The 42,158-nt window shown below is 34.7% G+C and carries 23 protein-coding genes and 1 pseudogene; 23 read left to right on the top strand and 1 reads right to left on the bottom strand.

The features are described 5' to 3' along the window. Positions 1 to 1,369: 1,369 nt before the first annotated feature. The 23 genes from R6X41_RS18380 to R6X41_RS18270 all read left to right on the top strand — a co-directional run bounded on the left by R6X41_RS18380 (position 1,370) and on the right by R6X41_RS18270 (position 42,052). The gene (locus R6X41_RS18380; protein WP_318501822.1) at positions 1,370 to 2,599 is read left to right on the top strand and encodes a glycoside hydrolase family 88 protein; all 1,230 of its coding nucleotides are present in this window, start codon (positions 1,370 to 1,372) and stop codon (positions 2,597 to 2,599) included. 1,172 nt (positions 2,600 to 3,771) lie between these two features. Beyond that, positions 3,772 to 7,026, top strand: a complete 3,255-nt coding sequence (locus R6X41_RS18375; protein WP_318501821.1) for a SusC/RagA family TonB-linked outer membrane protein — start codon at positions 3,772 to 3,774, stop codon at positions 7,024 to 7,026. A 24-nt stretch (positions 7,027 to 7,050) separates the two neighbouring features. Then, positions 7,051 to 8,952, top strand: coding sequence for a RagB/SusD family nutrient uptake outer membrane protein (locus tag R6X41_RS18370; RefSeq protein ID WP_318501820.1), 1,902 nt, complete (start codon positions 7,051 to 7,053; stop codon positions 8,950 to 8,952). A 1,101-nt stretch (positions 8,953 to 10,053) separates the two neighbouring features. Next, positions 10,054 to 11,151, top strand: coding sequence for a glycoside hydrolase family protein (locus tag R6X41_RS18365; protein ID WP_318501819.1), 1,098 nt, complete (start codon positions 10,054 to 10,056; stop codon positions 11,149 to 11,151). A 47-nt stretch (positions 11,152 to 11,198) separates the two neighbouring features. Continuing rightward, entirely contained in the window at positions 11,199 to 12,530 is a 1,332-nt protein-coding gene (locus R6X41_RS18360) for a sugar porter family MFS transporter (protein WP_318501818.1), read from the top strand. A gap of 139 nt (positions 12,531 to 12,669) precedes the next feature. Then, a complete protein-coding gene (locus tag R6X41_RS18355; protein ID WP_318501817.1) occupies positions 12,670 to 13,491 on the top strand; it encodes an alpha/beta hydrolase in 822 nt (273 codons plus the stop codon). 5 nt (positions 13,492 to 13,496) lie between these two features. Next, positions 13,497 to 14,972, top strand: a complete 1,476-nt coding sequence (locus R6X41_RS18350; protein ID WP_318501816.1) for a sulfatase-like hydrolase/transferase — start codon at positions 13,497 to 13,499, stop codon at positions 14,970 to 14,972. Between the two features lie 34 nt (positions 14,973 to 15,006). Further along, positions 15,007 to 17,004, top strand: a complete 1,998-nt coding sequence (locus R6X41_RS18345) for a glycoside hydrolase family 97 protein (RefSeq protein ID WP_318501815.1) — start codon at positions 15,007 to 15,009, stop codon at positions 17,002 to 17,004. Between the two features lies 1 nt (position 17,005). Continuing rightward, positions 17,006 to 18,409 (top strand): glycoside hydrolase family 30 protein, encoded by a 1,404-nt coding sequence (locus R6X41_RS18340; protein WP_318501814.1) that lies wholly within the window; start codon positions 17,006 to 17,008, stop codon positions 18,407 to 18,409. Positions 18,410 to 18,437: 28 nt separating this feature from the next. Beyond that, positions 18,438 to 20,114, top strand: coding sequence for a sulfatase family protein (locus tag R6X41_RS18335; RefSeq protein WP_318501813.1), 1,677 nt, complete (start codon positions 18,438 to 18,440; stop codon positions 20,112 to 20,114). A gap of 37 nt (positions 20,115 to 20,151) precedes the next feature. Continuing rightward, positions 20,152 to 22,821: an endo-acting ulvan lysase-like protein gene (locus R6X41_RS18330; RefSeq protein ID WP_318501812.1), complete on the top strand. Its 2,670-nt coding sequence runs from the start codon at positions 20,152 to 20,154 to the stop codon at positions 22,819 to 22,821. Between the two features lie 186 nt (positions 22,822 to 23,007). Further along, positions 23,008 to 25,818 (top strand): heparinase II/III domain-containing protein, encoded by a 2,811-nt coding sequence (locus R6X41_RS18325; protein ID WP_318501811.1) that lies wholly within the window; start codon positions 23,008 to 23,010, stop codon positions 25,816 to 25,818. An 87-nt stretch (positions 25,819 to 25,905) separates the two neighbouring features. Beyond that, the gene (locus R6X41_RS18320) at positions 25,906 to 26,784 is read left to right on the top strand and encodes an alpha/beta hydrolase (RefSeq protein ID WP_318501810.1); all 879 of its coding nucleotides are present in this window, start codon (positions 25,906 to 25,908) and stop codon (positions 26,782 to 26,784) included. A 25-nt stretch (positions 26,785 to 26,809) separates the two neighbouring features. After that, positions 26,810 to 29,176: a PDZ domain-containing protein gene (locus R6X41_RS18315; protein WP_318501809.1), complete on the top strand. Its 2,367-nt coding sequence runs from the start codon at positions 26,810 to 26,812 to the stop codon at positions 29,174 to 29,176. A 29-nt stretch (positions 29,177 to 29,205) separates the two neighbouring features. Beyond that, positions 29,206 to 30,573 (top strand): alpha-L-fucosidase, encoded by a 1,368-nt coding sequence (locus tag R6X41_RS18310; protein WP_318501808.1) that lies wholly within the window; start codon positions 29,206 to 29,208, stop codon positions 30,571 to 30,573. Positions 30,574 to 30,792: 219 nt separating this feature from the next. After that, complete coding sequence (locus R6X41_RS18305) at positions 30,793 to 31,830, top strand: GDSL-type esterase/lipase family protein (RefSeq protein ID WP_318501807.1); 1,038 nt, start codon at positions 30,793 to 30,795, stop codon at positions 31,828 to 31,830. A gap of 632 nt (positions 31,831 to 32,462) precedes the next feature. Then, a complete protein-coding gene (locus R6X41_RS18300; RefSeq protein WP_318501806.1) occupies positions 32,463 to 34,220 on the top strand; it encodes a hypothetical protein in 1,758 nt (585 codons plus the stop codon). A 418-nt stretch (positions 34,221 to 34,638) separates the two neighbouring features. Continuing rightward, on the top strand, positions 34,639 to 36,240 hold the full coding sequence (locus R6X41_RS18295; RefSeq protein ID WP_318501805.1) for a DUF5060 domain-containing protein: 1,602 nt from the start codon (positions 34,639 to 34,641) through the stop codon (positions 36,238 to 36,240). 122 nt (positions 36,241 to 36,362) lie between these two features. After that, entirely contained in the window at positions 36,363 to 38,915 is a 2,553-nt protein-coding gene (locus R6X41_RS18290) for a glycoside hydrolase family 3 N-terminal domain-containing protein (RefSeq protein WP_318501804.1), read from the top strand. Between the two features lie 24 nt (positions 38,916 to 38,939). Continuing rightward, positions 38,940 to 39,767: a 3-keto-disaccharide hydrolase gene (locus R6X41_RS18285; RefSeq protein ID WP_318501803.1), complete on the top strand. Its 828-nt coding sequence runs from the start codon at positions 38,940 to 38,942 to the stop codon at positions 39,765 to 39,767. Positions 39,768 to 39,818: 51 nt separating this feature from the next. Next, positions 39,819 to 40,892, top strand: coding sequence for an SGNH/GDSL hydrolase family protein (locus R6X41_RS18280; RefSeq protein ID WP_318501802.1), 1,074 nt, complete (start codon positions 39,819 to 39,821; stop codon positions 40,890 to 40,892). Between the two features lie 106 nt (positions 40,893 to 40,998). After that, entirely contained in the window at positions 40,999 to 41,805 is an 807-nt protein-coding gene (locus tag R6X41_RS18275) for an SGNH/GDSL hydrolase family protein (protein ID WP_318501801.1), read from the top strand. 124 nt (positions 41,806 to 41,929) lie between these two features. Further along, on the top strand, positions 41,930 to 42,052 hold the full coding sequence (locus tag R6X41_RS18270) for a hypothetical protein (RefSeq protein WP_318501800.1): 123 nt from the start codon (positions 41,930 to 41,932) through the stop codon (positions 42,050 to 42,052). Here the strand turns inward: R6X41_RS18270 and R6X41_RS18265 are convergent. Beyond that, positions 42,049 to 42,158 (bottom strand): annotated as a pseudogene (locus R6X41_RS18265) (IS1595 family transposase); the annotation flags it as partial. The gene R6X41_RS18270 and the pseudogene R6X41_RS18265 overlap by 4 nt on opposite strands.

Genomic DNA, 42,158 nt, shown 5'->3' with positions numbered 1-42,158 from the left:
CGCTAAGGTTGGGGCTTTCTGTAATTTCATAACCTAAAAATAAGACTTGAGAACTTAATTTACAAACAGTTATTCAATATAATAATAGATTCAATTGATTTGACCTTGCAACGGTCTTAAATTGTAAAGTTCATATTTCGAATATAAAACCTTTTGAAGGAGAAGTATATAAGGAATGGATCAGTGGGAGGAAATTATCTGGACATAATGGTGCGTTTACTCACGATGAATATAAAACTGAAAAGTATCATGATAAGATCATGAATATACCGAAGACGAACTATTAAGAAAATTCCATTTAGCAAGTATTAAAGGTAATTATCCTAAAAAAATATTTTACGAACCTATTTATGACCTTATTGAGCAGACTGATGGTTTTCCAGATTATAGAAATACATTGTATTGGAAACCAGATATTAAAACCGATGAAAAAGGAGACGCAACGATTAACTTTTAGTGTTCCGATATTAATTCCAATTTTTTGGGTCGTATTGAAGGTCTAAGTGGTGAAGGACTATTGGGAACTCAAAATTTTGAGTTTTTTTGTTAAAAGAAGGAACTGAAAATAAGAGTATTTGAGTCAATAGTTAGGTCTAGCAACAGTAAAGTGTGAAAAAATGAGAATCAATTTGAATGTCCGCTATATATCATGATGCAGTAATTTAATTAACTTAATGTCAAATCGAGCGGCCTTGAATATCCGTATGTAGTAGTTTTCGACTCCGCTCAAACTGACAATAATAACCTTTATGAGTTTATACGGATACACATAAACCAATTAACGGTTGAATTGATTGATGGCAGCACACAAGACATTACAATTTTAGAATAAAATGGCGATGGCAAGCCTATTAAAGTTGCTGGAAAAGGACATCTCAAAGGTAAACTAGTAAGCGCAGCGCTTTAAAAAGATATTTAAATAATAGAATATAAATACTAACGGCAATGAGATGTATTTAAAAGATAGCAGTATTTAGTATATAACAATTATAAATTTTAGAGTAGCGATTTTTAAATTTGGATTAAAGACTATAACGGCAATCAATTATCAGAAATAGAGCAAACAGATGTCATTAATTTGGAAAGTGAATACACGTAAATTGAAATATAAAAGACAATGTGTTTAGTGCATTTTTAGACTATAACTTATCGCTACACTGAAGTAGTAATAATCACCTTTTTTTAGCTGTTTATTGAGATACGCACACTCTCACTGTGTTTTTAGGTGTAAATGGGTAATAAGTTATTAAGAATGATTCATAGTTTATACCAAAATGAGACAAGTGTTTCTATCATTGTAATATAATTTGAGACTAACATTTTCAAATTAATAATTGCAAAAATTAAAAATTAATAACAATTAAATTATATGAAGTTATTTAAAGGAACATTAGTAGCATTTGTTTGCGCTGCTATGTTAATGGGATGCGAATCTAAGGAGAAGGAAACGTCTTCTGTAGAAGCTAAAAAGGTAATACAAAATACAGATCTTGTATTAGACTTAAGTGTAGCCAAAGTAAAAACGACCTTAGAATCGTTAAAAGCTGCAGATAGTTTTCCTAGAAACATAACACAGGGAAATAAAGATTGGAACCTTGTTGGAGTTAGAGATTGGTGTTCTGGATTTTGGCCAGGTGTACTTTGGTATGCTTACGAATATTCTAAAGATCCTGAAATTTTAGCTGGAGCAGAAAAATTTACAGCGCCTTTAAAAGAAATCGCTTACACGCCTGCCGATAATCACGATGTAGGTTTTATGGTATACTGTAGCTACGGTAATGGTTACCGATTAACGGGTAACGAAGAATACAAAACAATATTACTTGCTGCAGCAGATACGTTAGCGACATTATATAATCCTAAAGTAGGAACCATTTTATCTTGGCCAGAAATGGTGCCAAAAATTGGTTACAACACGATTATCGATAATATGATGAATTTAGAGTTATTGTTTTGGGCTGCTAAAAACGGTGGAAACAAAAACTTATATGATATCGCAAATAGTCATGCTCAAAAATCTATGGAGCATTTAGTACGTCCAGATTCTTCTATTTATCATGTGATACTTTTTGATGAAAATACTGGAGAATTTACTAAAGGAATTACGCACCAAGGTTACGCAGACGAATCGATGTGGGCTAGAGGTCAAGGTTGGGGAATTTATGGTTTCGCCATGTCTTATAGAGAGACAGGGAATACAGCGTATTTAGAAACGTCTATAAAATTAGCCGATCACTTTTTAGAGCGTTTACCAGAAGATGGTATTCCATATTGGGATTTCGACGATCCAAAAATACCAGATGCGCCTAAGGATGCATCAGCAGCATCTTTAATTGCTTGTGGTATGCTAGAATTAGCCGATCAGTTAGACGATAATGCACTGAGATTAAAATACACGAATGCGGCCAAAGCCTTAATGAGTAAATTAGAATCTAAAGAATATTTTAGTGGAGACACTAATGATGCGCTTTTACTTCACTCTACAGGACATATGCCTAATAATTCTGAAATTGATGTGCCAATAATATATGCAGATTACTACTTTATGGAAGCCTTACTTAGATTAGAAAAGGTAGAAAATAAAATAGCTCAGCAATAAAAAATTAGTTTGTTTGTTTTTTAGTAAATCATGAGATTAAATCTCATTTGGTTTTAACCCTTTTAGGAGAAGTTCTGAAAGGGTTTTTTTATGCCTTATACTCACGTATGCAAACTATTTATTAGTTTTTTATATATAGTTATGTAGGGGCTTTTTTTTGTTTGTATTGTTTAAATTCTCCCTCTTAGTGCGGCTTACAACTTTTATCTGTTTTGCAATTAACAGTTAGAGCGCGTGCCTTAATTTAATTTGTTTTTTACAATGTCATGTTACCTTAACATGAACTCTTTTTTATTAAGAAATAACATCCCTATAGTGTGGAATTTTAATTGAAACTTTAAGAGATCCCCTTGGTATACGGTGTTTTGTTAATAATTGTATATAATAAATAGAGGAGTTTTTGTGCTTAGATCTAATTGTATACTGTATATGAAAATTTAGCATCTGGCTTGGTAAATATGCCATTAAACGGAATATAACCAGATGATTTTAATAGTAAAATTAAAAAAGATTGAATTATTTATGAATAGTTTAATAATAGCAGCGTTTTAGGCTCGAATTTCCTATTTTGGTTGAAAAAAATTGGTTAACCAGTTGTCTTTGGTATTCAGTGGGTTGTGTTTTTCCAAGTATAAATAATTAAGTGCTTTTTTTAACAATCTGGTTTTTAATTGATGCTTTTGGTGGGGGTATTAGCATTCAAAATTAATTACAGTATTGAATTTTAAATTACCTAATAATCAAATCAAGAGGTTCCTTAAAACGATTATAGTATTAATTGTATGTTAATTTTATGAATTACATAAAATCGTAAGCATTAAAAACAGGTAAAAACAAATTTTCAGACAAAACATACTGTTTATAAGGGATATTAGGTGAAAATGGGTGATAAGTTAGACACATAGAATCATGATTTAGAGAATAAATAGGACATTATTTATAATATTGTTAACAGAAATACCAAATGAAATGTTAACGCTTTTTCTAAATGGTATCTAAACAAACATTAATAACATAAAACAATCTATTATGACCAAAAAAAAATTACTAAAACACCATCACTTACCGAAGGGCGTTTATTTAAAAAACTCGAATTTTAATTCATGTAGTATGTCTTAAAATTTGTTTCAGAATTTTACAACCAATTAAATAGTATAACAAAAAAGTAATTTATGTATAAGAATTATAAATTTAAAAAGTCTTCTGTAAAGCCAGCGTTGTTTATGGCTTTATTGCTAAGCTTATCTTATAGCAGTGTTTTTGCTGTTAACGATACGAACAAATTAGTTACTGAAGCACGTGTTAACGAACAGGATTTAACAATTAGAGGTACAGTATTCTCGAAAGATGATGGTATGCCAGCAGCTGGGGTAAATGTAATTTTACAAGGTGCATCTGGTGTAGGTACAGTTACAGATTTTGATGGTAATTATGTTATAGATGTTCCATCTTCATCTTCTGTGCTTGTATTTAGTTATGTTGGGTTTATATCTCAAGAAATTTCTGTAGGAGGAAAAACTAAAATAGATGTAGAATTAGTTACTAACGTTAGTGAATTAGACGAAGTAATTGTTGTTGGGTTTGGTACTCAGAAAAAACAAACACTTACAGGAGCTGTTGCTCAAGTAAAAGGAGAGGACGTTATTAGAGGTAAAGGTACTTCTAGTGCAGCTTTAGCTTTACAAGGAGAGGTTTCTGGGGTAACAGTTACACGTACATCATCTCGTCCTGGTAACGAAGGAACTTCTATTAATATTCGTGGTGCCATTTCTGTAAATAATATTACACCGCTTATTATGTTAGATGGTGTGGAGATTACAGAAACAGAATTATCTGCAATAAATGCAAACGATATTGCAACCTATTCTGTATTAAAAGATGCTTCGGCTTCTATTTTTGGTACTAAAGCTGCCGGTGGGGTAATTTTAGTAACCACTAAAAGAGGTAAAGAAGGTAAAGTTGTCGTGAATTATAAAACTGAAACGCAATTAAACTTTGCTCAAGAATTTCCACTTGCAAATATGAGTCAATGGGCAGAATCTTGGTTAATAGCAGGTGCTAATGATGAAATTTCTTACGTAGACAAAGATGGTGTGTTAACTCAGACTGCAGGTACTTACAGATTTTTTACTGAAGAGCAAACTCAGATGATGGCCGATGGAACGTTTCCATTAGCACCAAATCCATTTTTTGCTAATGGTGTAAATAATTATTATGCAGATGTAAATCAATTTGATGCACAGTATGGTACAACGGTTTCAGAAAGACATGATTTGTCTTTATCAGGAGGTAACGAAAATGTAACCTTTAGAACGTCTTTTGGATATGCTAATGAGCGTTCTCCTATGACGTTTACTTACGATGGACAAAAGCGTTATAACTTCCGTACAAACTTAGAGTATAAAATAAGTAATGTAATTAGTACTGAGTTTACAGTATCTTACGATAATAGAACGATAAATACACCTACTCAAGGTATTGGAAATGGTATTCAAGATGCTAGTATTTTTCCATTGTATAATCCTGCAGGGCAGTACTATGATACTTTTGGAGGAAATAATGTACTGGCTATGCTAGATGAAGGTGGGCGTACTACAAATAATCAAGAATTATTCCGTTTAGGAGGTAGAATTTCTTTAGACTTAAATCAATATGTAGAAGGATTATCAGGGTCTTATTTTGGAAACATAACCTCTAGAAATCAGCGTACTAATGCTAGAAAAACAAGTGTTACTATGTACGACTGGGTTGGTAATGTAACGTTTACACCTACAACACTATTGAATTCTAATATTAATGTTACAGAAGACGATTATATCTTCCAAAACCATGTATTTCAGTTAAATTACAACCGTACTTTTGGGAAAAATACTTTAGGAGTTATGGCAGGGTATACTGCAGAGCAAACACAAGTAGAGAAATATTCTTTGTTTCGTTCTAATATGGCAGACGATAGTTTAGATGATATTAATACTGGAGATGTTGCGACACAAACAAATGGTGGTGGTAGCTCTGAAGTAGGTTTATTATCTTACCTAGGAAAAATTAATTACGATTATGATTCAACGTATTTATTAGAATTAATAGGACGTCGTGATGGTTCTTCTCGTTTACATGAAGATTACAGATGGAAAAACTTCTTCGGTGGTTCTGCTGGTATAGTGATTTCTGAAATGGATTTTATGGAAGATAGCGGATTCAATATGTTAAAATTACGTGCGTCTTACGGTAGTACGGGATCGGTAACAGGTATTGGAGCATACGATTATTATTCTAGTATGGGTTCAGGGTCTACAATTTTTGGTACGACTCCAGAATTATATACAACGGCTAATATTTCTGGAATTACATCTCTAGATCGTTCTTGGGAAACGGTAACAACAGCAAACATCGGGATAGATATCGCTTTATTTAATAACCGTTTAACTGGTACTGCAGATTATTATGTACGTACAAACGACGATATGTTAGTTAATATTACATATCCACAAATATTAGGAGCTACGGCACCAAAAACAAATAGTGGTACGTTCGAAACTAAAGGTTACGAAATAGCTGCAACTTGGAGAGATCAAATAGGTGATTTTAGATATAATATTGGCGTTCAGTATTGGGATAACAATAGTGAAGTTGTTGAAATGGAAGGTAAGACCACAATCATTAAAGGTGTAAATACTATTTTAGAAGGGAAACCATTAAATGCTATTTATGCATATAAAACAGATGGTATCTTATCAACAGAAGCTCAAGTATTAGATTATTATAACCAATATGGTTTTATAGATGGAGACCAACTTACTACAAAACCTGGAACTAAATTACCGCTTTACAGAAGTGCAGACCGTTTAGTGCCTGGGACATGGAATAAAGTAGATGTTAACGAAGATGGTATTATTAATGAAGACGATTTAATTTATGTTGGAGATGCAAATCCTCATCATAGTTTTGGTATTAACTTAGGATTCTCTTACAAGAATTTCGATTTTTCTACCTTCTTCCAAGGTGTAGGACAACAAAACATTGTGAGAACAGGATCGCTTTCTTACCCATTCATGCAATGGTGGACAAACCAAAACCCTACATTCTTAGGTAATACTTGGACAGAAGACAATCAAGGTGCAGAATATCCTGCAGCTTTTTATAATGGTGCAAGAAAAACATGGAATTATGGTGATTTAGCTGAACCTAATGTAATTAGAGCGGCATATATGCGTGCTAAAGTAATTTCTGTTGGATACTCAATTCCACAAGAAGTTTTAGAACGTATAGGTGTATCTAAACTTCGTTTTTCTTTAACAGGTAACGATTTGTTTGTAATCTCTAATATCGAAGATGGTTTAGATCCAGAATTTGGAGATAATACAAGACAAGGAGGTATGATACCTTTTGCATCGACTGTTATTTTAGGTTTAGACCTTACATTTTAATTGCTAATTTTTAATTTAAAGAATATGAGAAATATAAAATTTAATATAAAAACAATAGGGTTGTCAGTCGTAGTCTCTGCATTCATGCTTACAGGATGTTCAGATTATCTAGATCAAGAACCTTTAGATACAGTTACGGAAGCTGTATACTATAAAACGCCACAACAATTTGAAAATGCCGCGAATTATTTTTATCGTCAGGCTTTTGGTTGGGGTATAGGACAAGGCGATGAAACGTCAGATTTATCAGGTAACATTTCCTCAGAAATTAAGTACGGAAGAGGTACTACAGATGTGCCTAATGAAGATGATATGTGGAGTGGCCAATATGGTCAGTTAAGAGAACCAAATCAATTAATTGAAAAAGCAGCAGAATATTCAGGAGATCAGGCAGATATTGCTGTTTCTGTCGCTACAGCTTACTTTTTTAGAGCTTGGAATCATTATAATTTATTACAGCGTTTTGGAGGTGTGCCAATTGTTACTTCTGCTTTAGATGTAGATTCAGAAATATTATACGGTCCTAGAAATAGTCGTTACGAAGTAGTCGCTCAAATTGTTAGTGATTTAAACTTTGCTATCCAAAGTTTGCCTTCACAAAACAGCATTCCAGATTCAGAAGAAGGTAAAATTTCTTTAGAAGCAGCGAAATCTTTTAAAGCACGTGTTTTATTATATGAAGCAACTTGGGAAAAATACGTAGGAACATCTACAGATGGAGATGGCGTATCTTCAGGAGCAGGTTCTGCTAAGCCAGCAGGATATCCTAGTGTAGACGAAATGTTGGCGGATGCTAAACAAGCATCATTAGATGTTATGAATAGCGGAGCATTTCAATTATGGGATCACCGTGCAGAATTAGGAGATAGAAACTTATTTTACTTATTCAACATAGACGATGGTGGAGGTAACCCAATAGGTTATACTAAAGCAGATAATAAAGAATTTATTATTCAAACTATTTACGATTATAACTTAAGACAGATTAGAGCAACTTTAACACACTCTAAAACAAATACACCATCTCGTAAATTAATGGATATGTATTTATGTGAAGACGGATTACCAGTACAATATTCTCCGTTGTTTGAAGGGTATGATTTAATGACTTCAGAGTTTGAAAATCGTGATTACCGTTTAACAAGTTTAGTGAAAAGACCTTTAAAAGAATATTGGGGTTGGGGCTCTAATACCAATGGTGGTGGAGCACAATATGGAGTGCCTTTCGCAGATGCAGGTAAAGGTTGGGACTATACATATGTGCCACAACTATTATCTCCAGGAGGAGCTAGAGGAATTGGTTATGATGGAGTAAAATTAACCATGGAACATATTTTACGTGAAACTAGAGAAGAGTCTTACAACTATCCATTCTTACGTTTTGCTGAAGTATTATTAACGTATGCTGAAGCAACTGTAGAATTAGGTGGAGGTGCAATTTCTGATGGAGATTTAAATATGTCACTTAACTTAATTAGAGAACGTTCTAATGTAGCACCATTAACTAATGCGTTAATCGCGCCTTATTCAGATCTTAATATGTTAGGAGAAATTCGTAGAGAGCGTGCTATTGAGTTATTTGGAGAAAATCAACGTTTTAACGATATTAAACGTTGGGGTATTGCTGTAGAAGAATTAGACCATGATGTATCCTTAGTATATGTTGAAGGTACAGAATTTGAAACGGCAGAGAACCCTAGAAATCCAGGAACATTAATTTACGATGAATCTGCATTTAGTGCTACCGGAACAACTGTAGGAGTTCAATCAGTATCTACTTATGCTGGGATTGCTAAAACTAAAGCAGGAGCTTTAATTTTAGATCCTTCAGGAAATAGAAATTTCAAGCTAATAAATTATTTAGATCCTATTCCAAGAGATCAAATTACTTTAAACCCTAATGTATTACAAAACCCAGGGTGGTAAGATTATAAGTATTTAAAATATTATATTTAATATATTAAAAGCAGTTGCGATTTCTCGCAGCTGCTTTTTTGTTTTACCTGGCTTTTTGTATAGGGTATTCTACTGATAGCCACAAGAACTTAAAGCATTATTAAATGTGTTAAATAGGCTGCTTTTAAGTGCCATATAATAGCGTCCTAAACGATTAGTCTCTTTTTTCTAAAAAGATATGCCAATGCTGACTTTATGGAATTAGTTGTTCTGCGGGAGATACTTTTTCTATATACCTTGAATTTTGTTTTTTTGTGGCCTATCGAAAATTTATCGTAAAATTTGAAGAGAAAGTATCGTAAAATTAAAAGCTGTTTGAGCTAAACGTATGTTCCTATATTGTTGATTTTTAGTAGCGAGTTCTTTAAATTTAGATAGTGAGCGAAAAATTTAGATAAAAGTTCGTAAGCCTAGATTTTTTTGGCTTGGTTTATCCAGAGCGTAGTCGAAGGATCTTTTTATCAATGAAAAAAATGAACATATAATATTATTTAGGACACGATTGATAATAAATAATCACTCGACCTACTTTTTAAAATATAAGTATTTATTTGTGTTATAATAGTAGCCAAATCATAACCAGCTTGTTTTTTACTAGTTATAATCAAGTCTTTTGTCTTATATCTAACAGCGGAGCGGTCTTTTTTCTTTTATCGGACCGCAATGTTTTTTAATGAAAAAGAGGCCGTATTCTAACACATTCTATTTTAAGTTTTAAGGTCTAATTAGTAATCGTAAAAACAAAAATTTTAAGAGGCGCAAAGAATTCTAATAAGATTCATTAAAAAGTACAAATACCCGTGTTATTCCAGTAAAAACAAGTAAAATGGTTTCTGTGTTATAGTAATTGAACGATAAGTTATTCAATATTTGGTAAACAAAATTTAGATTGCAGTAGTTATTGTTTATTAAGTCTTAAAGAAAGTAGTTTAGTCTTAAAGACGAGTTAGAATTGGTTTTTTAAATTCATCCAAGGCGAATAAGTTTCAATTTGGATGAATTTTTTTAAAAAGTGTAAATCGATTTTTTCCTAAAAACAACCAACTTTTTTTTTGAATTTAAATTTAAGTTATGAAAATATATATCCTATACCTCTTAGTATTTATGTGCACAAGTGCTTTGCATGCACAAAATAGTATGAGCAATAATCTTGGAGAGGCACCCGTAAATGGTGGTCTTGAAATGGAAGATTATTGGGTTTGGGGAAGTTCAGTTATAAAAGGCGACGATGACATGTATCACATGTATGCATCGCGATGGCCAAAATACTTACCTTTTCACCCCGGTTGGATGATTGATTCAGAAATTGTACACGCCACTTCTAGCACTCCTGAAGGCCCTTATACTTTTCAAGATGTTGCTCTTGGCGCACGTGGCACACAATATTGGGACGGCCGTTCTACACATAACCCTAAAATTGTAAAATATAAAGATACTTACATTTTGTATTATATGGGGTCTACACACCCGTTTGAGGATGTGACTACAGAAAATGTAAATCAGCTCGATTTAAAAAGTAAATGGTGTATTGCTGCCAGATGGGGAAAACGCATTGGTATGGCAACATCTAAAAGTCCAAATGGACCATGGAAACGTTTAGAATCACCTATTTTAGACGTAAAACCAAATTCATTTTATAGTTATTTAACCTCTAATCCTTCGCCTTTAATAAAAGAAGATGGATCTGTAGTGTTGCTTTTTAAAGGGCGCGATTATAACGCAAATGGAATTACAAATGGAGATATGAGTATAGGCGTAGCAACGGCACCGTCTTACAATGGAACCTACACGGTTATGGGAGATGAACCTTTATTTTCGGTAGATAAATTTGGTGAAATCGAAGATCCGCATTTATGGAGCGATAATTCCGGATTTCATATGATTGCCAAAGATCAGCGTGGTGCAATTACAGGAGGTCAAGGCGATGGACTATTAGCACATTCTAAAGATGGCATACATTGGGAAGTAGATAAAAATCCTAAAGCGTATACCAAAACTGTAAAATGGGATAATGGAGAAACGATAATACAAGGACAATTAGAACGTCCGTTTGTGTTTGTTGAGAATGGAAAACCCACCCATATATTTTTCGCGACTATGGATGGACCTGGCGGATTTGGAAATGGAACCAAAACCTGGAATATGGTTATTCCATTAAATAATAATTAATACACGATAAAAACCAAGGCAACTAGCCTAACCAAATACTTTAAGTCATGAACAAAAAACTATTACTAGCCTCAGTGGTTGCTTCGTTAGGAGGCTTACTCTTTGGATTCGATACCGCAGTAATTTCTGGTGCCGAACAATCTATTAAAGAAGTCTATCAACTCGACGGCTTTTGGCATGGGTTTACAAATTCTATAGCACTAATTGGGACAATAGTAGGAGCCTTATTATGTGGGAGACCAAGTGATAAATATGGTCGAAGAAATGTTTTAATTGTAGTTGCCGTTATGTATGGTATATCTGCTATTGGAAGTGGGATGGCGACAGATTGGTACGATTTCTTGTTTTTTAGATTTTTAGGTGGTTTAGGTGTTGGTGCTTCATCTGTTATCGGGCCTATGTATATTTCTGAAATTGCTCCGGCAAAACTAAGAGGACGCTTGGTAGGAATGTTCCAATTTAATATTGTATTTGGTATTTTGGTAGCCTTCTTTTCTAATTATATTATTAACTCTATTGTAGATGTTGATGCTTGGCGTTGGATGTTGGGTGTAGAAACTCTTCCAGCAATAGCCTTCTTTGGTTTATTATTTTTAGTACCTAAAAGTCCAAGATGGTTAGTGCATAAAGGTAGAAATGAAGAAGCAGGTAATGTGCTTCGGGTTTTAGGAACAGAAAATGCCGAAGGTATTTTAAAAGATATTCAAGACAGTTTAAAAGTTGAAACTACAGGGAAATCTGAAAAACTGTTTGTAAAGAAATTCTCTTTCCCAATCATGTTAGCGTTTCTATTGGCAACATTTAATCAGTTTTCAGGGATTAATGCCATCATGTATTATGCACCTAGAATTTTTGAAATGACGGGTTTATCAAAAGACACTGCTTTATTACAAGTAATTATAATTGGTTTTACAAACATGATATTTACGGTTATTGCAATGTCTGTTATCGATAAATTCGGAAGAAAATTATTAATGAAAATTGGAACCATAGGGATGATTATATTTTTAGGATTAACCACTATGGCATTTTACAACCAAAATTTCACAGGATATTCTGTGCTTATTTACTTAATTGGATTTATTGCATGTTTTGCATTTTCGCAAGGTGCTGTAATCTGGGTGTTTTTATCAGAAGTTTTTCCAAATTCGGTGAGAGCAAAAGGTCAAGCTTTCGGAAGTCTTACACACTGGGTATGGGCTGCTATTCTTACTTGGGTATTTCCAATAGTTGCAGAGTTAACTAATGGAGGAACCTATGCTTTTGCATTCTTTACTGTAGCCATGATATTACAATTAGTATTTGTCTTTAGAGTTATGCCAGAAACTAAAGGAAAGACTTTAGAAGAATTGGAAAAAATGATAATGAAGGAGAAATAAACAGCATATCTGTTTTTATAATATAACTTCTATGGGATATTGAATTCGTTTTCAGTATCCCATAAAAGCAATTAATAAGTAGCAAATAATTAAGGTTCTGTTATGATTAACAACAGGTTCTTAATAAAAATTTAAAAAAATGACTAAAGTAATAGTCTACATATCGGCTTTTTTAATGACTTGCAACCTTTTTGCGTCGCAAGTAGATACCCTCTTGGTGTATAGTAAAGCCATGAATAAAGAGATTAAAAATGTTGTGATTACACCAGATAATTACAGTAAAAAAGGAGGCGCTTATAATGTGTTGTATCTTTTACATGGTGCTGGAGGCGACTATAAGGCGTGGTTAGGAAAAGCACCTGCTATTAAAAAATATGCAGATGAGTACAATGTTATTATAGTGTGTCCCGATGGCGATAAAACCAGTTGGTATTACGATAGTCCTATAGACTCGACTATGCAATATGAAACATACATTACAAAAGAATTAGTGTCTAAAATAGACGACACCTATAATACGACCGCAACTAAAAGTAGCAGAGCGATTTCTGGCTATAGTATGGGTGGTCACGGTGCATTATACTTAGCATTTAAACATCAAGATTTATTTGGAGCAGCAGCAAGTATGAGTGGAGGCGTAGATATTCGTCCATTTCCATTACGTTGGGATATTGCCGAACGTTTAGGACCTTATGCTGAAAATCCTGAAATATGGGATCAGAACACCGTTATTAATTTAGTGTATTTATTAGATGGCAAACAATTAGAAATTCTTTTTGATTGTGGAGTAGACGACTTTTTCTATAACGCCAATCAGAGACTGCATTCTAAATTACTAGAACGAAATATTCCACATGATTATATAGAACGCCCAGGCGGACATACTAATAAATATTGGAGTAACTCGATAAAGTATCAGATGTTGTTTTTTAACGAATTTTTTAAGAAATCCAAAAACTAATTATTATGAACCTTAAAATTTTTAAACATATTACAATACTTGCTATTTGTGTGTCTTTTTCATGTAAAGAGCAACCGAAACAAGAGGAGGTTATTGTAACTGAAGTGGAAGCGAGTCAACCCAATATCATAGTGCTTTTGTGCGACGATTTAGGGTATGGTGATTTATCAAGTTTTGGTCATCCAATTATAGAAACTAAAAACTTAGATAAATTAGCAGATACAGGAATTAGATTAACCGATTTTTACGCTACAGCACCAGTCTGTTCATCCTCTCGTGCAGGTTTACTCACCGGAAGAAGCCCAAATCGTGCTGGGATTTATGATTTTATTCCAGGTTATAAAAAAAGTGAAGACAATAGAGATTTAGTGCATCTTCAAGCCGATGAAGTGACCATTCCGATGCTATTAAAAACAGTAGGTTATGAAACCTGTTTGGTAGGGAAATGGCATTGTTCGTCTCAGTTTAATTCTGAAGAACAACCACAACCAAACGATCTAGGTTTCGACTATTGGTTTGCAACGCATAACAATGCTGTACCAAGTCATGAAAACCCAAGAAACTTTGTTCGTAATGGAGAAGGAGTTGGCGAAATAGAAGGATACAGTAGTCAGATTGTTGTAGACGAAGCCATTAAATGGTTAGACCAAAAGACAAGCGATAAACCATTTTTTCTTGAAGTGGCGTTTCATGAACCACATGAGCCAATTGCCTCTCCAGAAGATTTAGTTCAAAAATATTTACCAAAAGCTAAAAATAGAGAAGAAGCAGAATATTTCGCCAATGTTGAAAATGTAGATATCGCTGTAGGACGATTAATAGCCTATTTAGAAGACCATAATTTAGATAATACGCTAATCGTTTTTAGCTCAGATAATGGACCAGAAACCTTTATGAGATACGATCGTGCAAAACGATCATACGGAAGACCAAACCCTTTAAAAGGCATGAAGTTATGGACCAACGAAGCCGGTTTTAGAGTGCCAGGAATTGTAAACTGGATTGGTAAAGAAACCTTTACAGGAACATCTAATGCGGTCGTTTCTGCTTTAGATTTATTACCCACTTTTGCAGAATTATCAGGAGCAGAATTACCAGATAGAACTTTAGACGGAGAATCTTTTGTTGCCCTTTTAGAGACTGGAAATTTTGAACGTACCAAGCCATTAATATGGGCATTTTACGATGCAATTAACGCACGTCGTGTGGCCATGCGTATGGGAGATTGGAAAATAATGGCACGACTGGAATTAGATAATGAAGAATTACCACACATTCATAATTTACACGATGGAAATATTGAAGAGGTAAAACGTGCAGAACTTACAGATTTTGTGTTGTTTAATCTAAAAAATGATATCGCAGAATCTGAAGATTTAAGTCTTGAAAACCCGGAAGTTTTCAAGGTTATGAAAGCTGAATTTGAATTACAATATTTAGAATTGTTAGAAGATAGCCACGTTTGGGTGCGAAATGAATAAATAGTAATAGGACTTATTAATAGTTAAAATAAAAATGGGGTTAAAATTAAAAAATTTCAGTGTTGTATTGTGTTTCGCATTATTAATTTTCTCGTGTAGTAAAGAGAGTAATGAGACATTGTTATACTCGCCAGACGGGAAGAAATCTATAGTGTTTTTAAATAATACATCTAATGATGCATTAACGTTCTCTGTTTTTTATGGTGAACAAGAGGTGTTGTTATCCTCAACTTTAGAATTACTTTCAAATGATTTAGATTTTTCAGGAGCGGTTTCAATATTGAAAACAGAGCATAGTAACGTCGATGACACTTGGGATTCTAATTTCAGTGAATTAAGTACCATTCCCGATCATTATAATCAGATAAAACTGTATTTAAAAATAGGCGAAACTAAGATTAATCTTATCGGGCGTGCTTATAATGAAGGTGTCGCTTTTGCTTACGAAATTCCGGAACAATCTAATCTTTCAGAAATTGCATTAACTGAAAATATTCATTATAATTTTAAAGAAGATTACAACGTGTGGTCAACGCCTAAAAGAGAACCTGGTGTTTTAACGGCACAAGGGGAATATAGAAATATACCAATTACAGAGTTAGAAATAGGTAGTGATCGCCCTTTAGTCATTGAAATAAACGATAGTATAATCATTGCTTTAGCAGAAGCAAAACTAGTAGATTATGCAAGATTGAGTTTCAATAAAGGTACAGCTTCAGAGTATAGCATTTTATCAACATTAGATGGTAAAATGAATGAGAGTAAACAAGATACGATTACGGGAGCTATAATTTCTGAGGAAAAAATAGATGGATATAAGGTGCATAAAACACTTCCGTTTCAATCGCCTTGGCGCGTAATCATGTTGGCGAAAAATGAAGGCGAACTTTTGGAAAATAACTTTATTATTCAAAATCTAAACGATCCTTCTAAAATAGAAGATACATCTTGGATTATACCTGGTAAAGTGTTGCGTGAAACCACATTAACAACACAAGGTGCCTTTGCTGCGATAGATTTTGTAGCCGAACACAATATGCAGTATATCATGTTTGATGCCGGCTGGTATGGCGACGAAATGAAAAACACTTCGGATGCTACAACGGTAACTTTAGATCCAAAACGATCTAAAGGCCCTTTGGATATGGAAGTAGTTACAGCATATGGTAAGGAAAAAGGCATTGGACTTATTTTATATGTAAATCGACGTGCTTTAGAAAAACAGTTGGATGACATATTACCGCTATTTAAAAAATGGGGTGTTGCTGGAATTAAATTTGGTTTTGTTCGTGTTGGCGATCAGGATGCAACCGCATGGATGCATGAAGCTATAAAAAAAGCAGCCGATTACGGAATGATTGTAGATGTACACGATGAGTACAGACCTACAGGTGTTTCTAGAACGTATCCTAATTTATTAACGCAAGAAGGTATTCGTGGAGATGAGGAAACCGTACCAAATGCACATACTTTAATAAGTATGTTTACACGTAGTCTTGCAGGAGCATCAGATAATACGGTGTGTTATTATAGTAGTAGAGTTGGGCAAATGGGATCGCATGCATCTCAGTTGGCAAAAACCGTATGTGTTTTCAGTCCGTTACAGTTTTTATATTGGTATGATAAACCAGCAGCTTCTCCTGAAAAATTAGATGGGTTATGGGGAGATACCAAACATATCGGCAACGAACCAGAATTAGAATTTTTTGATGCCGTACCAACCACTTGGGATGAAACCAAAGTGTTACATGCCGAAATGGGAGAAATAGGTGTAATCGCTAGAAGAAAAGGAACAGAATGGTTTATTGGAGGCATTAACGGTGTGACAGCACGAGAAGTGAATTTAGATTTTTCATTTTTAAAAGAGGGGCAAACCTATATTGCGAAAGTATATACCGACGATGAAAATGTGAATACAAGAACACAAGTTAGAATTGAAGACATAGAAATCAATACCGATTCGAAATTAAATTTAAAGGTGAAGTCTAACAATGGTTTTGCGATGCACATCAAACAAACTAAAACGAAATAAAATGATAAAGAACTGCAGCTTACTTTTTATCTTTTTGTTGAGTAACATGGTGATGTTTTCGCAAAATCAGATAGAAGTTAATGTCCTGAAATTATCAGGAGAGATTCCTAATGGTAAATTGCAAATACAAAATTTAGTATCTAAAGGCGATGCTATAACTGAAAAACGCACGCATAAAATAAAATTATATCCGAATATTGAGTTTCAAACTTTAGAAGGAGTTGGAGGTGCATTTAACGAAATAGGAGGAGCCGCTTTAATGGTATTACCAACAGCTTTACAAGACGAAGTGATGACAAATCTTTTTAGTGTAAAAGATGGTGCAGGATTTACGTTTTCTAGAACAGCAGTTGGCGCCAGTGATTTTGGATTAGATGCCTATAGTTATTCAGAAAAAGCTGAGGATTATAATATGGAACATTTTTCTATAGCAAGAGAAGAAACTTCTGTAATTCCATACATACAACACGCAATTAAGCAAAATCCAGACATGAAATTATTTGCTTCACCTTGGAGTCCTCCAGGCTGGATGAAATATTCAGGAGTTATGGATCAAGGAGAAGATTTTCCGGAAAAGAATAAATTAAAAGACGAACCTAAAATTTATGAAGCGTATGCCTTATATTTTTCAAAATATATAAACGCATATGCAGAAAAAGGAATTACAATTGATCGTTTAATTATTCAAAATGAAAATGATGCGAACACAAAATATCCATCTAATGAGATGAATGTGGAGCAAATGAGCAAATTCACAAAAAACTACTTGCGTCCGCAGTTTAAGAAAGATAATATAGATACCGAATTATGGGCAGGCACATTTAGAACGCATGGCCAATTAGATGCTATAGAATTAGTGGGAAACCCAGATTATATGGCGTTATTTGATGGTGTTGGAATTCAATATACAGGAGCGGTGTACATTAATCAAATGAAAGATCTTGCGCCAAATGCACATTATATGCATACTGAAGGAAGATGTGAGAATGGTAAAAATACTTGGGATCAAGCATCGAAACGTTTGGGAGAAATCGCAAATTATATCAATAATGGAATTCCAAACTATTGTTATTGGAACATGATTTTAAATGAAACTACAGAAAGCGGTTGGAACTGGAAACAAAATTCATTAATCAATATCGATCGTCAAACAAAACAGGTGACTTACAATCCTGATTATGCCGTGATCGCTTTTATGAGTAAATATTTAATGCCTGGAGCTAAGCGTATTGCAAACTATGCAAAAGAAGATGTGATTACTGTAAAACATGACGGTAAAATTTATATGCTTGTTCAAAACAATAGTGAAGAAACGCAGGTCTATGAATATCAAATAGAACATGGGGCATCTAAAAAAGTTGAGATTCCTAGTCAATCTTTATCAACTATAATTATTAGTTTATAATTTTTTAATACTCAAAATGCATATCGCAATGAAAAAATTAACGGTTTTAAAATTACTGACTTTTGCACTTCTTATCGTTGTGTCGTCTTGTAAAACTGAAGAGAAAAAAGAGGAGTTAAAGGTTGTGAAAAAGGAGCTTCCAACAGAGCGCCCAAACATTATTTTTATGATGTCCGACGATCATGCCTATCAGGCGATTAGTGCGTATAGTGATGTTTTAATTGAGACTCCAAATATAGATCGGATTGCAGACGAAGGGATGTTGTTTACAAATGCCTGCGTTTCTAATTCGATATGTGCACCATCAAGAGCGACTATTTTAACAGGAAAACATACGCATATTCATGGTAAAGTCGATAATGTCTTTCCGTTCGATGAGTCTCAAATGACCTTTCCGCAATTACTTCAAGAAGCTGGTTACCAAACGGCGATGTTTGGAAAATTACACTTCGGAAATAATCCAAAAGGGATAGATATATTTAAAATTCTACCAGGACAAGGACAATATTATAATCCAGATTTTAACACCAATGAAGGATTGATTACAGTAGAAGGTTATGTGACAGATATTATCATGGATATGACCATTAATTGGTTAAAAAATGATAGAGATAAAGACAAACCATTTATGTTGTTTTCTATGCAAAAAGCACCGCACAGAGAATGGTTGCCAGCACCGCGTCATTTTAAGGAATACACCAAGAAAACATTTAAAGAACCAGAAACTTTATTCGACGATTACGAAGGAAGAGGAACTGCGGCTAAAACGGCAGAAATGAATCTTTTAAAACACATGAACTGGGCAGGAGATTCTAAACTCTATCCTGAAATGATGGAAGAGTTGGGCATTGAAGACGTATCGGGTTGGGATTTGGAAGCCTTCGAACGTGAAGTTGGCCGTATGAATCCGGAACAACGTGCTGTTTGGGATTCGGTATACAGACCAATGATGGAAGAGTTTAAAACACAATATCCAACAATGAACGACACCGAATTAATGAAATGGCGTTACCAACGTTATATGCAAGATTATTTAGGGTGTATCGCATCGGTTGATGAAAATGTGGGCCGTCTATTAAATTATTTAGAAGAAACAGGATTAAACGAAAATACGATAGTTATTTATACCTCAGATCAAGGATTTTATTTAGGAGAACACGGTTGGTTCGATAAACGTTTTGTTTACAATGAATCTTTTAAAACACCATTATTAGTGCGTTGGCCAAACGTTATTACACCTGGAACTACAAGTACAGAAATGGTTCAGAATTTAGATTTTGCACAAACCATTTTAGAAGCTGCTCATGTGGTGCCTCCATCAGATATGCAAGGTGAAAGTTTATTGCCGTTATTATTGGGTAACAATGAAGAATGGACGAGAGATGCTGTGTACTATCACTATTACGAGTATCCTGGAATCCACATGGTAAAAAGACATTACGCCATAATTACACAAGATTATAAATTAGCTCATTTTTATTATGATGTAGATGAGTGGGAATTGTACGATCGTAAAAATGATGTGAATGAAATGCACAATGTTATTGACGATCCTGCGTATGCAGATGTGGTTGTAGAACTTAAACAACAGCTAGTCGATTTACGTAAACATTATGGAGACAGTTCTGATTTAGATCAAGAGATTTTGAAAAAATATTTAGAAGCAAAAAATAATCCAGATATAGAAACGGTGCCGCTTCATTAGAAGATTAAACTCCATTTATATCTAATAGTATTAAGTCATGAGATTTAAAAATATATCAATCTTAGTAATAACCTTCTTTATATGCGCTGTACAGAGTCATGCGCAAAGTAAAACGAGTCATCCGCGTTTATACGCAGATCAAAACGATAGACAAGAGATACTAAATAAAATTGAAACCGAAGCTTGGGCAGAAGCCTCTTGGATCGCATTATTAGAAGATATCAATCCCTATGTAGAACGTCACGTTACAGATCCAGAATGGATTGTTTCCAGATTAGCGATGTATTGGAAAGATGGCGAACATTATACACAATGTTATATTAAAGATCAAAATTGGGATTATGGCGAAGGTAATGCTCCTGTGCCTACAGTGCGTTTACCAGGTATGCGTACCTGGAACGATTATGTAAATGTGCCTTTAGAGGACCGCGTTCCGTATAATGAATCTGGAGATTTATTAGGAATTAGTCGCTCGAATGCCGATAAAACACCGGTTTTAATTCCGTATAAAGAAACAGGACACATGATTCGTGCTAATAATATGGAAATATTAAAGTTAGCAGAAGAAGCCGCTTTTGTATACTACGTGACTCAGGATGAAAAATACGCAAAATTCTCATCAGATATTTTATGGACATGGTTGTTGGGAACGTATTATATGCAGCCACCTTTAGATCCGGAAGAATCTACTAAAGGTCCTGGAGGATACGAGCCAGGTGGAATTATGGGCTATTACGATTATGAAGTGATTCATGACGACAGACAAATACCGACTGCCATTGCGTATGATTTTTTATATGATTATATGAATGCCAATCCGAATCCGCAATTAGAAAGCATGGATAAAACAACTACCGAAGTAGCTGGTGTTGTCTTTAAACGTTTTATAGAAATCGGATTGATTCGCGGTGGAAAAAAAGGAAATTGGAATGTGAATCGCTATAAAAATATCTTGAATAGTATGCTTGTTTTAGAGCCTAATGACTATTATGAAGATGGAAAAGGGCGTGAGTATTACATCCCGTTTTACACAGAAAAATCAGGCGAGCATTATGCGGGTTTACCAGAAATATTAGAATTTTATAACACTACTACCGGTTTATGGCCGGAATCTCCGGGCTATGCATCAGGAATGATTCCTACAGTTTTAGATATGGGCGTTATATTACATAAATCTGGAGTGAATACGTTAGCAGGAAACCCAATTATTAGTAAAGCTGCTTTAGCAAATTTAGGATGGTTAGATGCTCGCGGAAACTTGGTGGTCTTTGGTGATATGCGTGGTGGACCAGCAGATATTTCAGCTTTCGAATCTTTATTGACTTATTCCACATGGGAAGGAGATACCGAAACAGCTGAAAAAATGGCTACGGTTATTCGTAAAAATATAGCCTCTGGGCAATATGATAGAAATTCATCCGATTGGAAAAGCATTGTTTTTAATCAACCCTTACCAGATTCCGGAAGTGAATTGCCGTTTTACGAAGCAGCATATTCTCCATTTCATGAACATATTATCATGAGAAATGGAAACGATGAAGCTAACGGTATGATGTTTACGTTATATGGAGGAAAAGAAAAATCGCATTTAACAGCCAATGGAATTGCGATGCAGTTCTACGGTAAAGGTTGGGCGATGGCACCGGATGCTTCGGCATACGAATCGTATTGGTCTAAAGATGCGGGATATCATAGAGGCATTACAGGATCTAACACCATTGTACCTGGTTATAGTAGTGGAGAAATTACTGTAAATGCTATGGATCCAGCGGTAGATATTACAGCAGGATTTTATAATGCTGAAAAAACTTCGGAAAACGTATCTTTTGCAGATGTTTCTGCGGAAGAAAAACGTCGTGTGGTCGCTATGGTGAGAACTTCTAAAACCACAGGATATTATGTCGATATTTTTAGATCGAATCAATTAGATAACGATTATATGCATCATAATCTTGGGAATGGAATAGTATTGAAAAACACTTCAGATATACCATTGACTTTAGAAGCTGTAGATGATTTAGGAGTAAAGTATGATAAAAATTATGCCTTTTTCAAAAATCAAAGAAAAGTAAACTATACAGACGATTTTAATGCGACTTGGACCACCACAGCAGTGTCTCCTGAGTTGCATGTAAATATGTGGATGATGGGGCAAAACAACCGTGAGTTGTATGTGGTTGATGCACCGCCAACAACATTAAGAACAGATATTACGCCTGGAGAAGTAAATAAAAGTCCAGAAACCACGCCTACATTAATTGTGCGTCAGAATGGAATTAATGGTGAAGCACATCCATTTGTTTCTGTTTTTGAAGCGTATGAAACCGGTGAAAAATCGATTAAAAAGATTTCAAAAGTTGGTGAGTTTACGACTTTAGCAGCCCTTAAAGTAGAATCGAAACAAAGTACTCAATTTATCTTGAGCGCAATAGATGATAAGGTTTATCAACCAAGTAAACATTTGAAATTTCAAGGAACGTTTGGAATTGCTTCAGAAAAAAATGGTGTATTTGAATATTTATATTTAGGAAAAGGGAAGATGTTACAACATGGAAAATATAGTATAGAAGCCGTAAATGAAGCTGTTTCAGCAGAACTGAAATACGAAAATGGCACATATTACTATTCGTCAGATCAACCAATATTAATTAAACTTAAAAAGGGAAAAGCGAAAACCTATCCTGCAGGTTATAATATTGAAATTTAAATGTTCGTAATAGGTCATAAAAGGTTCGTCACCCTGAACTGGTTTAACTTCGTTGAATCTTCGATTTCAGGGGCTCCTTGTTAAGTGTTCGATTTTCAATGATAATGAGATGCTAAAACAAGTTCCGCATGACGTTGAAATAAGTAATATGACTTAAAACGAATATTCGTTATTGAAATAAAATAAATGAAAAATAAAGTGCTTAAAATAAAACCGTTTGCATTATTTATGCTTTTAGGAACACTAATGTGTTCTACAATTTCCAGTGCTCAAAATACATCGCATCCAAGAATTTATATTTCAGAAGGGTCTAGAACAGCCTTTTTAGAAGACACTAAAAATGTAGCATGGAAGCAAGATTTAATCGATAAAAAAGCAGAGGGTTTAGAAAAATATTTAGAATTGTGTGAAAACGATCCCACTTGGTTAGTGTCTAGATTGCAAATGAATTGGAAAACGAAGCACAACAAGGTGTATCTTAAAGGTGGGGATTTCGATTACTCTGAAGGCACTGCTCCTGTAGCAACGGTACGGTTTTCTGGGACACGTGATTGGGCAACAGATTATATAAGTCCTAGATTAGAAGACATAGAACCGTATTTCGATGATCCGCGTGGGTATTATTTACAGCATAAGGAAAACGGAATTAAAGAATGGGTGCATCCGTCTAAAATGGGACATGCTATAGAAGAGATTAATAGAAGTATTATGGATTTGGTTGCTGATGCTGCATTTTTATATTGGGTAACCGGCGATGAGAAATATGCTGAATTTGCTACACCTGTATATAAAACCTATATTGAAGGGATGTATTATCGTGATGCTCCAATAGATTTAACGAATTCAGATCAGCAAAGACTTTCGGGATTAGCAACTTTTGAGGTTATTCACGAAAAGATTCTTATTCATTTAATCACGACTTACGACTTCTTATTTAATTATTTTGAAGCCAATAACGTAGATCTAGATCATAGTACGAAGGTGTTTCAAAAATGGGGAGATCAGATTGTGAAAAATGGTGTGCCCGATAATAATTGGAACCTATTTCAAGCGCGGTTTTTAATGTATGTCGCTATGGTATTAGATTCCGATTCTTCATATAAAAATGGGAAAGGACGCGAATACTTTTTAGATTTAATCTTTAAGACGTCTACCGATAGACAATTATCGATTAATGAATCCTTATTGGTTTATGATCAAGATACCGGTGTTTGGCCAGAAAGTGCCTCATATTCGATTCATGTCATCACCACTTTATTAAAAATTGTGACCTTATTAGACCAATCTACAAACAACAACGAATTGGCTCAATTTCCAATTATTGAAAAGGCGGCATTAGCGTCATTTCAATATTTATTTCCTAGTGGATATTCTATAGGTTTTGGAGATTCTAATCATAAAACATTACCTCCAGAAAATTTTGAATTACTTATTGCGACGTATAGAAAATATAACGACTCTAAAAAAGAAGTTGTTATTTCTGGGTTATTGGAACAAATGATTGCAAAAGGGGAATACGAAAGAAAAGCAACAGATTTATTCGAATTGTTTTTCTATGTCGATCATTTAAAACCAGAAAAAACTACAGAAAAAGAATTGCAACAGTTAACATCTCCAACATTTTATGCCCCAAATGTGAGTTTATTTAACCAACGTTTAGGCATAGGAGAAGATGCCATGATGGTGTCTACTTTTGGATCTTTCGGAAATCATGCACATGCCAATGGGGTTGCCATAGAATTGTATGCAAAGGGCTATGTCTTAGGTCCAGATATGGGAAAAGGATCTAGTTATTGGCACGAAAATCATAACGAATATTATTCTAAATTTCCGGCACATAATACAGTTGTAGTCGATGGGATTTCCGATTATGAAGCTATGCGTAGTTATCATCCGTTTACTTTAGATCAGGCATTTCCGAAATCGGGAGAAGAACCTACATTTAACGGATTAACATATTCTAAAGTGTCTTTTTTCGAACCCAAGGCAAAAGCAGATCAGCAGCGATTTACAGCACTAATAAAATCAAAATCGAATGCAGGCTATATAGTGGATGTTTTTAGATCTAAAACAGAAAAAGACGGCAAACAAAGACACGATTATTTTTATCATAATTTAGGACAATCGCTTCAACTTTTTGATGTGAATTCTCAATTGCTTAATTTGACGACAACAGACGAGTTTGGTAGTAAATATGGAGATGTAAAAGGATATGATTATATCACTAACAAAAAGAAAATTGCAACGACTAAAGATGTACAAGCACTTTACAGGCTGAAAAGTGCAGATGAGCCAGATAACCTGATGAAGCTTTGGATAAAAGGTAGCGAAAATCAAAATATTTATACTGCTTTGGCTCCAAAATCTAATGTCATTAGTAAAGGAACAGCGCCAGAAGCCGTTTTAAATGATTCTATACAAACTTTAATTGTACAGCGTAATGCTGCGGCTTGGGATAATCCGTTTGCTGTAGTTTTTAATCCGTATATGGAAGGGCAGGAGAATCCAATTTCGAAAGTGACGTATTCAAAACTTAAAGACAATCCAAGTACGCAAGTGATTGATGTATTGCTTGCTGATACCAAAACGACTGATAAAATTGTTTTAAACACTTCGGAAAGAGCGATTGTAGAACAAGATGATTTTTACCAACAAGGAGTATTGTCTGTAGCGCGTTTAGGAAATAATAGTACAGATTTAGAGTATTTCTTTATATCAGGAGTTTATAAATACAAACAATTTGGATGGGAAATTATTGCATCGGGTGAAGCTGTAAGCGTATCGGTAGAACGTTCGGGAAACACCTTTACAATTGAAAGTAGCGGACCAATACTTATTCGTGCACCTTTTGTAGATGGGAAAAAAGAAGCTGAATTAAGAATTTTTGATAACGGTAAAATTATTACGAAAAGACAAGGTCAGTTAGGTCGAAAAAATCCAGACCAATTGGAATTTATATTGGGGAAAGCACAGCCTAAAGTGCAAATTGTATTTTAAAACAAAGGTTTAAATAAATGGTTGTATTGTTATAAAAACGTCTATGATGTGATATCATAAAAAATGAATAGTAGTATATAAAATTAAATGAAAACATATACATACATAGCGTTTCTTTTTCTGTTTACGATTTCAACCGTGAATAGCCAAACGACTGACTGTATATCTTATAGTTCAGATTCTCTTTCGCAACGTGTTGTTTATAAAATTATAGATGGGAATGCGTTAACAATGGACATCTATAAACCAAATAAATTTAAGAGTAGAAAAAAATATCCTACGCTTGTTTTATTTTTTGGAGGTGGCTGGAAGGGCGGTAGTATTTCACAATTAGAACCACAGGCGAAGTATTTTGCATCTCGAGGAATGGTGACTGTTTTAGTAGATTATAGAGTTAAAAGCAGACAGGATACTTCACCTTTTGAAGCGGTTAGTGATGCGAAATCGGCCATACGTTTTTTAAGGGAACATGCCAAGATGTACAATGTGAATCCTAAAAAAATAGCGGCTATGGGCGCTTCGGCTGGAGGACATATTGGCGCTGCAACAGCTATGGTTTCTGGATTAGATGAACCTTTTGAAGATGCATCTATAAGTTCTAAGGCGAATGCTTTGGTGCTTTTAAATCCGGTTATTGATAATGGCCCTGGAGGTTACGGTTACGAAAGAATTGGTGAACGTTATATGGAGATTTCGCCATTACATAATATTACAAAAGGTGCGCCACCAACAATTGTATTTCAGGGGACAGAAGATCAACATACACCTGTTGCGACGATTGAGAAATTTAAAGCAAATATGGAATCTGCAGGTAACCGTTGCGATTTGTATTTATATGAAGGAGAAAAACATGGGTTTTTTAATAAAGGCAAACAAAAAGGGGATACCTATTATATTGAAACCGTTCATGATGCCGATTTATTTTTGGAATCTATAGGCTATTTAAAAGGTAAACCAACAATTTAGAAACAAACAAACAGACATTTTAACTATGAAGTACGTATCATTTATTTTAATTATGGCAATCACATTGTCTTCGTGTAGGACACAGGACAATGATGCGGTTACAAAACTGTATGTGTCAGTCGAACAATCTGCACAAGCCGATGGCAGTAAAACACAACCCTTCTCTACCTTAAATGAAGCAGTTAATAAGGCTTTAGAATTAAAACAAAATAATTCAAAATTAAACATTGAAATCAATATCCTCGCCGGAGATTATAATTTAGAGAAAGCCATTTTAATTACACCTGAATTAAGCGGAATTTCTATTAAAGGCGCAGGGGCTTCGGATGTTACTATTAAAGGATCTAAAACGTTAGAGCTTAATTGGGAAAGTTATAATGATAATCTGTTTGTGGCAGATGTCGATGCAAATTTAGATTTCGATCAACTTATCATTAATGGAAATCCTCAAATTTTAGCGCGTTATCCTAATTACGATGAAACGGCTCACTATTGGAATGGTTCTGCTGCCGATGCGATTTCTGTAGATCGTATTGCAACTTGGAAGCAGCCTGAAGGTGCTTATTTTCATGCCTTACACGGTGGGAAATGGGGAGGATTCCATTTTGTAATTACTGGAGTAAACGAAGATGGAACGGCTATTTTAGAAGGCGGACAACAAAATAATCGTGGTTCTGAACCTCATGAAGAGCTTCGCATGGTAGAAAATGTGTTTGAGGAATTAGATAGTCCAGGAGAATGGTTCTTAGATACAGATAAAAATAAATTATTCTATTGGCCAACAGCCGATGTAAACATAGAAACGTCGACAATTGAAGTTGATGTCCTTAAAGATTTAATTCAAGTTATAGGAACTATAGATAATCCGGTAAAAGATGTAAGTATTAGTGGCATCACTTTTAAATATACCAAGCGTACATTTATGGAAGATTTTGAGCCGTTATTACGTAGTGATTGGTCTATTTACAGAGGCGGTGTCTTGTTTTTTGAAGGCACAGAAAATTGTAAAGTCATCGATAATGAATTCACTAATCTTGGTGGAAATGTTATTATGGTAAGTAATTATAATTCAGGCTTGCAGATTAAAGGAAATCATATCCATGAGAATGGCGCAAGTGCAGTGTCTTTTATTGGAGATCCTTCTGCAGTACGTTCGCCTTCATTTAATTATGGACAGTTTGTAGACTTAAAAGATATGGATACCATTGCAGGTCCTAAAAACGAATTATACCCGAGAGATTGTATTGTTGAAGATAATTTAATTCACCGCATTGGTCGTATAGAAAAACAAACAGCAGGTGTTCAAATTGCCATGGCGATGGATATTACCGTAAGTCATAATAGTATTTACGATGTGCCAAGAGCTGGAATAAATATTGGAGATGGAACTTGGGGTGGACATATTTTAGAATTTAACGATGTGTTTAATACCGTTTTAGAAACCAGTGATCATGGGTCGTTTAATTCTTGGGGACGCGATCGTTTTTGGCTTCCAAAACGTCAATTAATGGATAGTATAACTATGGAAATTCCTGATATGTATACGTGGGATGCTGTGAAAACTACTGTGATTAGAAATAACCGTTTCCGTTGTGACCATGGTTGGGATGTCGATTTAGACGATGGGTCTTCAAACTATCATATTTATAATAATTTAATGTTGAATAGCGGATTAAAATTACGTGAAGGATTTAATCGTGTAGCCGAAAATAATATTATGGTGAATAATTCTTTACACCCGCATGTGTGGTTTGAAAATAGTGAAGATGTGTTTATGCATAACATTATTGGCGATGCATATCAAGATGTTGGCTTGTTAGGTTGGGGTAAAGAGTTGGATTATAATTTCTTTCTGAATGAAGCGGCTATGATGAAATCTCAAATTTACGATAGAGATTTGCATAGTGCTTATGGCGATCCGTTGTTTATAGATCCAGCAGCTTTAGATTTTAGAGTTGCGGAAGACTCACCCGCTTTAAAAATCGGATTTAAAAACTTTCCTATGGATCAGTTTGGGGTTCAAAAAGAAGCGTTTAAAGCACTTGCTAAAACACCAGAAATTCCTATATTAAAAGATGCTTCGGAAAGTACGGGGAGTCCTGTAGTCGCTTGGTTACGAAACAATTTAAAATCTGTAGATTCTCCACAAGAACAATCGGCTTACGGATTAAATTCCGCTGAAGGCGTTATTATTTTAAGCATTTGGAAACCGAGTCCTGCTGTTCAAAATAACGGGATTAGAAAAGGAGATGTTATTCTTAAAGCAGACGGAAAGCCGGTAAAGACTGTTCAAGATTTCTTTAAAATAAATGTAGAAAATAAAACAGACGACATGGAATTAGTAATTATGAGAAACCAGTCTGAGGAAACAATTAAAATAAAAACAAATTAAAGATTAACTAAAATAAAAAAAAGATGAAAATGAAAACGTTAAGGAACATGTGCTTACTGGTGGTAATCGTCATGTTAAATTTTGGTCCGGTAATGGGGCAATCAAGCTCTAAGAAAAAATTGTCTGATGACGACCGTATGGAATGGTGGCGAGATGCTAAATTTGGTATGTTTATACATTGGGGTGCTTACTCAATAATTGGAGGAGAACGCGGATCCAAAATTGCTGGAGGTGGTGCAGAATGGGCGATGGATAAATTAGATTATACCATTGAAGATTATGAAAAATATCCTGAAATGTTCGATCCACAGTTATTTGATGCAGATGCATGGGTAACAATGGCTAAAAATGCAGGGATGAAGTATATTGTACTTACATCTAAGCACCATGAAGGATTTGCTTTATGGGATTCAAAAGTGTCGGATTACGATGTTATGGACACCGCACCTTTTAAGCGCGATATTGTTAAAGAAATGGCTGAAGCATGTGAGAAGCAAGGTATTAAATTTTGTTTGTACTATTCTATTGTAGATTGGCATCATCCGCAAGCTCAGGGTAATTTATATCCAAATTACAACATTTCTCAGCATGACGACCCTTCTGTAGTAAATCCAGAATTTCCAGAATATTATGAAAATTATATGAAACCTCAAGTTGGTGAATTATTAAATAATTATGGTGATATTGGTGTGGTTTGGTTTGATGGTGATTGGATTTCGGATTATACAACAGAAATGGGGAAAGACCTTTATAGCTATATCCGCGAAATTCAACCAAATACCATTGTTAACAATAGAGTTGATAAAGGACGAACTGGAATGGATGGTATGAATAATCAACCAGGAGAATTTGCTGGAGATTTTGGAACACCAGAACAAGAAATTCCTGATACAGGAATCGATACAGACTGGGAAGCATGTATGACTATGAACGGAACTTGGGGGTATAAACCTTCAGATGTTAACTGGAAAAGTAGTACAGATTTAATTGAAAAATTAGTAGATATCGTATCTAAAGGAGGAAACTTTTTGTTAAATATCGGACCTGATGGATTCGGAAGATTTCCTGCAGAAAGTATCAGACGTTTAGATGCAATGGGACAATGGACTAAGAAAAATGGTGAAGCTATTTATGGAGCATCTGCAAGTCCGTACGAAAAACCAAAATGGGGACGTTACACTCAAAAAGACGGTGTGCTTTATGCGATTGTTTTTGAATGGCCAAAAGACGGTACTTTAAAATTAAATAAAGATATCAAAGTTAAAAAAGCAACATTGTTAATCGATCCAACAAAAGAATTAAAAACACTTGGAACATCTCGAGAATTACTTATAGATGTACCTATGATCGCTCCAGATGCTCCGGTGTCTGTTGTTAGAATTGAGTTAGCAAAATAAGTCAATTTTATAGCAAGAAGCGTGTTTTAGGTCATGGTTTATATAAAATGAACCATAATTTAAAGCAGATTTCACTTAAAAAGAATAACATTGTATGAGGCTTATAAGCGGATTGCAATGTTATTTTTTTGTTTACATGGTAAACGTAATTTGTATAGCTATTGCTTTTATTCAAGTGAAATTTTAAATCATAAAACCATCATATTAAAATCATATAAAATGAAAATTTTTAAAAAAACTATAGTTCTTTTTGTTTTAGCAATAACCTACATAAGTACAGGTTACGCTCAAGAAAATGCGAATCAGAAACCAAATTCTGATTACGACCAATTTAGTGAAGCATGGCAATTGGCAAATCAAGAAGCCATTTTTGAAGTTGCTGAGAGTCCGTTTGAAAAACCAAATTGGGGGAGTTATACAAAAAAAGATGATGTGGTTTATGCCCTTGTTTCTGATTGGCCAAAAGATGGAAAACTGATTATCGATAGCCATATAAAAGTAAGAACAGCATTCTTAGATTATGGCGATAAAAAACTAAAAACAAAATTAATAGATGGAAATTTAACTGTTTTTGTGCCTGAGGTGGCTCCAAGTGAAATGCCTGTAGTAATTAAAATTCAATTAACGCCTACGGAAGATTGGGCAAATTTAGGACGTTATAGCAAGGCGAATTCAGAACTAAAAGCCCCTGCTAAAAACGAAGATAGAGTTGTGTTTATTGGGAATTCAATAACCGATAATTGGACTAGAGATCACGGTGTGTTTTTCGAGGAAAATCCGAATTATGTAAATAGAGGCATTAGCGGACAAACAAGTGCGCAAATGTTGTTACGCTTTAAACCAGATGTTATAGAGTTACAACCAAAAGTTGTAATAATTTCAGCAGGTACTAACGATATCGCGGGGAATAGAGGAGAGATAAGTATAGACCGTATTGCGGCCAATATATTTTCTATGGCAGAGTTGGCGAAAGCAAATAATATAAAAGTCATTCTTGCGTCTGTCTTACCCGCAACGAGTTATTCTTGGAGTGCATCCATTGAGCCGGCAGATAAAATAATAGAACTAAATACGCGTATTAAAGCGTATGCCGAAGCACATAATATTCTCTATTTAGATTATTACACACCCATGGTAAATGAAGAAAAAGGATTAATAAAAGAATTAGGTCGAGATACTGTCCACCCAAATGTAGAGGGCTATCTAATTATGGAGCCTATGGTGAATGATGCTATTCTAACAGTTTTAAAAAAATAGAGGTATATATATATAATAGCGTCCTAAACGATTAGTCTCTTTTTTCTAAAAAGATATGCCAATGCTGACTTTATGGAATTAGTTGTTCTGCGGGAGATACTTTTTCTATACACCTTGAATTTTGTTTTTTTGTTGGCCTATCGAAAATTTATCGTAAAATTTGAAGAGAAAGTATCGTAAAATTTAAAGCTGTTTGAGCTAAACGTATGTTCCTATATTGTTGATTTTTAGTATCGAGTTCTTTAAATTTAGATAGTGAGCGAAGAATTTAGATAAAAGTTCGTAAGCCTAGATTTTTTGGCTTGGTCTATCCAGAGCGTAGTCGAAGGATTTTTATCAATGAAAAAAATGAACATATAATATTATTTAGGACACGATTGGTATATATAGTATTTAAAATTGATCTTCAACCATAGATATGGTTGAGTGACTTATAAAATAGTTATAGTTTACCGAGATAAAATAAGTGTTGTGAAAATTAATGAAGCTTATGCATATGGCGTATTAAATTGATAGCATTTGAGACTAGTTTATCAGTTTTTTAGAGCTGACTATTACCCCATATTAGAGTGCTAGTTAAGCGTAGAAGTACCTATTATTAATCAAATAAACCTCAAGAAAATTTAAGATCAATGAATCGACTCATTCTAACGTTATTTTTTATTCTAACCATTCCGTTTATCGGATTGGCACAACAGGAGGAAAAACGTTCTTCAGAATCCGATTATTGGAACAACAACACACCGTTAGTGTCTTATCGTTTACCTCCGCCTCCGATTGGATATGAGCCAACGCGAATTGATTTAGATAATGACGGAGATCCAGATATTATAAAATCTATCACAATTCATAATACACCTATCATGTGGATTGACGATGACGACGATATGCAAGTAGGCGATTTTGAAGGCGATACAGATAGTGATTGCCTACTGATTGATATTAACAAAGATGGAAATTATTTCGATATTAATGATGCAGCTTTCGATTGGGTCGATACAGATGGAGATGGCGTTGCAGATATGCAGGTTTATATAGATAATACACCTAGAGGCACAAGGCGAGGGCCACATTATATGTGGATGATAGACGCAGATAAAGACAATGTATTTAACTATTTTGATTGGAATACGTTTCGTCTTCGGGCGTGGTTACATGAAGGGAGATCAAATTTTATAGAAGATTATTCTGGACAAAGTACTTTCTTAAAGGCACATGCTACAACAGATCACTTGCATGATTTGAGATTAAATTGGGAGAACCCATTTTTATTTTTCGACTACGATGAAGATGGATTAACAGAGATGACATTTAGGGGAACCGATAGACCTGTGAATCACCCTGAGCAATATACAGAAGGCAAGATTAGCTATGCCGCAATATCTTTAGATTTAGATAATGACAATACACCGGGAAATGAGTATGATTTTGATATGTCGATTAAATTTGAAGGTGAAGGATTTGACTATATGGATCAGGTTCACAAATTTGAGAATAAAAGAGTAGAGGAAACCGATAAATATATTAAAGACCCGCGCTGGAGGGCGATTTCTGAGTTAATCTATCCTGGTTTCGAGTCAGCTTTGGATTTAACCTATAATAGAGGTAAATGGGATAAAGTCGCTTTCGTGTATGATGAAGATGATGATTGTGAACGCTGGGAGCGCGTAGAATTTTACGATCCTATGGATCTGTTTAAAACGGGTGCGAAGCAAGGAGGTTTAGATAATCATATTCAAGCAGATGCGATTGGAGACCGAGGTGAATGGGATCTGGATAACAGTGGAAACGGAAATTTATATATTTCTAAATTTGATGGAAAAATACATCTTTATGGTGCAGAGTGGGGCGCTTGGAGAATAGATCAACTTGCCTTTTCTTATCAGGCATGGGGCGGAGTTGAAGACTTCTATGAGCCTAGACATAGTCGAAAACAAAATGAATTTAGCCCTTTCAGTACTATTAAATATGAGGATACCGATAATAATGGTTTTATCGATAAAATTGAGATGGATATAAATGGAGATACCCATTTTGAAAAAACGGTGCTTTTAAAAGAATTAGGTATTGATGACCAATGTGAGATTATCAATATATCTGAAATGGAATATAACGACTACAGAGCACTGCATAAGTCTATGTCTAATGCTATTTGGAAGCAAGCAGAAATGGCGTTGGAAATTGCTTCAGAAAAGGGATTGAATACTTCATGGTATGCATTTATGAAACATCCAAAATCAGAAAATCAGAAGTATAACTATGGCTATTGGTTACAATTTTATGTCTATATGGATTTACTTGATCAAGCAAAACGCTCAAAGAACGAATTACAAATTAAAAAAATTGATAAGGCGTATTTTGGAGGCAATTGGAATGCTTTAATTAATTAAGTTTAAAAATCAATAGCATCCTAAACGATTAATCTCTTTTTTCCAAAAAGATTTGTCACTGCTGACTTTATGGAATTAGTTGTGCTGTGGAGGTACTTTTTCGATGTATGTTGAATTTTGTTTTTGGGTTGACCTATCGAAAATTTATCGTAAAATTTGTAGAGAAAGTATCGTAAAATTTAAAGCTGTTTGAGCTAAACGAATGTGTTTATTTTGTTGATTTTCGGTAGCGAGTTCTACAAATTTAGATAGTGAACGAAAAGTTTAGATAAAAGTTCGTAAGCCTAGATTTTTTTGGCTCGGTTTATCCAGAGCGAAGCCGAAGGAGCTTTTTATCAATGAAAAAAATGAACATATAATATTATTTAGGACACGATTAATTAAAAATAAACAATAACAAATTTTAAAAATATAAAATATGAAGTTTCCTACTCTTCTTGGTGCTATACTATTGTTATCCCTATTTTTTGTAAGTAATTCTTATGGTAACAGTACGATAAAAACGGCTAAATGGGAAACCGTTGATTTGTCGTTTAAGGCAAAAGGAAAGATAGACCAACCGTTTCAAGTACAAATGTCCTGTGAATTCATAGGTCCTGAAGGTTCTAAGATAACGCTCGATGGATTTTATAATGGAAACAATGAATGGATTGTACGTTTCAACCCTGGTAAAGAAGGCATATGGAAAGCGTTAAGCACTTCATCAGTTAAAAGTCTTTCGAATAAAAAATATACGATTGAAGTAGGTTTTGCAAAACCGGATAATCATGGAGGTCTTAAGATTAGCGATAAGAGTCCACAACGGTTGAGTTATGAAGATAACACACCTTATAATTTGGTAGCAAATGAAGTGGATTGGCTTTTTGCTCTGGATTATGGAGATCCAGATTTACCAAAAACAAAAACAATGGTAGATGCTCTAGCTTCTAACGGATTCAATCAAATTATAATGAATGTTTACGCCTATGATTTAGATTGGGAGCAAAGTGAAAATATTAATCCGAAATGGGATTTTGGATCAAAGAAAGCCATATTTCCTTTTTTAGGAGACAATGAAAATCCTGATTATTCCGGCTTAAATATTAAATTCTTTAAACATTTTGATCGCATAATTGATTTGTTGGAAGATAATGGGATTATTGCTCATATCATGATTTACGTTTGGAACAAGAAGGTAAATTGGCCCGAAGCGAATTCGGTTGCAGATAATATGTATTTTGATTATGTGGTTAAAAGATACCAGGCGAAAAGTAATGTGCTTTGGGATATTTCAAAAGAAGCGTTGCGATATGGGTATGATGATCCTAATTATATTACTGAACGTATAGATAGACTAAGAGAACGCGATGCCTATAATAGATTAGTAACGGTGCATGATTATGACTATTGTGAGGCTAATCCAGATAAAGTAGATATCATTTCTGCTCAATTTTGGTTCACCGATATTTATAGTGATATGCTTAAGATTAAAAATCTATATCCAAATAAACCAATCATGAATTTGGAAAATGGGGGATATGAAAAATGTCAGTACGACATTTTTTTAGATAGCAATTATGATGATCCTATATCGTGTGTTGAAAGAAACTATAAATGTGCTTTTGCGGGTGCGTATACTAGCTACTATTGGCAAGGATCTGCATGGAATATTGTAATTTATGATCCTTTTGATGACGATGTTACCATCCAACCTAAATACGAGTATTACAAGTATATGCAAGAGTTTTTGGATAAGGTCAATTTCGAGGAACTTCAACCTGATAATCGCTACTGTTCAAGTGGTTATAGTTTAGCTAATCAGGAAGATGGAGAATATGTTTTTTACATGCCTAAGGATAATAGTGCTATGGCTGTTAAAGGTCTTCCTAAAGCAGAGAAGTTGCAAATCCAGTGGTTTAACCCACTAACAGGAGAGTACCAAGAACCATACATCGTTGATTTTAAAAGTTGGATGGTGTTAAATCCTAAATTTGAAGGGATTGATAATATAGTTATAGTGCATTTAATCAATCCACTTTAAGTAGAATATTCAAAACGAATACAAATATTGAGCTAAAAATTGATGGTTTTAGTGTTGTCTAATTTAATCACCTGTATTGCTTTTATGACTTGAACTTAGATTTATTAAAATAAATAAGAAAAATGAAAAAATACATTTTAATAGCGACCTATTGTATTGCTATACTCTTCGCAGGAACAGCTGTCGCTCAGGATCGTACAGCACTGCATGAAAGTGCTACTAAGCAAGCAAAAGAATTAGTTAGTCAGATGACTTTAGAAGAAAAGGTCAATTTAATAGAAATGACGAGTTTACCTATAGAACGTTTGGATATTCCAGGGCATCATTGGTGGAATGAAGCATTACACGGTGTAGCACGTCGTGGAGAGGCGACTCAGTTTCCAGTGCCACTTTCTATGGCTTCTACCTGGAATCCGCCATTAATTAAAGACATGACCATTGCTGTTAGTGATGAAGCTCGTGCTTTGAATAATGCAGATTCGGCTGAAGATAAAGCAAAACGATACCACGGATTAACCTTATGGAGTCCTGTAATTAATATGGCACGTGACCCGAGATGGGGGCGTACCGAAGAAACCTATGGCGAAGATCCTTTTTTAACAACAGAGTTAGCGTGTGCTTTTGTAGATGGTTTACAAGGAGACGATCCAAATTACCTGAAGACTGTGGCTACGGTTAAACATTTTGTTGTAAATAATACAGAACATAATCGTTTATATGTGCGTCCAGATGTGTCAGAACGTGCATTGCGAGAATATTATTTTCCTGCATATCGCGATGTCATTGCACGAGAAGATGTAGAATCTATCATGACAGCTTATAATGGTTTAAATGGTATTCCGTGTTCGGCCAATAAATGGTTGTTAACCGATATTTTACGCGACGAATGGGGCTTTAATGGAACTGTAGTTACCGATGTTGGTGTGCCTGGACATATGGTTGAAAAACATAAATATGCTAAAAATGGTGCAGAAGCTGCTGCGATGATGATTACGGCTGGTGTGGATATGTATTCAGGTTCTGATAGAGCAGCCGAAGTTAACGAAAGAGAATGGTCTAAGCAAGCTGTAGAACAAGGGCTAATGAAAGAATCAGATTTAGATCAAGCAATTACTCGTAATCTAGCGACGCGAATTAAATTGGGACTTTTACGTCCAGACGAAGATAATCCGTATACCAAAATATCAACAGCTGTGATTGGTTCAGAAGGTCATCTTGAAATTGCTAGACAAATTGCATTAGAAGGAGCTGTTTTATTACAAAATAATAATGATGTGCTGCCTGCAACACCAGAGAAATACAAAACAATTCTTTTTGCAGGTCCATATGTAAACGATGCGCCATTTGGTGCCTATAGCGGAAATGCTGCAGGTATTGCCGCAACACCTATGTTCGGAATGCAAGAAATTGCAGGCGATCGTTTTGAAATTAAAAGTCAGTTAGGAGGCAAATGGTTATTCATTCCAGAAGGCAATCTGAATCTGCCAGGAAAGCCAAATACCAAAGGTGTAAAAGGGGAGTATTTTGAAGGAACTAAACTTGAAGGCTCACCTATTTCTGTGAGAACAGATCGTGGTATCGATTTAGATTTACCAAAACCGTTAGCACATATCGATCCGGAGATTCCACAACCTACGTTTTCGGTGCGTTGGACGTCCGAATTAACGCCTAATCGTACGGGATTACATTATTTCTCGATTACAGCATTTAGCGGTGCAAGGGTTTGGATAAACGATGAAAAAGTATTGGATAATTGGCACAGTAAAGCACCTGATACTGAAGAATCTCAAGGGGTTTTTCTAGAAGAAGGAAAAGTTGTTAGTTTAAAAGTTGAATATTATAATAGCGAAGTAGATCTTGCTCAGGCGTTGTTGAAATGGGTTGAACCTCAAGAAGACGTGACTGTTGAAAATCCAGAGGATAAATTATTAATTTATGTTGGAGGTCTTACGCGTAATATGTCAAAAGAATCTCATGATCGCATGAACTCAATAATGCCTGAAGATCAAATAAAAGAAATTAAAGTACTAGCCGCCATTTATCCAAATATGTTGGTGGTCCTTAATGGCGGAACTGTAATGCAGTTATCTGAACTTAATGAAGTTGTGCCTGCTATATTATTACAATGGTTTCCTGGACAAGAAGGCGGTTTTGCTTTGGCAGAATTGATTACAGGCCAGGTAAGCCCTTCTGGACATCTTCCGCTTACGTTCTATACCGATCCTGAGAAATTACCAGATTTTGAAGATTACGAAATCAGTAAAGGGAGAACGTATATGTATATGAAAGATAATGTGACGTATCCATTTGGATATGGACTAAGTTATACGTCATTCGATTATTCAGGGTTGAAAGTGACACTAAAGAAAAAAGAAGTCACAGCGGTATTAGATGTTAAGAATACTGGGGTTATGGATGGCGATGATGTCGTTCAGTTATATGTTACCAATTTAGATTCAGAAGTATATCAGCCTATTCGTCAGTTAAAAGCGTTTAAAAGAGTGACTGTCCCTAAAGGTAAAACAGAGCAAGTTGCATTGAATTTTTCTATAGACGATATGGCGTGGTGGGATGTAAATAAGCAAAAATATGTAGTAAATCCTGGGCGTTACGAAATTCAGATCGGGAAGTCTTCAACAGATATTGTAGAGAAACAGATTATAACTGTTAAATAACCAAATCCATTAAATTCAATTAAAATGAAAGCGAAACAATTAAGGCCTTTTATTCTTTTAGGCGGGCTTCTAGCACTAAACGTCATGGTCGTGCATGGGCAATCGGATCCATTATCAGATACTGGGTTTGTTGAAATATTTAATGGTGAAAATTGGGACGGTTGGCATTTAAAGTTGAGAAATGGAGATGCGGAAATGGCTAAAGAAGTCTTCGCTATAGAAAATGAAGAAGTGCATGTATTTAAAGATATGCCAGATAGTCTAAACCTGAGTACAGGCGAGAATGCGACACACGGTTTGTTTTATACCAATAAAGAATACAGTAATTACATTTTGAGATTTCAATATAAATGGGGCGAAAAAATCACAAATAATTTTGATAGATGGCAGTATGACGCCGGCGTGTATTATCATGTTACAGACGATAATGTTTGGCCTATCGGCATTGAATATCAAATTAGATACAATCATTTAACCGATAAAAATCATACAGGTGATTTAATTAGACCTAAAGGCGCTGGTTATGATTGGTATTCTACTAAAGATGGTAAAACATTTTTGTCGCCTAAAGATGGTGGAATTCCTGAAGATAAAAGTGATTGGATGCATTTAGCGAAACCAACGAAGAATCATAATGCACTAAATGATAAATGGAATACCTGTGAAATTATTGTTATGGGCGGAGAATATACTATTCATAAGCTCAATGGAGAAATAGTAAACATGGCGTTCAACTTAACACCTGAAGCGGGGATTATCGGATTTCAATCGGAAACGGCAGAAATTTACTATCGAAATATTCGAATTAAAGAGTTTGAAACCGCCGTACCAATAGAAGTGTTTTTGGATTAATATAAACAACCAAGAAGCGGTTAGACTAAAATATGCAACAAATTAAGCCTTATGAGTAGAATTAAAATCAGCCTGTTTTTAGTGTTTTGTAGTACTATATTTATGGTATCGGCACAAGAGAAATCTAATTTTAAGGAAAGTAACTTTATAAAACCAAACGATAGTGCTTTGCAGTTTAATGGTGTGCTGTTTTCGCAGGTCACAGAATCCGAAGCTGAGCTACATCGATATACCGAAGATTTTTTTAATGCAGGTTTTGATGGGACGTTGGAAATAACGAGAGCAAGAACACAACCGGGAATTAGTATTCGTTTTAAAACAAATAGTCCGCTTATAACATTAAAATTTGACAAATTAGAAAATAGTCAAGGGAGGAAGCGACGGTTTACGGTTTTTAAGGACGATGTTAAGACTTATGATTTTATTACAGATTTAGAGTTTACAATTGCTAACCCATCGAAAGAGATCAGCGAATGGGAGGTGTACCTACCTCATTTTTCAGGAGTGAAGTTCTTAGGCTTAGAGCTGTCCGAAGGTTACACTTTATCCGATTTACCCGAAATTGAAAAGCCACTATATGTTGCTATTGGAAACTCTATAACACATGGCGTTGGACAATCTGGAACCATAGATACATATCCTTACCGTGTGGCCGATGCTTTAGGATTTGATTACGTAAACTTAGCTACTGGCGGATCTGAAATATCGATTGAAACCTTACGAAATTTTGAAGGGTTATCTCCACGGTTAATTACCGTATTGTGGGGGTATAACGATGTGACCTATGAAGCAGATCCCATTAGTGGTGTGCTACCGATTTATGAAACCCTTATTAGTAATTTATGTAGTAGGTTTCCGCAAGCCGATATTATTTGTGTATCACAAACATTTACCACTACCGTTGTGGGTAAAGTAAATCCAGAAAATAGGATGGACGTCTGGCGTAATGGCAGCACAGCGGTTATTGAAAAGCTTCAGAAACAATATGATAATTTACATCTTGTTCGGGGTTTAGTGGTTGTAACCTCAGAAGCCGATTTAAAAGATAGTGTGCATTTAAATAAACAAGGCGCTAAAAAACTAGCCGCAGCTATAGTCGCTAAATATCAAGCTGAAAATAAATAATATCTGTTTGAAGTCAGTAAAAGGGTGAATAAGCAGGAGATAAATAAAAGAAGGCGATAAAAGTATGTCAATTGAGACCTTTTAGGATTAAAAATTTATAATAAAAATGAAACGTAAAATCTTTGTAAATCTTTTAGGTACAGCTGTGTTGGGGTTAGGAGTGCGACCGTTATCTTTTGGATTTCAGCAGACTAACGTTACAAACCCTATTATCTGTAAAAAAGCGTGGGAGGCATTATGCGGAAATGTAGGATCTGTGTATAAAACCGATGCTTTTAAATATATCGAGCCCAAAGCAGATTTGCCTAATGTACTTATTTATGGCGATTCTGTTTCAATTATGTACTCATCAACCGTTATAAAAAGTTTAGAAGGTAAGGCTAACGTTATTCGATTATTTAAAAATGGAGGATCGAGCAAAAATTTTATTCCAAATATGGAGAAAATGCAGACCGCTATGTTTCAGCCAAATTTGGAGCAAGGTTGGGATTTTAAATGGGATGTGATTTATTTTAATGTGGGATTACACGATTTAAAATATCTAAAAGGAAAACACCTAAATATAAATGGAGAACAAGTTTCAACTTTAAGTGCATACAAATTGCAATTGGATACTATTTGTGACTATTTGAGTACAAATTACCCCGAAGCAAAATTAATTTTTGCAACGACAACACCGGTGCCAGATGGTGCTAAAGGACGAAAAGAAGGCGATAGTATTGCATATAATATAGCGGCTTTAGAAGTTATATCTCAGTACCCAAATATAGATGTAAACGATTTATATACGTATACCAAACCCCATCAGGAAATTTGGGCTCAAGAACCGGGTAATGTACATTATAATGCTTTGGGTAGTGAAGAACAAGGAAAAGAAGTGGCTCGTGTAATTTCAGAACAACTAAAAAAATAAAGCCTTTAAAATGAAAAAATCTCTTTTTTAGTTAACACTCATCGTATTTGTTTTTTGTACTAGTATGCATTCGGTTTACAGTCAAAATTCAAAACAGATAAAACAAAAAACCAATATTGTTTTCGTGATTACCGACGATCAGGGTATGGGCGATTTGGGAGCAACTGGAAACCCATATATAGAAACACCAAATATCGATAAACTTTATAATCAGTCCATATATTTAATTGTAGAGGTCAGTAGTTAGTTACTTATTAATTTAGTTTGATATATTTTATCTCTATCGACCATTTTTGTTATTAAGTTATTGAATATTGTGTTCTTACTTTGCGAACGATTTATTCTAAAACAAA

The organism is Formosa sejongensis, from assembly GCF_033447105.1.
Classification (GTDB): domain Bacteria; phylum Bacteroidota; class Bacteroidia; order Flavobacteriales; family Flavobacteriaceae; genus Formosa.
Note: the sequence above shows the minus strand (reverse complement) of the source record. Positions and strands in the feature narration are given on the sequence as shown.

Excerpts from the sequence above, each read along its gene's own strand:
- R6X41_RS18300 (WP_318501806.1), top strand. The coding sequence starts at position 32,463 with ATGAATCGACTCATTCTAACGTTATTTTTTATTCTAACCATTCCGTTT.
- R6X41_RS18290 (WP_318501804.1), top strand. The coding sequence starts at position 36,363 with ATGAAAAAATACATTTTAATAGCGACCTATTGTATTGCTATACTCTTC.
- R6X41_RS18295 (WP_318501805.1), top strand. The coding sequence starts at position 34,639 with ATGAAGTTTCCTACTCTTCTTGGTGCTATACTATTGTTATCCCTATTT.
- R6X41_RS18280 (WP_318501802.1), top strand. The coding sequence starts at position 39,819 with ATGAGTAGAATTAAAATCAGCCTGTTTTTAGTGTTTTGTAGTACTATA.
- R6X41_RS18350 (WP_318501816.1), top strand. The coding sequence starts at position 13,497 with ATGAACCTTAAAATTTTTAAACATATTACAATACTTGCTATTTGTGTG.
- R6X41_RS18315 (WP_318501809.1), top strand. The coding sequence starts at position 26,810 with ATGAAGTACGTATCATTTATTTTAATTATGGCAATCACATTGTCTTCG.
- R6X41_RS18365 (WP_318501819.1), top strand. The coding sequence starts at position 10,054 with ATGAAAATATATATCCTATACCTCTTAGTATTTATGTGCACAAGTGCT.
- R6X41_RS18340 (WP_318501814.1), top strand. The coding sequence starts at position 17,006 with ATGATAAAGAACTGCAGCTTACTTTTTATCTTTTTGTTGAGTAACATG.
- R6X41_RS18320 (WP_318501810.1), top strand. The coding sequence starts at position 25,906 with ATGAAAACATATACATACATAGCGTTTCTTTTTCTGTTTACGATTTCA.
- R6X41_RS18375 (WP_318501821.1), top strand. The coding sequence starts at position 3,772 with ATGTATAAGAATTATAAATTTAAAAAGTCTTCTGTAAAGCCAGCGTTG.
- R6X41_RS18380 (WP_318501822.1), top strand. The coding sequence starts at position 1,370 with ATGAAGTTATTTAAAGGAACATTAGTAGCATTTGTTTGCGCTGCTATG.
- R6X41_RS18305 (WP_318501807.1), top strand. The coding sequence starts at position 30,793 with ATGAAAATTTTTAAAAAAACTATAGTTCTTTTTGTTTTAGCAATAACC.
- R6X41_RS18285 (WP_318501803.1), top strand. The coding sequence starts at position 38,940 with ATGAAAGCGAAACAATTAAGGCCTTTTATTCTTTTAGGCGGGCTTCTA.
- R6X41_RS18360 (WP_318501818.1), top strand. The coding sequence starts at position 11,199 with ATGAACAAAAAACTATTACTAGCCTCAGTGGTTGCTTCGTTAGGAGGC.
- R6X41_RS18335 (WP_318501813.1), top strand. The coding sequence starts at position 18,438 with ATGAAAAAATTAACGGTTTTAAAATTACTGACTTTTGCACTTCTTATC.
- R6X41_RS18330 (WP_318501812.1), top strand. The coding sequence starts at position 20,152 with ATGAGATTTAAAAATATATCAATCTTAGTAATAACCTTCTTTATATGC.
- R6X41_RS18355 (WP_318501817.1), top strand. The coding sequence starts at position 12,670 with ATGACTAAAGTAATAGTCTACATATCGGCTTTTTTAATGACTTGCAAC.
- R6X41_RS18345 (WP_318501815.1), top strand. The coding sequence starts at position 15,007 with ATGGGGTTAAAATTAAAAAATTTCAGTGTTGTATTGTGTTTCGCATTA.
- R6X41_RS18310 (WP_318501808.1), top strand. The coding sequence starts at position 29,206 with ATGAAAACGTTAAGGAACATGTGCTTACTGGTGGTAATCGTCATGTTA.
- R6X41_RS18325 (WP_318501811.1), top strand. The coding sequence starts at position 23,008 with ATGAAAAATAAAGTGCTTAAAATAAAACCGTTTGCATTATTTATGCTT.
- R6X41_RS18370 (WP_318501820.1), top strand. The coding sequence starts at position 7,051 with ATGAGAAATATAAAATTTAATATAAAAACAATAGGGTTGTCAGTCGTA.
- R6X41_RS18275 (WP_318501801.1), top strand. The coding sequence starts at position 40,999 with ATGAAACGTAAAATCTTTGTAAATCTTTTAGGTACAGCTGTGTTGGGG.